The organism is Niastella caeni (assembly GCF_004834005.1).
GTDB classification, from domain to species: domain Bacteria; phylum Bacteroidota; class Bacteroidia; order Chitinophagales; family Chitinophagaceae; genus Niastella; species Niastella caeni.
Map to the genome: position 1 here is coordinate 1 of NZ_STFF01000009.1, position 57,671 is coordinate 57,671.

The window sequence follows — 57,671 nt, forward strand, 5'->3', positions numbered from 1 at the left end:
GCGGTTGGCTAGAGCGTCCCGATGACAATCGGGAAGGTCGTCGGTTCGACTCCGATATTCTCCACAAAAAAGAAGCTTTAAAAGGTCTGCAGCAATGCGGGCCTTTTTTGTTGGAATTAGTCAAAACCTTCCGATACCACTTAATAAAAATCTAGTCCAAAATGAAATCTCGAAACTTATCAATAATTGGTTTAACCCAGGCAGGGTAATTTTTCACTTTCAGATACATTTTACCCTCACCTATATGCAATATTTCATGCGGTATAACGGGCTCTTCTATAAATACAATCCCATTATCAAAAAGAGTGACTGAATCAAATTCAGAGATGTATTTATAAAGATTTTTATACCCGAATTCATAATTGAAACGGTAAAACCTTGATTATTTTTTCTTCTGAAGTGTGGGAGTCTTGCTCTATTAGTACTGTATGACCGTTGGGATACTTATGAATGAATAAATTAGGCTTTGCGCACAATTCATTGCGATAAACCACAGGCAGATTCATCGCTTTATCCTTCTCCATTTCTTCCTTCAAAACAGCTTTTAACCTGCTTCTTTTTCTTCAGCACTTAATGCAAAAAAAAGTTTCTGTCTTTTAAAAGCCATGGCATAATTATTAACCTTACAAAAATAATAAATTTCTACCGTTTCAGCTTTTAAACCACCCATCCCCACAAAAACCGTAGTTTGCCCCCAAATCAGACCTACTTTCCATGGGCCACATAAAAGACCTGCAGGAGCAATTACTGACCGATGAACGCAAAGCAACCATTCCGGGGTTAACACTCCACAGTGACGAACACATAGTTGTATTAAAAAACTATCGGTTTCACAAACAACTCACGCTGGAACTTTACCAGGCCCCTACTACCCAAACCGGGAAGCTAAAGAACCCGCTTAAGCTGATCAATCCATTCGACGCCGCCCTTAAAGCAAAGGATCTCGATGAACTTAAATTCCTGACCGCCCTGAGCCGCTTTCAAAACAATCCTACCGCGGCAAAATCCCCGGCAGATATCGAAGCCCTCAAAACCGTAACGGCGAATCCGCTCTCTTTACGCTTTTTCTATCACAATGCTGAGTTCTCTGAAAATGTTACGGCCGGTTCTTTAAAAGAAATCAATATAGGTGAACCTATTAAAGATCTACCACTTTCTATTCGCAAGGAAAATGAATGGTATTTCATCGTTCCTCAAATTCAAATTGGAAATAAAAATTTTTCATTCAGTGATATCGAAATCAAATATGATTATTTCATCTTGCGCGGCGAATCTATTCACTTACTTTCCCAATTTCATTTGCTTAAACTCGTTCGGTTCTTTAAGCATCAACCTGCTGGGTTAAAACTGCATAAATCGGAATATATAAACATTCAACAGAACATTTTGTCTAAGCTGGAGGACAAGATAAGCGTTCATTACACTTTCCTTGAACCAGGTAATAAAACACAAATAGCACAAAGCGGATTGCGTTCATCTTTAGAAAAGTTTATATACCTATCAGACCTTGACAATTATGTATTGATCAATCCCGTGCTGAAATACGGTACCGTTGAAATTCCGGTACTTACCAAAAGACAAATTTATATCAAGGATAGTGAGGGCGAAGTGTTTGCCGTTGAAAGAGACAGGGATGCGGAAGTTAATTTCATTGCACTGCTATTAAAACAACACGAAGATTTTGAAGAACAGCTTGATACCGACCCGCCTCACTTTTACCTGCACAAGCAACGCTTTTTAAATGAGGATTGGTTCTTAAATGCTTTTGAGCAATGGCAGTCACAAGGTATCACCGTGCTGGGCTTCAACCAACTTAAAGGGAATAAGTTAAATGGTAATAAAGCAAAAATTACCATACAGGTTGCCAGCGGTTTAGATTGGTTCAATGCCAGCCTGGAGGTTCGCTTTGGAAAGAAAAAAGCATCTTTAAAACAATTACACATCTCCGTTCGCAATAAAAACAAGTTTGTAAAACTGGATGATGGCACGCAAGGCATCCTTCCTTCAGAATGGTTACAAAAATTTGAAGACTACTTTAACGCAGCAGAGATAGTGGATGAAGTTTTACAAATACCTAAATTCAATTATGCTGAAGTAAAACAACTCTTCCAGGATGACGAGCTGGATGATACCGTTAAAAAGGAAATTGCGTTGTATGAATCAAAACTAAAACAGATTGACCTTTACAATGAGGTGAATATACCAGAGGAACTGAATGCCTCCTTAAGAGCGTATCAAAAGCAGGGACTTACCTGGTTAAACCTGCTCGACAATTTTAATTTCGGCGGTTGCCTGGCCGATGACATGGGCCTCGGTAAAACCCTTCAGATCATAGCTTTTATTTTAGGACAACGAAAAAAAGTTCAACAGAATACCAACCTGGTGGTGGTGCCCACCTCACTAATCTTTAACTGGCAGGCCGAAGTGCAAAAATTCGCTCCCTCCTTAAAAATGCTCACGTTATATGGCGCCGGCAGAATAAAAGATATTACCGCATTCGATAACTATGACATCATTTTAACTTCCTACGGAACCCTCCTTTCAGACATTGCCTTTCTTACTAAATACAGGTTCAATTATATTTTTCTCGATGAATCGCAAAACATAAAAAACATAGAATCACAACGCTATTATGCCGCCCGTCAGCTACAATCACGCAATAAAATAGCCATCACCGGAACACCGGTAGAAAATAACACGTTTGATCTGTACGCCCAGTTATCATTTGCATGCCCCGGCCTGTTAGGCAACAAACAATCTTTTAAAGACCTGTTCTCTATACCGATAGACAAATTCAAAAGCAGCCGGCATGCCCGGCAACTGCAACAAAAAGTAGCGCCTTTTATTTTAAGAAGAACCAAACGGGATGTAGCCAGGGAACTTCCGGAGAAAACGGAAATGGTCCTCTATTGCCCTATGGAGGAAGCCCAACGCAAAGTGTATGATGCCTATGAAAAAGAATTCCGCGATTATATTGCCGGCAGAAGTGAAGAAGAACTTTCCAAAAACTCCATACATGTGTTAAGGAGTTTAACCAGGTTGCGACAGATCTGCGATTCACCGCTTTTACTGGAAGATGAAAAGTTGTATGGAGACAGCTCCTCAAAAATTGAAACACTGATAGAACAAATTGACAATAAAGCGCAAAATCACAAAGTACTGGTGTTCTCACAATTTGTATCGATGCTTGAACTGATAAAAAAAGAGCTGCAGGATAGAGGAATAGCATTCGAATACCTCACCGGTAGTACAAAAAACAGGGAAGCCGTTGTAAATAATTTTCAAATGGATCCGTCGATCCGGGTATTTTTAATAAGTCTGAAAGCCGGTGGCACGGGTCTTAATTTAACCGAAGCAGACTATGTGTACCTGGTTGATCCCTGGTGGAACCCCGCAGTTGAAAACCAGGCTATAGATCGCAGTTACCGCATTGGCCAGGCAAAGAACGTAATGGCGGTACGCCTGATCTGCCCTGATACAGTAGAAGAAAAAATAGTGAAGTTGCAGGCAACGAAAAGAGCGCTGTCAAACGATCTGCTAAGATCAGAAGCATCTTTCTTTACTTCCATAACAAAAGCGGAATGGCTTTCCCTGCTTCAACATTAGGTGTAATTAATTAACGATCAAGCACTTATCACATATCGTTTTTCTTTTATAATTTTTTCCAATAATTACTACCCCGTTTGCCATAAAAAAATGGCCTCTTTGCATCATAAATAATACAAATATATTTAAAGGATCATCTGTAGGGATCGATACCCTTTATCACAATAGCCTTGAATTACACTTTAATCCGGTATTCTATGGTAAAAAGTGCTACCCTTAACCAAAGCGTAATTGCATTACGCAAACATCTATTTATTGTTTCTTTTATTATAAGTTTTCTGTTGCCTGGCGTTTCGTACCAAATACAGGCACAGTTAACTTTAACTTCCGGACAGTCTGCTACCATCAATTCATCCGTCACTTATCCTTCCGTATCCATTTCGGGCGCCAATAATACATTATCCATTGGCAGCAGTGGAAGTATGACTGTCACCGGAGGTTTTACCTGGCTCGACCAACCGTCGTATATCAGCATTGCATCCGGTGGTGCGCTCACCATCGATGGCAACCTCCAGGGCGATGGTAATACGGGCACCAATAACAACTATTATCCCTGCCTGTCAACTACGGGACTTACGTCCCAGGCCATGATCATCGATTGCAAAGGCACACTCACGGTAAACGGTAATCTGGCGGCAGGCACTGCAACAAAACGATTTAAGAACTGGGTGTTTCTGCATGTTGACAGCGGCGCTACTGTAACCCTCAATGGAAATGATAATGTATTAGGCCCAAGAGGCATCATCCATGTGCACAAGGGCGGAACACTGAGGGTAAATGGAACCAACTTCCTGGTTGAATATGCCTATAGCCGGATTGAAATTGATAGCGGCGGAACAATGAGCGCGGTAAATCTTACTGTTAACGGGAACGGGTCAACGATCGTATCGAGCGCTTGTGCAACTAATCCGCCTCCCTATAATGGCATTGCCACTACTACAAACCCACCTTATACTTCACTGATTGTAAATGGTTCGCTTGCTGTTAGCGGCAACCTGCATATCAACGATGCGGCTGTTAGCACTTCTGCCATGACCTCAGGCACCGGGCATTTTACTGTAGGAAATTCGGGAACAGTGACCGTTGGTGGTAATTTTATGAATAGCTCAACGCCTACAACCACCGGTTCAGATACTGCTACCATCAATGGCACCTTAACCGTGACCGGCAATGCAATTAATAACAGTGCATTGAACATCGGCAGTACAGGCGTAATGACAGTCAATGGAAGTTCAGGCCTGTTGAACAATACAGGCAGTGTATACGGTGTGTCGGTGATCGATGTAAACGGGCGTTTGAATGTTGTTAACCATTTAACCAATAATGGACTGGTCAATATCAACGCAACGGGTAATACAAGAGTGTTTGGCAACCTCTTTAATAATACGATCACCACGTATGGGGTTGCTGTTATTACCGTAATCAATAACCTGTATGTACAGGGTAATCTTACCAGCAATGACATTATCAGGGCTATCTGTCCGCCGGGCGATACAACAGCTTACGTTGCATGGGGCGGCGCCTGGGTCTCGGGCGCGCATGATACCGTACAGAATTATTCTTCCGGAGTAAAATATTATACAGGAACCCAGATCCCACCTGGCAATGCCCTGAACATGTGCACAGGCAACCCGGCTACGCTGACAATCGTGTTGGCGGCCAGGCCGTACAGTTCACTACGGGAGGTTCAAACCAGGGATAAGCTGTTTGCCGTACAGCTCCGCCCCTCCTTTACCACCCAACCCTGGCTGACAGTTTTTGCATACATGCCAAAAAGGGATCGCCTTTCCATACAGGTAACCGACGTAACGGGCCGCACGCTGGTACGCCAAAAAGTGAATGCAGAAAAAGGCGATAACACCTTTAAGCTTGACATCTCTCGATTAAGCAGGGGCATTTATTACGTGCAGGTATTTAATAACAATGGATTTCACAAAACCTTGATAGCAGAGAAAAAATAGCCGATGCCATCCTATGGCTTCATTAAATCGTTCGAATCCTTATTCTATCCTTTCTGGTTCTAGGTCTGCAGCAATGCAGGCCTTTTTTATTGGGAATTACTTCTAGAAACCGCCGGTAGCTCCACCGCCGCCACCACTTCCGCCACCAAATTTGGTTTGATCAACAGTTTCAACAGGCGTTGTCTGGTGGAAGGTTTGTGTAACAACCAAAGATTCCACCTGAAGCCAGCCGGCTAAAGCAGGATCATTCGGTTCGGCATGTGTAAATCCATGCCTGGGGGTTGTAAGATATTTTGTAATAGCATAAGCTATAATGATCATTATTATACCGCCTATTGTTATTGCTACTTCCAGCGGAGCAATGTGATGATAATAACGAATGGTACATACAATAGCAGCAACCAATACCAGGCCTGTTCGCAGTATAACAACATCTTTCTTCTGTATACCTCTGAATATATATGCAATGGGAAGAAGAATTGTCGTGATCCAGAAAAACCAGCCGCCGGGGATAGATTCTCCTTCTTTCAACCCAAGCTCAAACATGCTGTTGCTTACCTCCCTTACTACAAAATAATTTCCGGCTGCATACAATGTAACCAGGGCCAGTATTTCTACAAACGTACAACTGGTTTTATAATATTTTACCCGGCTATTATGCTTATTCTTCTTCATAAGCCAATAAACGAAAAAGGAAATAGCCATGAGCAAAAAGGGCATTATGATCTTTGCCACATCGCCCAGCCGGATAACAGCATAAAATACGATAGCAAGAAAAGAAAGATAAACAAGGCCGCTTATTAATATGTTTCCAAATCGCAACAGGATATAAAAGGTTAGAATAAATATTAGAACAGATCGGGCTAAGAAAGAAATGTAAGGAAAAAGTAGCGCTGCAGCGATTGACATAAACGCAATGCTCAACCATAACAAAGCATCGTCAATTCCCGACCGGTAATGCTTTTTTTCACGAATTAAAAACTCCAATGCGGTATAAAGCATTAATGAAACAATAAGTACCAATGTTCCAATCCCTTTTTCTGACTCAATTTTGGTAAGCAGCCAAAACAAACCAAAACCCATCAACACGATCACTACTGTTAGCAGAAATAATCCTATGCGTATAAATAAATTGGGGGTGTAGAGATTGACAGGATAAACGTTTTTTATAGCATCCGCCTCCTCCTTTGAAATAAGTTCATTATTCAAAGCAACGCTGGCTTCCTCATTTATCAATAAGTTGTCGAGCGAGGTATGGTTATAGGCTATCATTATGCTTTAGTTTTTTGTTCATCCTGCTCAGGAATACGATCATTCCTATACCCGATACAATAAAATACATAAATCCAAAGTAAACAGCGCCCATGTCCATCCGGCTATCTATCAGCAAACGTATTATCACATAGCTGATACCTATATAACCATACAGGGTTAACAGCAACATAAAATAAAAGGAAGCGGTAGCGAGTGATCTTCTATAAAAAAAGAAAGCAATGGCAGCCAGCGGTAAAAGCCAAAGAATATACCAATCGTCGAAGTGAAACATGCCTGCCAGGCAGGCAATGAACAATATATTCATTCCAAAGTTGGTGTACGTAAAACTAAAATGCGCTTTTATATTTTTCTGTTTGCTGAGCAATGCTATTACATTCAGCGCCACTCCTAAAAACAACCCGGCAAAAATGATCTCGGCATCTTCAAAATCGTTTGCTTTGAGAATATTGAGTGGTGTAATGGCAATACCCATCCAGGCAGCCAAATTGGTTATGGCCATACTTAAAACCCCTAAATGATCGAAATAATAAGCGCAAAAGAATAAAATGACCATTGGAATAAAAGTAGCCAGTCCATATGCATTTCCAAAAGCCGTATACTGTACCTGCAGGTAGGTTATAAAAGTGATCAGGGTAAGGCACCCCAGTAAGAGTATATAATCAAAAAAAGAATTGGGCGCCTGTACTTTGGTCATAGCAAAGGGAAGCTTTTTACGTTCACAATAGAAGAAGCAACCTATGCATAATAGTCCAATGGCAGCCAGTATAACCTGGTGACCGATCGTATCGATGTTTTTATAGATCAGTATTCCTAATCCGCCTGTAAGCAAAAGAATACCGAGGTATAAGATCGTTTTTAATTCCCAGTGTACCGAAAAAAGGCTGGAATCAGCCTTTAGCTTTATTTTTTGAAAAGAAGGGGCTGAGATCAGGCCTTCGTTGTATAACTTTTCGAATAAATGTGTGTCCATGTTGCAGTGAGTTACATTAATCTTAAATGTATAAACTTTTAGAAGTATATACAAGTGAGGATAATCTGTCACTCACCTATTGCTGGCTAAAAAAGAAAATGGCCAATATCACCAGCAGCACCAATGCAATCACGAGTATCACTTTAAGAACAGATACCGGCTTTTTACCATGAATTTTGCCAGTTTGTCCATTTACCAGGAAATGATATTGTTTGTTCTTGTAAAAATAGGTGCAAACCCAAAGCGGCAGCAGAATATGTTTATAGGTTTGATTGCTATAGGAAGTACTAACCTCTACGTTCCTGTATGTATCTATCCGGCAAAGATCAACGCAGGCATTATAAATCACTTCATCCATAACTCCCTCTGCCCGCGCATAACCATCGCTTACTGCAATATCATATACATCGGCCTGAAAGCCGGAAAGATAACGGGTATCGAAGTTTACCAACGCACTTAACTCAAAAGGAAAAATGCTTTCGTATTCACTTTGGGTTAATTCTTTAGTTCCGCCTATAAGTATATCGTCGAAAAAATGTTCATAGGTGCCTGTCCGCCAGATCCATTCGGTCTTTCGCACCCGCTCTGTTCTTCTGTTACCATTGGAATCTGTTACCGTTTCAGTTTCATAATAATACCGGCCGCCGTATCCGCTCCATTCACTATTGGTTTGAGCATCATAGGTCCAAAAGGGCAGATAAATACCGTGCAGTGCATCCTCCCGCGCAAATTCCTTGAGATCACCAGGTGCCCACCACCCTTTGCTTAACCAGTTCTTAAAAATAGTTACCGATTGTTGCTGATCTATATTGAAAGGAATAATACCGGAGGGCTGTACAATGCGGGTTTTATAAGCTACGGGGTTCACCACTTCGAAGGTGCAAAAGTTGCAAACGAAAGTAGGTGTTTCAGAAGTAAATATTGTTTCAGCGCCGCATCGCGTGCATTTATATACCTGTTGTTCTATAACTGCTGCCGGGTCGCCGGTTTCCGACAATTGCTGCTTCAGGCTATTCTCTTTAATAAGATCGGTGCCTTTATCAATTGTTACTTTTACACCACAATACTCACACTGCAATTGTTGATGCTGCGGATTAAAATATAATTGCGCATTGCATCCCGGACAAGGGAAAAGTAATAAGGGATCTTTTTGTAATTTTTCCATAAGAAGGTCGTCGGGTTCTTTTATAGCTTGCCTGATTAAGTTGAATTGGCGCTTTCCAAAGAAGCATTAGTACGAAACCAGCGAAAAAGTTACATAAACTGTTCAAGAAATACAATGTTTATTGCCGGATTGCAGATCAACCATAAACAGCGTATTTTCAACTTCATTTTGCACACCTTATGAATAATCGATTTTTCTGTTGCATTTTACTTTCCCTTTCTTTTGCATGTTATTACAGTTGTAATAATAATGCTGATCAAGGCAAAAAGGCTGTTTTATTGGCAGATAAAGAAGCACTGGCAAAATAATACAGCTATAGAATTCATCAATCAATTATTATCTTGTGACGCAATATGGAACAAAAATTCAAAAACTTCCTGTACGAAATTTAACCCAGACCGTACCATGAAAAAATTAGTTTTACCGCTCCTGGCTTTGCTGGTTTTGACCAATTGTGCCGGTAACGACTCGGCGAGTGAAGACACGCCAAAAGCCAGCACTGCAAAAACCAAAACCAGTAACACGAAAAAAGCGAAGGCCGCCGCAGCTAACCCTTCCGGCTTTAAACTCGATTTTATTAAATCCATTCCCGGTTCTATAGACGGCTGCGGCGAATTCTTTACCTACGACACCTGTAAGTTGACCGAAGAAAAATATATTTTCTTATCAGATATGGGCGATATGGCCATCATCAGGATAAAAGGAAAGGATATAACTTTAAAAAAGAACACCCGTGAGTCGAAGCAGCTTAATGCCATCAGTTCGGTAGAAGTGTATTATGCCGTAGGTTATAAAGTAGTGTTACGTAAGAAAGAAGTAAAAGTAGCTGACGAATTCTATGAATATTCAGGCACCCTGCAAATAACCGGTAAAAAAATAAAAACGACCTTCAAAGTACGTGGCGAGGGTGGATGCTAAAAACATGTTATGAATAAACTTCTTTACCTGTTGTTCCTGATCACTGTCTTTAGCTGCGAGCAGCCGCAGTCGATTAAATCGAAAGCCGGGGCTGAAACGCAAAAAGATAGCAAATACAATAGCTTACTTTCCCTGTTCAATAATGTTGCTATTGATACGCTGGAAGTGTATTCAACAGAAGATCCGGCCGATCCAATGAGTGGCCGCGCCATTGACAGTATCAACGCTTTGTTTTTTCCGGAAGATATGGCCCAATGGCATTTACATCAGCCTCCTGGTTTGTTCGCCATTTACAAGTTCGGTATAGATAGTAACAGAATTGGCTTATTGGCAAGAACACCTTCTGATTATGTGCCCTCCTCTGTTAAATTGTTCTTTTTCGATATGGCAAAAGACAGCCTCTCTTCTTATATAGAATTAGGGGAACGCTGGGGCGATGCGGGTGACTATACGATAAAAAACAGTTGGTTATTCCGGGATAGCAGCCGGCATGTACAAATTTTGATCAACGTTACCAATGGTCACCATAACGAAGTAGATGACCCCAGAGACACTACTGTAGTGGAACAGGACCTGTATACCCTGCTCGATCTGTCGAAGCCCAAAATTGACACCATCTTTGAAGACAAAGAAAAACTGCCAAAGCAATATAAAAGCCTGGTAAGAAATAGGACCAGGAAGTGATTTTGGATTTTGAGATTTTGGGATTTCGAGATTTCAGGATTTATTGATTTACGATTGACGCAACATTAGGACCCTGCACGTATATTTCTAAAATACTCCTTTATCAATGCCGTATACAGTTTATTACGCGTTACGTTTAACCGTACCTGTGCTTCTTTGCTTAATTCTTCATCGGCCATTATCCGCTTGGCTTCATAATTCGCATCTTCCATAGTTGACTGTACCAATCTTTGTTTAGCATTGAACTTTTGATTGCTCATATCAGGGTATTTGCTCACGACCGTTTTGTCGCCATATTGTTTAAATACGAGCTCTTTACCCAGCTGCCCTGATAATTTCATCAATAAAAGACTTTTAGTGCTTGCCATAAACAACAGTTTTGTATTATAAATATACAAATATATAGCATTCTAACACTTAAGGTCTACCATAATGTTACCCTTTATCCTAAGATCATAGTAAGGATTTCCTTAGGTGATCATTAGGTAAAAACCCAAGGAAGACCCTAGGATAACCCAGGGATAACCTTAGGATGACCCTGAGATATAAAGTAGCAACGAGGTTCTAAAAAGGTTTTAGCTACCGGCTGCCGACAAAAGCCCGAAAAGTTTATTCCATTAAAAAACCCTGCTCCGGCGGTTAAACCAGAACAGGGTTTTGTATATAAGTTTTGAGAAGAAAGATAATCTACTAATCGCCCCAGATCTCGTCTTTACCTTCCAGCCAGGCTTTTACCAGGTCGGTAGTTACCGACTTCGGACGCTCAATGGCAAAGCCCAAGGCTCTGTCCCAGATAAGGCTGGCCAGTACACCCAATGCGCGGCTAACGCCGAACAGCACCGTGTAGAATTCATACTCAACCATTCCGTAGTGAACCAGCAGCGCACCGCTGTGTGCATCTACGTTAGGCCATGGGTTCTTAACCTTGCCCAGTGATTCCAGGATCGGCGGAACTACATCGTACACATTCCATACGATCTGTACCAGCGGATCATCAGAGAAATGACGTTTGGCAAAGTCCATCTGCGCGGTGAAGCGAGGATCGGTTTTACGCAATACTGCGTGTCCATAACCAGGAACCACTTTTCCTGCAGCGAGCGTACTTTTTACGTATGTTTCTATTTGTCCTTTGGTAGGCACTTCTGTTTTCAGTTCTTTCTGCATTTCCAGGATCCATTTCACCACTTCCTGGTTAGCCAAACCGTGTAACGGACCAGCCAGTCCATTCATCCCTGCAGCCAGGCTCAGGTAAGGGTCGCTTAATGCTGAACCTACCAGGTGCGTTGTATGGGCCGATACGTTTCCTCCTTCATGGTCGGCATGAATGGTCATATACAAACGCATCAGTTCTTTAAAGCTTTCATCTTCGTAACCGAGCATGTGCGCCAGGTTACCAGCCCAGTCGAGCAGGCCATTGGGTTGAATATGCTGGTTGTTATGATATTTACGACGGTAAATGTAAGCGGCTACACGAGGCAGACGGGCCAACAGGTCCATAGAGTCGTCGAACACCGCTTCCCAATAATCTTTCTTATTCATACCCTCGGCATAGCGGCGGGCAAAATTACTTTCGGTTTGCAGGGCCATAATGCCCGATACGAACATGGTCATCGGGTGGGCGGTTACCGGCAAAGCGTCAATGGCGGCAAATACGTGATTAGGTACGTGTGAGCGGCGTTGCCAGCTTGAGGTGATATAAGCTACGGCTTCTTCATCGGGCAGCTCGCCAATCAACATCAGGTAAAAAAGTCCTTCAGGTAAAGGTTCATTACCACCGGGAACCTTTGGCAAATGTTTTTGTAATTCGGGAATTGAATATCCGCGAAAACGAATCCCTTCTTTTGCATCGAGTAATGATGTTTCTGAAACCAGGCCGGTTATTCCACGCATACCCTGGTAGATCTGAGATAATTGTACCTCACCAATCTTTTTACTACCATGTTGTTTTAACAGATCTTTTAACTCGGCCGCGGATGCTTCTGCCTTTACCTTAAACCTATCCTTTAGAATTCCCATGATGCAGTATAATTATTTGTAAATATGTAATAATGAGGGGAAAAGTTTGGCTAAAGTTATAACAAACCCACTCAAAAGAGCAAAATTAATTCAGCAATGCTTAGCATAGAAAAAAACAACAATCGTTCGCCTATATTAATATTTTTTTAATGCATGGTTTACTTGGGCGCAATGCGATATAACCAAATGGCCACTATGGAAAAAATAATATTAGGCGTCCAGGCAGCCAGTAACGGCGGAAAATTACCCTTGGTAGAGAAGGTAAGCGAAAACTTATCCATCACTACAAAAAACGCGGCTGTTATAATACCTACCGCCAGGTGCAAACCACTACCACCCCGAGTTTTTCTGCAAGCCACCACCGCGCCAATCATGGTGAGTATAAACACCGATATGGGATTGGCGTCTCGCCGGTACCGTTCTACTTTATAATCATTCAACCCTTCTGCCCCCCGCGACTCCTCGCTTTTAATATACCGCACCAGTTCGGGTGTGGTCATCTTATCTTTCAGGTATTTATCAAACTTGATCTCGTTGGGCTTCAGGTTCAGGTTAAGCGACATTTCAGGAATGACCTTCGTTATTTCCTTTACACCTTCAATTTTTCGCTCTGTGGCATTTTGCAATTTCCAACTCTTTTTGGCGGTATCCCAACGCAGGTAATCGGCCCGCAGGTTATAGATCATTTTGGTGCCGTTCAGACGGTCCATATAAAAATCATTGGCCGATTTGGAAGACGTATCGTAATTGCGCATGCCGGCATACGTATTGCCATCTACCCTGAAATAGTAATTGCGGGAACGCTTGGCAGCTTCCCCCTGCTCATAAGAGCTTTTACTATCAATATAGGTTGCCTGGAAAGTAGCGCGTAACAACATGGCCTTGGGGATGAAAAATTGGGTAGCTACCCAAAAGATACCACCCAGTAATAAAGCGCCTATAAAATAAGGACGCAGCATGCGGTTGAACCGTACGCCGCCGGCCAGTATGGCTACCAGCTCGCTTTTACCCGCCATTTTTGAGGTGAAGAAGATTACCGCGATGAAGACCATCAACGGGAAGATCATGGATATGATAAACGGAACAAACCCGAAATAATACTGAGTAATGATCTTGGAGGTAGACAAACCTGATTTCACGAAGTCATCGGCCTTTTCACTGGTGTCGATCGCTACGGCAATTACACAAAAGATCAACACCATGAACAGGGCAGTAGAGATAAACTTCTTTAATATGTACCAGTCAAGTTTTTTAATCATTCGGAAAAATAGCAAAATGTACGGCGTGCAAATGTAGCAGAAAATGAGCAGTTTACTAGGCTTTGATCATTAGTTCTTAGTTAAAGTTTGGAGAACGAGGCATGAGAGGAAAAGTGTAACTTTCTAGTCGTAAAGCGCCATTTGAATTGTGAGTGGTGAGTGGTGAGTGGATTCCCGAATATTCGGAATGCTGAAATTTTGGCGGGCTTACTCGCCATTCACCATTGACGTGAAAACTGGTAACTAATCTACAATTTGCAATAGACAATACCTGAGATTATGCATAAAATACTAACAACCTTATTCTGGCTGCTTCTCATGAACAACCTACAGGCCCAGTTCCAGCAACTGTACGAGAAAAAAGAGTACATCAACGGTAACGATACGCTGCGTTATCGCATCTTATACCCTATTAATTATAATGCCGATAAAAAATATCCGCTGATCGTGTTACTGCACGGTTCAGGCGAACGCGGTGATAATAATGAAGCGCAATTAACGCATGGTGGTAAACTGTTTGCCGATTCGGCCATTCGCCAGCAATTTCCGGCCATCGTGATATTCCCACAATGCCCAAATACAGATTTCTGGTCACGTATTCGTCGCGAACCTCATAAAAAAGATTCCCTGGGACAATTCAGTTTTCCTTCTGACCTGCCTATTGGTAAAAGCCTCGACCTCGTAAGCCGTTTGCTCGACTCACTGGTGGCAACCGGAAGGGTCAATACCAAAAAGATCTACCTGGGCGGATTATCTATGGGCGGCATGGGCACGTTTGAACTGCTGTGGCGCAAACCCAAATTCTTTGCAGCCGCGTTTCCCATCTGCGGCGGTGGCGATCCGCAAAAAGTTACGGTCTATGGGAAAAAATTTCCTATCTGGCTGTTTCATGGCGATAACGACCAGGCCGTTCCGGTTGGAAATTCAAGGCTCATGAATAATGCGCTGAAGGCAGCCGGCGCCAAAGTTAAATACTCCGAATACCCCGGTGTGGGCCATGATAGCTGGAACAATGCGTTTGCAGAACCGGAATTGTTGCCGTGGTTGTTTAAGCAGAAGAAGTAACAGTTTGTGGTTTGTTGTTTGTGGTTTATTGTTTATGGTTCTTTTATTCGTGAAGTCATTATTAAATGGCACGCCTCGCTTTCCTGCTGCATAAAAACGATTTTCAAAATCAATAGCGAATCTCAAAGCGCGGCAGCAACCACAAACAATAAACCACAAACCATAAACGGCTATATTGACTGCCCGAACTAAGCAACCACAAACAATAAACCACAAACCATAAACAGCTATAATGACTGCCCGAACTAAGCAACCACAAACTACAAACCACAAACCATAAACAACTATAATGACTGCCCGGATTAAGCAACCACAAACAATAAACCACAAACCATAAACGGCTATAGTCGTGTTTGCAACCTGGGCACCATTTGATTCTTCCAACTAACAAAATCTCCCTCAATAATGTGTTTCCTTGCTTCGCGCACCAGCCATAAATAGAACGCGAGGTTATGCACGCTGGCAATGGTAAGGCCCAGTATCTCTTTCGACTTTACCAGGTGGCGCAAGTACGCCTTGCTGTAGTGATTGCTGATGTGGCAGTTAATGCCCGCATCGATGGGCGAGAAATCGTTTTCCCATTTCTTATTATCGATATTGATAACCCCTTCTGAAGTGAACAGCATGGCATTTCGTCCATTGCGGGTAGGCATCACGCAATCGAACATATCAACGCCCAGGGCAATACATTCCAAAATGTTCCAGGGCGTGCCCACCCCCATCAGGTAACGGGGTTTATGAACAGGCAGGTTATCACAGCACAAACCACACAGATCGTACAGCATATTATCGGGTTCGCCCACACTTAACCCGCCGATGGCGTTGCCGGTGGCGTCCTTGGAGGCTATGTATTCGCACGAGGCCTTGCGCAAGTCGGTATAGGTGCTGCCCTGTACAATGGGAAACAGGTTTTGGGTATACCCGTATTTATCAGGGGTTTCGTTGAACCGGGTAAAGCAGCGATCGAGCCAGCGATGCGTCAGGTGCATTGATTTTTCTGCATACTTGTAATCGCTGGGGTATGGCGGACATTCATCAAATGCCATGATGATGTCGGCGCCAATAGCGCGCTGAATGTCCATTACCGATTCGGGCGTAAATAAATGGCGCGAACCATCAATATGCGATTGAAACAGTACGCCTTCTTCGGTGATCTTGCGCGTGCCGGCCAGGGAAAACACCTGGTAGCCGCCGCTATCGGTCAAAATGGGTCTGTCCCACCCTTTAAAACGATGTAAACCACCTGCTTTTTGCAAAACCTCGGTACCGGGCCGCAGGTACAAATGATAGGTGTTGCCCAAAATAATAGCCGCATTGATCTCTTCTTTCAACTGCTGCTGGCTTACCGCTTTTACACTACCTACGGTACCTACCGGCATAAAGATGGGGGTAGGTATTTCACCATGATCAGTGACAATATGTCCTGCCCGGGCTTTAGATAAAGAATCGGTATGCTGTAAGGTAAATTGTAGTTTAGCCATAGGGCTGCAAAGATAGTAGGTAGCTGTCGGTTTGCAGTTGTTGCATTGAAGTAATAAGCAGCAGTTACCGGTTACCAGTCGCCGGTTACCGGGCTGAAAAGAACAGCTTAACTGCTGACAAGACTGCTGAAATGCAGGACCCGTGAACAGGGAACCGGCAACCGGTAACTGTTTCACCATTGACCAATTCCACTTCCCTTTTGCAGTTTCACACATTCTCTTGGGTACAACTTCACTCTAAAAAGCCGGCATTTTATCCTATTTTCGTGCAAAACCTTCACGGACCGTGCCTAAATTAATTTCTCTTATGGGCGAGATTACAACGTTTTTTATTACCTGGTGGCCTTGGATTCTGTTTTCATTGTTTTGCCTGGTTACATTAATCCAGATAATTTACTATATAGCTTTTTTCAGACGGGTGGCATTTTATAAATCGGCACCCAAAGCGAAGTCGCAAACCCATCCGGTAAGCATTATCGTATGTGCCCGCGATGAAGCCAATAACCTTACCAAATATTTACCCGGGGTACTGGTGCAAACCTACCCAACCACGCATGAGCTGATTGTGGTGAACCACAATAGCCAGGATGAAACGCGCTACCTGTTAGATGAATTTAAAAAGACCTTCAAAAACCTGCAGGCCATTAACCTGGAGCAGGAAGCGCTGGGCATTCCCGGTAAAAAATACCCGCTTTCTATTGGCATTAAAGAAGCCAAACACGAAATATTACTGCTCACCGATGCCGACTGCGTACCCGCATCGGAATTCTGGTTACAAAAAATGCAGGATGCGTACCAGGACGGGATTGAGATTGTGCTTGGCTATGGCGCGTACAACAAAAAGCCTGGCATTTTGAACAAGCTCATCCGCTTTGAAGCCTTTCATTCTGCCCTGCAATACATGTCGTTTGCCCTGGCCGGTAAGCCGTATATGGGCGTGGGTAGAAACCTGTCGTATAAACGCGAATTGTTCTTTCGCACCAAAGGCTTTTCTTCCATCAACCACGTGGCCAGCGGCGATGATGACCTTTTCATTAACCAGGTAGCTACCAAACACAATGTGAATGTGGTGTTAGACCCCGAAGCGTTCACCCTATCTGAACCCAAACGCAAGTTCAGCGACTGGATCCGCCAGAAGAACCGCCACTACAGCACCGGCAAATTCTATAAACCGGTCCATAAATTCTTACTGGGATTATACTCCACCTCTCACTTTTTCCTATATCCCCTTTTTGTACTATGCCTGTTGTTCTTCGACTGGCGCATAACACTGGGCGTATTTGGCCTGCGCTTTATTTGGCAGGCGGTGATCTATTATAACGCCATGAAAAAGATGAATGAAAAAGATCTTTTTTATTGGTGGTGGATATTAGATGTGTGGATGTTCATACATTATTTCATCTTTGCTCCTTCAATATGGAGAAAGCCCAACAAAAACTGGAACTGATCACTAAGTATTTCAGTGATTTTACCCCTGTTCAGCTACAACAGTTCAACGCATTGGATGAATTGTATACCGACTGGAACAGCAAGATCAACGTTATTTCGCGTAAAGACCTGGAAAGCCTGTACGAAAAGCATGTACTGCATTCATTAAGCATTGCAGCGGCTTTTGAATTTGCGGCCGGCTCTACCATTGTCGACCTCGGCACAGGCGGCGGTTTCCCGGGTATACCACTCGCCATCTTTTTTCCCGAAGTAAAGTTTCACCTCATCGACAGCATTGGGAAGAAGATTAAAGTGGTGAACGCGGTGGCGGAAGCGCTTGACCTGAAGAATGTTACTACACACCATAGCCGCATTGAAGACATCAAAGACAGGAAATTTGACTTTGTAGTATCAAGAGCGGTTGCACCACTGAAAGATCTATGGAAATGGTCGAAGCCATTGCTGAAGAAACCCTCGCCCAACAGCGGCAATCAGCAACCGGGATTGATCTGCCTGAAAGGCGGCGACCTGGCTACGGAGATCTCGGAAAGCGGCTGCCGCCCGCGCGTTATGGAAGTGTTTGAAATATTTGGAGAAGAATATTTTAAGGAGAAGTACCTGTTATATGTTCCTTCCTGATAAAGTGAAACTTTTGTGAACTATATGGCCGTTGCAGGTTGCAGGATACAGGGTGCCGGGTACCGGGCTTTTATTTCAAAGCTGCGTACCAGCAGGCATGAGCCTGATATTGAACCCTTGTAACCTGTAACGGCATTTAACGAGTACCCGGAAACCGGCAACAGCTTTCAAAACTACCGTAAAGTGGTATTTTACGTTTCGGCAAAAAACTGAACTTTGTACTATGATGGATATAACTGTATGTATCGTAGATGATACAAAAGATATTCGATCTGCGCTTGAACAGATCGTTACGATGTCGGAAGGATACCGGTTATTGGGAAGTTGTGCATCGGCGGAAGAAGCGCTGGTAAAAATTCCCGATCTGAAGCCGAACATTGTGCTGATGGATATTAACCTGGGCGAAGGAGAAAGTGGCATTGATGTGGTGAAGCAACTGAAGGCAGATTACCCTGACATCCTGTTTATGATGTGTACGGTGTATGAAGACGATGAAAAGATTTTTGAGGCATTGACTGCAGGCGCCAGCGGATACATACTTAAAAAAACAGCACCACATAAATTATTGGAAGCCATTAGAGAATTACAGGAAGGCGGCGCTCCCATGAGCAGCCAGATAGCCCGTAAAGTGGTGCAGGCATTTCAACAAAAAGCAGCGGGGGCAGAAGCTGTAGAGAACTCACTCAGTGTTTTATCGAACCGGGAGAAAGAAATCCTGGAATTACTGGCAAAAGGCATGTTGTACAAGGAAATTGCCGCCAGTTTATTCATCAGCCAGGAAACAGTGCGCAAACACGTATATCACATATACGAAAAATTACATGTTAATAACCGCGTAGAAGCTATCAATAAGTTCTTTGGCCGTTAAAATTTTTTTATACCCTTAACTCAATGCAGCAGGTTTCAACAGCAAAATTACCCACAAAGTAGTATTGTTTTTATTATAATACGATCCTAGCTTTGTGTCTGGTTGTCACATCAAATACTTACATGCCATTCAACCTTCCCTGTGCTCTGTTACTCAATAACCTTATTACTTAAGAGGTCGTTCTTCATAGAACGGCCTTTTTTGTCAATGTGACAATGTGATAATGAAAAAACCGTGTCACGGTTCTCATGACACGGTCTCTTATTAGCGGGCGATTCTATCACATTATCATATTATCTGATTACCAGGGGATATCCAGTTTGTTATTCTTCCTCTCAACATCGGCTAACCGCATGGTAGGGTCAATTTCAATGACCTTCAGGTCGGTGAGTTTGCGATTGATCTCAAACGTATACTGCGGGTGCGTCCATTTCCAGGGTTCATATACGTTCCGGGGAATAGAAGCATCTTCAACCGGCTTCTGCCCAAACATCAGGTACATGGGCACATAGGCCATCAGCTTGCTGCCATCTTTGAACTGAATCAATACGTCTATAGGCATAGGCATATTGCCAATGCGTTTTATCCTGATCTTGCTTTTGCCACCTTCTTCCCACAAACTATCTATACCGTAATCGATCGTTTTGGTAGTATTTACAAAATACTCCCGGTACCAGTCTAATTTCATATCACTGGCCTTCTCCGCAACACGAATAAAATCATTTACGTTAGGGTGTTTAAAGCGCCATTGATTGTAATAATCTATCAGGATCTTATCTCGAACCGGTGCGCCAACAATATAACCCAGTTGCTCAAGGAAAACCTCCCCTTTTGCATAGGAAGCGAGGCTATAGGCGAAGTTGCTCTCAAAATGATCAGCATGTGTGGTAAGGGGTTCTTCCATGTGGCTGGCCACCAGGCCAAAATAGCCATCGTACCCATCTTCGTGCGGATTGGCTTTACCTAAAAACGAATTGCTTCCTGCGAGTGAATCAACCAGCACTTTTTTACGCGGACCAGTTCCAACAATGTTTTCTGTGACTTTTGAATTGGTAACCGTCTGGTAGTAGTTGGTCACCAGCGAAGAAGCATAACTGGTAAAGCCTTCATCCATCCAGGCATATTCCGATTCGTTGGTGCCCAGCATCATCTGGTACCAACTGTGCATCCACTCATGAATAGCGGTGCTTATACTGGGACCGAATAACAGCGTACCCATCGGGTATTCCATACCGCCATCGCCCCCTTGTATAAACGAATATTGTTTGTAGGGATATGCGCCAAACTTCTTTTCAATGTATGGCAATACGATCACTGCCGCATCGGCCACGCGTTTCCATTTCTCATCGAAATCCTGGATGTATTTTTCTGCATTGGCAAAAGCTTTGCGATCGTTATCGGGCAATGCATTATACTTTTGCGTCAACAGTGTGGTATCGCGGTTATAAATAACATGTATAACCGGGCCGTTGGCAATAGTGCGGGTCAAATGCACATAATCAGGATCGGCAGCCCACATAAAGTCGTGTACATTGGGCGCCACAAAACGCCAGGTAAGGGTAGAACCTGTTGAAGCAGGCACTTTAATGCCGGCATCCTGATAACCAAAACCAACCTGGTTGGCATTTTGCAAATAGCCGCTTCCACCGATCATATATTTTTTATCGATGGTGATGTTCACTTCATAATCGCCCCACACGCCATAAAACTCACGGGCAATATAAGGCGTAGGATGCCAGCCTTCGTAATCGTATTCGCACATTTTGGGGTACCATTGGCTCATGGAATATCGCACGCCGGTTTGCGGATTATCGCGGCCACTGCGCCGAACCTGCAAGGGCACCTGCGCTTCGAAATCCATGTCAAAAACCACTTTGGCTTTGGGAGCTATGGGTTGTGAAAGGAATACTTCAAGAATGGTTTCCTGCACATTATATTTCTGAGCAGCGCCATTCATTTTCAGGGAAAGAATTTTTTGATAACCAATTTCATCTTCCTTCAGGTTCAAAATGCGGTCCTTCACCCGCGGGTCCCAGTCGGCCCGGTTGTTCACCCGCTTCTGGCCTAATACGCGGCTGCGGTTATCCATCATGCTGTTGGGCTGAAAGGCGTTCCAGTATAAATGGTAAAATACTTTTTTGAGGGTATCGGGAGAGTTATTGGTATACTCTAACCGTTGTTTACCGGTAAACCGGTTGGTGGTTACGTTCATGGCAATGTCCATCGTATACTTTACCCGTTGTTGCCACCTGTCGGGTTGCGCCCATGCTACTGCGGTTAACAGAACAAAAGTTACCAGCGTACAAACCTTTTTACGCATCATTTCGAGAGGTTTTATATAAAAATAGTTTTCCAGATCGGAAGGTAGGGAAAAAAGAAAAATGATAATTAGTTATAAGTTATAACCGGCTTATAGTAATGAGGGTTAGCGGTACAGCCAAAAGCGGCTGATTAGATTGCCGGTCATTTCTCTTTTAATGGTTTTAGGGTTTGATGGCTGCGATGGCCTGGCATGCCAGGTTTCGGGTTCCTGTGAATACTCATAAAGCCTATTATTCAACGCTCAACCTTCAAGCAACCTGCCGGCCGGCCTTGATTCGCCGAAGCTTCGCGAAGGCGCAGCAGGCGGGTTCAGCCATCAAACAATCCAAAAATAAAGGGGACTAACCTTTTTGGTCAGTCCCAATTATATTGTGAATAGAATATTTTCAGGAGGCTTCACTTACTACTCATTCCCTTTCCCTCCCCTACTCGCCACTAGCTATAATTTTATATTATCTCTCAGCAGCCGGCCATTGGGGTCAAAGAACAGGTGCTTTTTTTGAATATCGTTCTTCTCTATTTCAACACGGTATTGGGTTTTTTCTTCCTTCATGGCTATCTTATATACGTTTTTTATAGTCCATTCTTCAGCATATTTACTTTTTTGAAATCCGTCTTTAACGGCATCAGGCAATTCGGCCTCAGGTATTTTGTTTTCCGTGTTTTGCCAAAAGCCTTTATTGGTGAACTTTGCTTCGTAGTGAGCATTATTTAAATCGAAAGAAGCGGTAAATCCGCTTAAGCGATCGCGCCATTCTATGTTAGTGGCCATGGGGTATTTACTTCTGAATGCTTCGGTTACTTCAGCAGGTACTTTACGCACCTGCGCATGACCGGTACTGTATAAGGTAACTGCAACACAAAGCGCCAGACAGTAATAAATAATTTTTTTCATACTAATTGAGTATTTATGGAGTTTACCATGCAAATTTCAAACCCTGATGTGAAAAAGAAAAGCTAAAAATCAATGAGCAAATTTAAAAATTTGCAAATGTGCAAATGAAAGGCAAATACGAAGGGGAAGGTATAATAGGAACAGCATGCCTTACTTGAACATAATTAATAGAATTGCTGTATTTAATTTGTACATTTTCGCATTTGCTAATTTTCGCGTTTCATTCCTTTCCTGCAACTACAATTACAATTTCTCCCTTAACATCCTTTTTTTGAAAATGTTCAACTAATTCCTGCAACGTGCCATGGGCATTTTCTTCAAACATCTTTGTTAGCTCGCGACTAACGCAGCACTGCCTGTCGGCGCCGAAGTATTGAACAAACTCCTGCAGGGTTTTAAGCAGGCGGTGAGGCGATTCATAAATGATCATGGTACGATCTTCTTCGGCCAGCCTTTTTAACATCGTTTGCCGGCCTTTCTTGGGAGGAAGGAAACCTTCAAATACAAAGCGGTTCATGGGAAGACCGCTATTCACTAGTGCCGGCACAAATGCGGTGGCGCCCGGCAGACACTCTACCTTAATACCACGCTTTATACATTCGCGTACCAGTAAGAATGCGGCGTCGGAGATACCCGGTGTACCTGCATCCGACACCATGGCCATCGTCTTACCTTCCAGCAACTGGTTGATAAGATGTTGTAATACCTGGTGCTCGTTATGCTGGTGATAGGCCGTCAATGGCCGGGAGATCTGGTAGTGATTTAATAATTTACCCGACGTGCGTGTATCTTCAGCCAGGATCAGATCAACATGCTTCAACACCTCCAGGGCCCTGAGCGTAATATCCTGCAAATTGCCTATCGGCGTAGGAACAAGATAAAGCATACTTCAATAGGCAAATTTTCAAATAGCAAATCCCGACGGGTCGGGACTTGCTTATAATCTAATTAACTATGATTTCGAAATACTCCATTACCGGATTCGCGAGTAATTTCCTGGAGGCTTCTTCGGCAATTGCTTTTGCCTGATCAGGGGTGCTGGCTTCTACCTGCAGGGTGATATTTTTACCTACCCGAACATCCTGAATATTGCCTAATCCCAGATTTTGTAATCCACCCATTACGGCTTTTCCCTGCGGATCGAGCAATTCTTTTAACGGCATTACCTTCACCTGAACTGTATAGGTCATGTGGTTTTATTTTTGAAGGCCAAAGATAAGATGATGTAAAGAATAAATACAACCGGTACTGCCAACCATTTTAATAATATGGCAGCTATTATGGTTGCCAGCAGCAAAATCAGCTTGGGTAAATTACTTTTTACTGAAAAGTTTTTAAATTTCAGCGCCATCAGCGGCAAATTACTTACCATTAAATAGCTCACCACCACAATAATACCATACCACAGCCATTTGTTCTGCATTAAATTGACCGCGTCTGGATTTTCAGAATAAAAATAAATAAGCGGGAAAGAGGCGATTAACAGCCCAACAGCGGGCGTAGGCACGCCTTTGAAACCATATTGCTGCGAATCGTCGATGTTAAACTTGGCCAACCGGTACGCCGCTGCACAGGAAATTATGAAGGCAGGCATCAGCCATATTACGGGCACTCCCATACCACCGGGCGTTGCAGCATAACTTTTCAGCAAAAACTGGTAAACGATCATCCCCGGCGCTACGCCAAAGCTCACCACATCGGCCAGGGAATCGAGTTGTTTACCCATGGCAGAAGTGGCATTAAATAAACGGGCAACAAATCCATCTAAAAAATCAACTACAGCGGCCAATGCAATGAACAGGGAGCCCATCCATATTTTTTCAGGAATTTGTAAATACTGTGCGTCCTGATCATCACTCACTATAATAATTCCATTCTGAAGTATATAAACAATTGCGATACAGCCAAAGAACAAATTTATCAGCGTGAACAGGTTTGGAATATGTTTCATTATGCAAAATAATTTAATGTGCAAATTAGCAAATACGAAAATGTGCAAATGAATACAAGAAATGTAAAGTAAATAACTAAAAAGATTATTTCTTTTTTGATGTTGACAGAATTTTCCCTAATATTTTATGAATTTCTTCCAATTTCATAATTAGCGTTTTACATTCTGGGTAATTAGGTGAATATTCACATAACATAAGCCAATATTGTGTTTCTTCCGCCTCTTTTGCCGACACTTTCATTTTATGAATAAAATCGTCCTTACTTTCCGCACTTTGTGCCTCCATGGCGTTTGCACCTATTGAAGTTGCGGATTTTAATAGCTGATTGGCTATTATAAATTTTCTGACTGCATGTAGGTTTTCACAATAATCTATAACCAACAATGAGAAATCAAATGAAAGTTTAAGAATGGGATTATGTACAAATAGCTCCTTTTGCATAAAACTAATTTTTGATTAACAAAAGTTGCTACTAGTTCGAGCTTACCCCATTTGCACATTTTCAAATTTGCACATTTGCTAATTACTTCATTTTGGCCTCAATTTCTTCTGCCTTGATGGGAATTTTTGCCATCAGGTCTTTGTTGCCGGTCTTGGTGATCCATACATTGTTCTCGATGCGAATGCCCATTTGCTCATCCTCAATATAAATACCCGGCTCAATGGTAAATACCATTCCTGGTTTAATGGGTTCGGTACGCGTACCCAGGTCATGTACATCAATACCCAGGTGATGCGAAATACCATGATATAAATACTTGCGGTAAGCGCGGTTGTCCTTGTCTTCATTCTTCACATCCTGCTGCTTCAGCAAGCCCAGTTTTATAAATACTTTGGTGGCCTCCGCCCCTACTTTATCGGTATAATCCAATATGCTGATGCCCGGTTTCAGAATGCTTTTCGCATAATCATGCAGGCGTAAACAACCATTGTATACTTCTCTTTGCCGCTTTGTGAATTTTCCATTCACCGGCACCGTACGCGTTAAATCGGCACAATAACCGCCATACTCAGCGCCAAAATCCATCAATACCAGCTCGCCATCTTTGCACTCCTGGTTATTGAACACATAGTGCAGAATGCGCGCCCGGTCGCCACTGGCAATTATGCTGCTGTAAGCCGGACCTGTTGCCCGTTGCGACAAAAACGAATGCCAGATCTCGGCCTCAATTTCATATTCCATCACGCCTGGCTTAATAAACGTAAGTAGTCGCTCAAACGTCTTATGCGTAATATCTATTGCCTGTTGCATTACTACTATTTCCTTCGGCGACTTGATGGCCCGCAGGTCTTTCATAATTCGGGCGCTGCGTTTATACTGGTGCAATGGATACCGCTTCCTCATAGTTTCCGCAAAACGGTAATCCCGTACGGGTATCCAGCCCGACTTGCGGTCGTTTTCATTGGTGTTCAGGTAAATGGTATCGGCCGCATGTATCCAGCCCTGTAAGACCGCATCCAGGCTGTCGAGCCAGATCACTGTTGAGATCCCCGAGATCTTCTTGGCTTCCTCTGCACGCAATCTTTTTCCATCCCATTTCTCTTTTAATTCATTAGGGCGAACCAAGACCAGCACTTCACGATACTTCGGATCAGGATTACCGGGGAACAGGATAACCATGGTGTCTTCCTGGTCAATGCCACAAAGCCAGTACAGGTCAGAGTTTTGCTTGAACCGGTGCGTGGCATCGCCATTAGCAGGCAGTTCATCATTACTGTTAAAGATGGCAATGGCATTTTTATCCATCCGGGTTATAAAGCTTTTCCGGTTCTGTATAAAAATGGCAGAATCGAGCGGCAGATACTTCATGTAGTTTGTGTTTTATGTACCCTATGTTTTTAAAAAAGAGCGGTAAAAATAAATAAAAGGGTGAAACGGATGTCACCCGGTTACCAGTTACCGGTTGCCGGTTCCCCTGGTCTTAAATTTCAGCATTTCTGCCAACAGGTAAGCCGTTCTTGTTTTTCATCCTGATAACCGGTGCCTGGCACCCATGGCACGGTAAAACATGCAACCCGGTAACCAAAAACTGATGGCCGGCAACTATTTCTCCCCTTTAGGGGCCGGGGGTAAAAAAAAAGGTTTTCGTACCCATTCAGTAAAACCGGCCGGCCGATCAATGCGGTTTTGAACTAACAGATGTTAGCTATATAATTTACAACAAACCGCCCATTAAATTAGATTATATTCAAAAATGGGCCAAATATGACCATTGGAGTGGATAAATTTTAATAATACCTTTGAATCACAAAACAAACAAACGCTTGTATGTCATTATCAACTATTGCAATCCCAACGAAAGGACTTGAGGAGCTGGGGCTTCACTCAACCAACGCATTGCATTACCAGTTATCTGCTGAAGAACTGGTGCAAGACACCTTACGGTTAAACCAGGGCGAACTGAACAACACCGGGGCATTAGTAGTTAAAACAGGAGAATTCACCGGTCGTAGTCCGAAAGACAAGTTCATTGTAAAGGATGAGATCACCGCCGACTCCGTACACTGGAATGAATTTAATATCCCACTGGATGAAAAATATTTTCACTGCATTCGAAAACAAATTCTTGATTACCTGAATGCACAACCTGAGGTATGGGTGCGCGACTCCTATGCCTGTGCTGAACCCACCTATCGGTTGAACATCCGGGTAATAAACGATAACCCCTGGAGCAACCTGTTTGCCAATAACATGTTCCTGCGTCCTGATGAAGAAGAGCTGGAGCACTTCACCCCCGACTGGCATATACTGGCAGCGCCCGGTTTAAAACTGGATGCTAAAGAATGCGGCGTTCGCCAGCACAATGCAGCAGTGATCAGTTTTAAACACCGCACCATTTTAATTGCCGGCAGCGGTTATACCGGCGAGATCAAGAAAGGTATTTTTTCTATCCTGAATTATATTTTACCACACGACAACGGTGTTTTGAGCATGCACTGCTCTGCCAACCTGGGTAAAGATGGCGATACGGCCCTGTTCTTTGGCTTGAGCGGAACCGGTAAAACCACCCTGAGCGCCGACCCCGAACGTAAATTGATTGGTGATGACGAGCACGGCTGGAACGACCACAGCGTATTTAATTTTGAAGGCGGTTGCTATGCCAAGTGTATTGACCTGAGCGCCGAAAAAGAACCGGCTATTTATGGCGCCATTCATGGTGGTGCGCTGGTAGAGAACACCACTTTCCACCCCGGCACCAGCGTTATTGATTTTTCTAACAAAACAATTACTGAAAATACACGGGTTTCGTATCCGTTAAATTATATCTGTAATGCGGTTGAACCGTCAATAGGCGGTATACCCGAAAATATTTTCTTCCTCACCTGTGACGCATACGGCGTTTTACCTCCCGTATCAAAACTGACGCCGGAACAGGCCATGTACCAGTTCATTTCTGGTTACACAGCAAAAGTAGCGGGAACGGAAGCCGGCGTTACTGAACCCAAATCAACATTCAGTGCCTGCTTTGGCGCTCCCTTTTTACCCCTTCACCCCGGCCATTACGCAGGTATGCTGGGCGAGAAGCTGAAAAAGCATAACGTAAAAGTATGGCTTATCAACACCGGCTGGACCGGCGGCGCCTATGGAACGGGTAACCGGATGAAACTGGCGTATACCCGCGCTATGATCAGCGCAGCCCTGTCTTGTGAATTAGATCAGGTGGGATATGAATATCATCCGGTATTCGGTATGGCTGTACCAACCAGTTGTGCCGGTGTACCCGCGAATATCTTAAACCCGCGGAATACCTGGGCCGATACAGCGGCTTACGACAAAGCTGCCGAAAACCTGGCTAAGCAGTTCATAACCAATTTTGAGAAGTATGCATCGGGTGTTACGCCGGAAGTACTGGCAGCGGCCCCCAAAATATAGTTCGTCGTTTTTGTTTTAGTTTCAGATATTTTAATGATATTAGTTTGCTTTTTTAACAAAAAGCATTCGGTCTCAACGATTACTTTGCCATAGAAAAGGTTGTCTCATAAAATGGGACAACCTTTTATCGTTTATGTAGTACCCCTGATTTTCATAAATTTTTAGGAAAATGTTTACGCAACTTTGCATTAAGTTGCTGCTGTGAAAAAGCCCTTCCTCCCGGTGATTGCATAACCCTGGCGGGGAAACCAATTATGATCAAAGCCGTTATTTCATTATTACTTTTGTGTGTTCCCGTTATACAAACGAACAATCTCATTCCCTGGAGTGCGTCCCGAAAACTTACCTGGAGCGACTTTAAGGGAAATCCTGATCCGCACTCGACCAACGCTGCGCTTACCAGCAGTAATATCAATATTGAATTTGGCTACGACGACAAAGGTTTTCAATATTCCATCAAATGCAGCTTCGACCCAAACAGGTCGTGGGTACGAATAAAGAATAACGACGTACTGGCCCATGAACAAGGCCATTTTGATATTGCAGAAATATTTGCCCGCAGGTTGAATAAGCTTATGAAAGCGTACCGCTTCAATGCCAAAACAGCCGGCACCGATGTAAACAAGCTGTATGAAGGCACCATGAAACAACACCGGGAAGCCCAAACACAATATGACCAGGAAACCGACTATTCCCGCAACAAAACAAAACAGGAAGAATGGTTGAAAAAGATCACGGGTGACCTAAATTCCCTGGAAGGGTTTGCCCAATACCAGAATAATAATAATTAAGGACTTTCATTAATAACAAGTGGAATCTTTCTTCAAAGGTATTTGCTGACCAAACAACGTATTAAACAACAGCGGAAACTGGTTCACATTGCTTACACTGTCGTACCACAAATGGTAATCGCGGTTGGGAAGGTATACCGCATTAAAATTAATGAATCGAAAATCTTTACCAGTGCTGTTCGCGTCGCGATAGCCATGGTCGCTCATCACCATGATAACCGCCCTGCCCTTCGTAGCTGACTGCAATTGTTCAACAAACCGCATGATCCGCTTATTCACATACACAAGGTACTGCAGGTATAATTTGTCTGTTCCCAAAATTCGTTTTCCATCTACTGCCCTGTATGTATCCTGCACTTTACCGGTACTGTCATATAAAAAGGGTTTATGAGGCATCAGTAAATGCAGGTAGGTGAAAGCAGGGGATTTTTTTCCGGCCGATGCCAGCACCGACTTCATCTGATTCTCGTGGGAGGCCGCTACCTTTTTGTTTAACCAGCCCGACAGTATACCTACGTTTAAATTATCCTGCGGTTCGCCGAAGATGATCCTCCTGCTAAGCCGGGTATACAACATACCACGCGTAATTAATTCAATGTCGTGCGGCTCTATTGAAAATGGGCTACTGGCGTCAATGCCGGCAAAGTCAAAAGGAGAATAGTTATAAATGGAATAATTGAATTTTTTAAAATATTCACTAACTGCACTATGATTGATCAATGCGGCCAGGTTGGTATAGGTAAATCCATTATTGCGGCCAACAATCGTGGAATCATGATAGCGCATGTTTAACAGCGACGACATGGAAAACACCGTGAACGCATAATTGCTTTTTGGCTGTGCACACACATAAAAACCCTGCTGCTTTAAAAATGATTCAAATGTTGCATTGTTGTAATGGTAGTATTCCTGCAAAGCGGCAGTTCCCATATACTCATCCAGAAGTATTAAATATACATCTGGCCGGGCTACTGTATCTGCAATAGGAGTAAGGGGTCCAATAGCTACCAGAGGTTTTTTATTTTTTGTTGTAGCAGTTCGCCACAGAACGGTAACGGCATCAAACAAAGTGAGCGTAACAAATAATAAACTCAGAAAAGAGGTTAACCTCACAGGCTTTCTTTTCAAAAAGAACAACCCGGCAAAGGTCACCAGGCAGATGAAGGCAAGCACCGGTATCAGGGTGCGGAACAATGACCAGTAAAAAAGTGACGGCTTTGCAGCAAGCCCATCCTGAAAGGCGCCGAAAAAAAGGTAACAAAAGAACAGCACCGTTACAAACAATGCCGCTTTGTGTGCATCCCGGTACAATTTGCGGCATATAAAGAACAGCACCCAGGCCACTGCGCTCAATTGTACGATCAGCAGTGCCAGGGATGATATTTTTATTAAGCCGAAGAATTCATTATATCCGTGCAGTACAAAAAACAGGATCAGCCACTGGAAATAATAAGGCGCTTTCAGGAATTGTTGGATCTTTTGCATACAAGCTATCAGAACAAACCGTATAACTGGGAATCGATCTTGCGAATGATATCACCGAGGTGTTCATCATTTTCGGGGAACTTATTCTTATCAATATCTATCACCAGCAGCGGGCCTTCTTTATAGCCATCGATCCATTTATTGTAGAAGTCGTTAAGGCGTTTCAGGTAATCGAGCCGGATGTTCTCTTCGTATTCGCGGCCGCGCTTTTGGATTTGTGCTACCAGGGTGGGCACCGATGCTTTCAGGTAGATGAGCATATCGGGGGGCTGCACCATTGTTTTCAATGTTTCAAAAAACATGAAATAATTATCAAAATCACGCTTGCTCATTAACCCCATTTCGTGCAGGTTAGGCGCAAAGATGTACGCATCTTCGTAAATGGTGCGGTCCTGAACGATCGTTTCGGTACCGCGATGAATATCGTTCAACTGCCTGAGCCGGCTGTTGAGGAAATAGATCTGCAGGTTAAAACTCCAGCGAGGCATATCCTCATAAAAGTCGAACAGGTAGGGGTTATGGTCTACATCTTCAAACTGGGGTATCCAGCGATAATGTTTACTGAGTAGTTCAGTGAGCGTAGTTTTGCCCGCGCCGATATTACCCGCCACAGCAATGTGCTTCGGTTTTTTAGTTTTTGCCATTGTAGAGAGTTCTATTACCTATTTGCTATATCCCGTTTTGCCCCGATCCTTACGAGACAATCAAAAATTTAAGATATTAATTCTTTCCGGTTTTAAACTGCCTGAACGCTGTTTTTTAATAATAATTCAAGCCAACGGCCTCGCGTACCACTTTCATGGTAGCCTGAGCGCTGGCCCGGGCTTTTTCGGCGCCCTGGATCATTACTTTTTTAAGGTAACCGGTATCCTGCTGAATAGCTTCTGCTTTATCGCGGATGGGAGCGATAAATTGTACCATGTCTTCGGCCAATTGTTTTTTCATATCACCATACCTGATGGTACATGCGTTGTAGTTTTCTTCAAACTTCTGAACAACATCTGGCGCGCTTACCAGCTTCATCAGCAAAAACAGGTTCTCAATGTAATCGGGTTTGGGGGAGTTGGGTTCCTTGGGACCGCTATCGGTAGTGGCCTTCATTACTTTTTTACGTATAAGGTCATCGGGGTCGCTGAGGTACAGGGTCGCGTATTGGTTCTCACTCTTGCTCATTTTACCGGCGCCATCAAGGCTGGGCACTTTTACCAGTTCACTGCCAAAATTAAATGCAACCGGTTCGGGGAACACTTCACCATAACGATGGTTAAAGCGGCCTGCAATATTCCTGGCCATTTCCAGGTGCTGCTCCTGGTCTTTACCTACGGGTACCAGGTGAGCGCGGTGAAGAAGAATATCAGCGGCTTGTAATACCGGGTAGGTAAGCAAACCAGCATTAACGTTCTGCGGTTGCAGGCGAACTTTATCTTTAAAGGTAGGCGTCTTTTCCAGCTCACCAACCATCGACATCATGCCCAGCAACAGGTACAGTTCAGACGTTTCATAAACATGGCTCTGGCAATACAGGGCGCTTTTATCGGGGTCGAGACCGCAGGCCAGGTGCTCGGCAAGTACCCGGTGCACGTTATTCTTTAATTCTTTCGTATCGGGATGGGTGGTCAATGAATGCAGGTCGGCCAGCATAAAAAAGCAGGGGTATTCATTCTGCATACGCACAAAATTGCGCAAGGCCCCAAAATAGTTACCCAGGTGTAAAAATCCGGTGGGGCGAATGCCGCCCATGACAATCTCTTTCTTAACACTTTGCATAAGGAGGGCGAAGATAAGAAGAGTTTCCGGTTTCCAGTTTCCGGGTGCCGGGTTCCAACCTCGCTATATTCCGGCCAACCTGACCATTCACCTTTTTCCTTTGACCATTGACCATCAATTAGCACATTTGCACATTAGCATATTGGCATATTGACCTATTTTTGTTTACATGGAAGTAAATGACGCATTGGTACAGAACCTGGCTAACCTGGCCCGCCTGCAGTTCAACGATCAGGAAAAAGAAATAATTAAGCAAGACCTGCAACGAATGATTCATTTTGTCGACAAACTGAATGAATTGAATACGGAGGGGGTGGAACCGCTTTTACATATGACAGATGCCATCAATGTGTTGCGTGAAGATGAGGTAAAAGGCTCCATTTCCCGGGAGGAAGCACTGAAAAACGCGCCCGATTCAGACGGAACGTTCTTTAAAGTGCCCAAGGTTATTAAAAAACAGGAGTAGACCGGCTTTAAACTTTTTCTATGAATTCGATCATCCATCTCGAAGGGATTCGCAAGAGCTACTTTATGGGCAAACAGGAATTGCAGGTGCTGAAAGGCATTGACCTGGATATCCATACTAATGAATATGTAGCCCTCATGGGCCCCTCCGGTTCTGGCAAAAGTACCCTGATGAACATCCTCGGCTGCCTCGACTCTCCTTCTGCCGGCCGGTATGTATTAAACGGACAGGATGTAAGTAAAATGCCCGACGATAACCTGGCCGACGTACGGAATAAAGAGATTGGTTTTGTGTTTCAGCAATTCAACCTGCTGCCCCGGCTTACAGCCCTGGAAAATGTTGCCCTGCCGCTGGTTTATGCAGGGGTTTCGCGAAAACAACGTACCGAAATGGCGATGGATGTGATACAAAAAGTAGGGCTGGAAGACAGAAGCCATCACAAACCAAATGAACTATCAGGCGGTCAGTGCCAACGGGTGGCCATTGCCCGGGCCCTGGTTAATAACCCTTCCCTCATTTTGGCGGATGAACCTACCGGAAACCTGGATACCAAAACTTCCAAAGAGATCATGGACATCTTCAGCCAGATACAGGCGGCCGGTAATACCGTAGTGCTGGTTACCCACGAAGAAGATATTGCCCATTATGCCAAACGGATCGTTCGCCTCCGCGACGGCCTGATAGAAAGCGATAAATTAAAAGAAGAGTTGGTAGGTGCGGGTTAAGGGAAATGAAAAAGTGGCAGGCGTTCCGGATTCTGTAATTTGCTTTTGGCTTGCGGCTTGAAGCTTGCAGCTCATTCACCATTCACCATCATGGCACAAAAGATATATACCAAGACCGGCGATAAAGGTTCTACTTCATTAATTGGCGGAACTAAAGTTCCCAAATCGCACCTGCGTATTGAAGCATACGGAACCGTTGATGAATTAAGCTCATGGATCGGCTTATGCAAAGACCTGCTCACCGATGAGGCCAGCAGAACGATCCTGCAGGAAGTGCAGGACCGGTTGTTTACCATGAATGCTTCACTGGCCTGCGATCCGGTTAAAGAACCAAAAATGCGTATTCCCGACCTGCGGGATGAAGACATTACCCTGCTTGAAAAGGAAATGGACCGCATGAACGAGGTCATTCCACCCATGAAGAGTTTTATATTACCGGGAGGGCATCCTACTTTGTCACAATTACACATAACCCGTTGCGTTTGCCGCCGTGCAGAACGATGCTGTGTACGCCTTGAACAGGAAAGCCATGAAGTCGAAGGCATTATTCTGAAATACCTGAACCGCCTCAGCGATTATTTATTTGTGCTGGCCCGCTATGCCGGACATCTTATGCATGTGGAAGAAATTCCGTGGAAACCGAGGGTTTAATTAGCAAATTTGAAAATTAGCAAATCCCGACTAAAGTAGGGACAAGTTGTGCAAATGATAGCTGGGCAGGCGTGTATCCCTCGTTGCCTTGTTTCCTCGTTGCCTTTTTGCCTTCTTCAATACGCAATTATCATAGTCAGCACCTGGAACATGATGGAGCCTAATTCCTGGTTCAAAGAAATTTCATACCCATAAATGCTTTCTTTAACAGCGCGGTCCTCATCATAATCTTTTATAAAATTCCGGTAATCAGAGAGCAGGTGCTCTGTATCTGACTTAAATCCATAATGCAATAACTTAATGGCAAAGCATTGCTTGGCCTCCTTGGTATTATACCATTGCAACCAGGAAGTCTTTCCCTCCGCCAGCGACTTTTCTACCAATTGCTTTCCCAACAAATACCGGTAGGTATATACCCGAATGCTCCGCGGAGTTGATTCGGTATTGCGCGCCAGAATATCTTTGATAAACTCCTGCTCCCATTTTTCATACGGGAATTCTTTACGGGCTGTAGAATCAATCGGTTTGGGCGTTACAGGAATAGCAGAAATAGCAGCAATTTCCGTTTGTACCTGACTGATATTTTTGCTTTCCAACACTACGGTGTGTATATCGCTTTCCGGTATCGTCACCTTAACGTTAGAGGGGGTTGTAACGGTTTCGGAATTGGCAAGAATTTGTTCTTCGCTTTCTGTTTTGCTGATGACCTCTGCTACCCTGGCTGAATTGAAACCATTGGTTGCCGGCGGCATTACCACATCGGCTATGGCCGTATCGGCACTGGTAAAACCTTCCACGATCTGCCGTTTTTCAAACTCCGTTAATGGGCCCAGCTTTAACCCGGCCAGGAATAATTTATCCATGTATTCGCGGCACAGTTCTTTGTAAGTAGCGTCATTGTCCTTGTTCGCGATAAAATCTTTATACTTATCCTGGATGGCGTGCAACAAAATGCGTTCATCGATGGCCGCCAGTACGGTTACCCGGTCCTGGATCTCGGAACAATGCAGCAGTACCCGGATATAATCAACGATCTGAATGATCTTGTCTTCCGAACAGCGGTCAATATCATCAATAAACAGGAAGATGCGCTTTTTGAATTTAAGCTTTTCGGGTATCCATGCCTGCAGCAGGTATTTCAGTTCCTGCTGAATTTCGTGCTGAAACCCAAGCTGGCTGTTAAAATTTACGTTGCTGGTTACTGATAAAATAATTTTCCGGGCATCGGTCCTGAATGTTTTAGCAATATATACCAGCATGGTGATGATGGAAATGGGAATACCCCAGCCCAGGATCGTTTTAACCGTTTCATCTGCTTTTATAAAATCACTAAATAAATACACCCCAATAGCAATAACTATACTGAGCAGGAACCCAACAATGACCGATAACTTACCCCGCTGATCGTTGAGATTGATCAATTTTTTATAATATTTCACCCACCTGGTCAACTGATACCATTTCGGTTTATCGCCCAGGTAAGCGTCGTTAAGGGTATTATACAGGTAGGCCCAAATGCCGGGTGTTTCCTGGTACCTCCAGGCGTGAAACTCAATGGGAATGTATTTTTCCTTATCGAGGTTGTTCTTTAAAATATATTTCCAGAAGAAAGTCTTGCCCCTGCCCCACCGGCCAAACAAACCAAAGAAATGCTCGCCATTGCTGTCGCTGTTGGCGATGAGGTTGTAAAAGATCCCACTGAGCTTTTCAATATCCAGTAAATTTTTATCGGGGTTGCCACGCAGGCGGATATCGCGAATGGCATAGGAAATATATTGTTCTTCGGGCTGTTCGTTTGTCGTTTGGGAAGCCGGTGGATCGTCAGCGTTTGTGGTAGCGGTTACATTGGCTTGTGTAGAAAGGTTAATGCCAAAATGCGCACGCAGTTTTACAAGGTCATTCAGGATATCGAGCGGCGCATTGATGGGGTTTTCGACCAGCATTATTTTTTCAAGCCGGGGATTCTTCAGTATGGTTCTTGCCCCGGTATCATTTATCTGGTTTCCAACCAGCTCCACCTCTCTGAGCACCGGCATATTTTTTATAACTTCATAAGTGCTTATGAAGCTATTTTGATTTAACCGGAGTATTTGAAGGTTTTTGTTCTGTTTCAGGAATTCTATGCTGGTTATTTCGTTAGCATCCGCGATCAATACCTGTAAATCAATGAAACTTCCCACCATGGAAATATCCCGGAGCTTGTTATTGGAGATATTAAGACTTTGCAGATTGCTGATTCGAAGCAATAATGGTGGTAATGTTACTAACTCAAGTTTATCGAGATTGAGGTGGAAATAGTTGGTATAATCATCTATAAAATCCCATATTCGCCTTAAAGCTTCCAGCTCGTTCACAGAGAAATAGAATTTTCTTTGCTCATCACTGCGAATCATTCTTTTATATACCTGCAAATACTCTCCATCATTCAGATAACTATTATTCTTTTCATTGACAGTTATCTCATCTATCTTTCTCAATGCATACCCAAAAAATGCTTCCTTTGTGGAGGGATACTTTTTAGATTCTACTGGATCTGCACTGATAATTTCAAACTCCTTATCTAATAAGTCACCAAGTACGTTGGCTTCTACGTCTAACATAGAAGCAATCTTTTCAAGAATGGAATTGTTGTCGGTAGCCATGGATGGCTTTTTCTAAAAATACTAAGTATATATGGGAATTATAATACCACTTACTGGTTATGGGGGAGAAATTGACGAGTTAACAAGTTGACAGGTTCACAGGTTGATAGGGTAACTACTACGCATATGTTTTTTATCGCCTTCGATCATTCTAAAGCTTGGGCCTTTGTAACAGCGTCAGCGATGCTTTGGGGGTAAGCAAGTATTTGCAAATTTTCGCATTTGTATTCCCATTAGCACATTAAACTATCTTTCCGTCCTTCATATGCAGGATCCTGTCGCTCATTTGCGCCAGTTCTTCATTATGCGTAACTATTAAAAAGGTTTGATTGAACTGCTGCCGCAGCGTAAAGAACAACTGGTGCAGTTCGCGGGCATTGGCCGAGTCGAGGTTACCGGTAGGTTCATCGGCAAAAATAATTGCAGGCCTGTTGATGAGCGCCCGGGCTACGGCTACCCGTTGCTGCTCGCCGCCCGATAATGCATTCGGTTTATTATCGGTGCGTTTGCCCAACCCTAACATTTGTAATAACGATAATGCATTGTCCTCTACTTCCTTTTTACGGCGACCGGCCATCCAGCCGGGAATACACACATTTTCAAGGGCGGTGAATTCGGGAAGTAAATGGTGGAACTGGAAAACAAAGCCCACATGCCGGTTACGAAAAGCCGCCATTTGTTTCTCGTTCAGGAAATTGATGCGTTGATTACCAACCTTTACCTCCCCTTTATCCGGCTTATCTAGTGTGCCTAAAATGTGTAACAACGTGCTTTTCCCTGAGCCCGATGGTCCAACAATGCTGGCAATTTCGCCCTGTTTTATTTCCAGGTCAACGCCCTTCAAAACCCATAACTGACCATAATATTTTTGAATATTCGTCGCTATCAACATGTGTTGTGAATTACTAATAATAGCCGTCAAGATACTACAAACCATTGGCTTCCCGTTCATAGGACCCGTTTGGGGAAAGTTTTTAGGAAAACCTTCCATTATCTTTCAAAGATAGATTTGGTTTTTTCATTAGGAGGGTTACTTTTGCGAAAAATTGAGGGGTAATATTGGGGACAGTATAGCTATTTCTCCGACCCTTGATTCGGTAACTGTTAGTGGATTTAAAACTTTAAACAGGCTAAACACATGTTTTGGACATTAGAACTTGCATCCTATCTCGAAGATGCACCGTGGCCTGCCACCAAAGATGAGCTGATTGACTACGCGATCCGTAGCGGTGCACCCATTGAAGTGGTAGAAAATCTTCAGGAATTGGAAGATGAAGGAGAGATATACGAAGGCATTGAAGATATCTGGCCGGACTATCCCAGTCAGGACGACTTCTTCTTTAATGAAGATGAGTATTAAAAGCCCATGGCTAAAAAATAATGCAAACCGGTCGCTGTTCAGGCGGGCGGTTTTTTTATTGTTACCAGTTACCGGACTGCCGGTTACCGGGGGGCAACCTCTTCACATTACAAAAAAGGGGTGGATCTACCGCCGCGGCTAGATCCACCCCTTTGAATTTCTTACTTCCTCCCTTTATCAACCTGTTAACTTGTCAACTTCCCCCCTTACTTCTCCATCTGCTCAATAACGGCTTCGGTAACCCCGGTAAAGGAGAATCCGCCATCATGAAACAGGTTCTGCATGGTTACCATTTTGGTAAGGTCGCTGAACAAGGTAACGCAATAGTCAGCACACTGATCGGCTGAAGCATTACCCAGCGGGCTCATCTTTTCTGCATAACTTATAAAGCCATCGAACCCTTTAACCCCGCTACCGGCGGTTGTTTTGGTAGGAGACTGAGATACGGTGTTTATCCGCACTTTTTTCTTAACCCCATAATGATAACCAAAGTTGCGGGCCACGCCTTCCAGCAATGTTTTCGCATCTGCCATTTCGTTATAATCGGGGAATACGCGTTGTGCCGCAATATAGCTTAAAGCTACCACGCTGCCCCAATCGTTAATGGCATCCATTTCCCAGGCTGTACGCAGCACGCGGTGCAACGACATGGCTGATATATCAAGGGTCTTTTGGTTAAACCCGTAATCGATCTCGGTATAATGCTTGCCTTTGCGCACGTTCAGGCTCATGCCTATTGAATGCAGGATGAAATCTACCTTACCGCCAAAATGCTTCATGGCTTCTTCAAACAATTTCTTCAAATCATCCATGCTGGTGACATCGGCGCCTACTACCGGCGCTTTCACTGCTTCGGCCAGTTGGTTGATGGTGCCCATACGTAAAGCAACCGGTGCATTGGTTAAAACCAGTTGTGCGCCTTCTTCATGGCAACGCAAAGCGGTTCTCCAGGCAATTGATTTTTCGTCCAAAGCACCAAAAATGATCCCTTTCTTTCCTTTAAGCAGGTTATATGCCATACAATTTATTTTTAATTAGAATAAGCGCGCAAAAATAACAACTTATCTGACAGGCCAAACATATTTCAACAATACCCAACTTACAATAAATGTGTATACCAGGGCTACTGCCAATATAGCCGCCAGATATAGTGTAAAGCGCCCAAATGATTGTCTGGGCTGTATCCATCCCATCAAATACCGGTTCATATAATAAGCAGGAATGGCTGCCACGACCAGGAAGAATATGAAATCCGGATTAAGAAATGGAATAGTTAGCATACCGATTAATTCATCACCATCTCCCGTGCATTCTCCAATGCGGCAGCCGTAGGCTTCTCCCCACTGAGCATTTTGGCTATGGCCGTTATGCGCTCATCCTGCGACAGCAGCCTGATATTAGTTTTAATGGAATTGCCTTTTATTTCCTTGTAAACGAAGTAATGGGCATCGGCTTTCCCGGCAATTTGCGGCTGATGGGTAATGCTCAGCACCTGGCGTTTGCGGGCCAGGTCTTTCATAATAATGCCCACCTGTTTGGCTGCCTCACCCGAAATACCGGTATCTATTTCATCAAAGATCAGGGTGGGCAGATCGAGCGACTGGGCTACCAGCGATTTAATACACAACATTAACCGGCTAAGTTCACCGCCCGATGCCACTTTGCGAATAGGCTCGAACCGGTTGCTTTTATTGGCATCAAATAAAAACTCTATATCGTCGTGCCCTGATATTTGAAGATTGGCCAATGGCTTTACATCTACCTGCAGGCGGGCATTGGGCATACCTACCTGGGCCAACAGCTTATTTACTTTATCCTGCAGCGGCTTCACTTGTTTAACACGGTTAGCCGTTAGCTTTGCTGCCAGGTCGGTAGCTTTTTGTAATAATTGCTGTACAGCTTTTTCTTTGGCCTGAATGGCTTCATCAATATTCAATACAGCCTGTAATTTTTGCTCCAGCCCATCTTGTATAGCCAGCAATTCCTGCGTAGTATGTACGCCGTGTTTCTTCAACAGTTTGTACCCTGTGGAAATGCGGTCGTTCAGTTGTTCAATTTTTTGCGGATCGTACTGCACCTGGTCATTGATGCGCTCCACTTCATCGGCGATGTCCTGTAATTCAATTTGGGCACTCTGCAATCGTTGCAACAAGGCCGGTAACGCAGTATGGTGATCGCTGTAAGCGCTTAACTGGTGGCACAATGATTTCAGTTGCTGTACCATGGGCGATTCACCTTCTCCTAATTCGTAGGTCACTTTGCTCAATGTTGTTTTAATGCCTTCTGCATTACTGAGCAATTTTAAAGTTGCATCTGCTTCTTCCAGTTCATTCTCTTTCAGGCCCGCATCGTGCAGCTCATCAAATAAAAACTTATTGTAATCATATTCTTTGGTGAATTGATCTTTCTGTTGCTGCAAAGCAGATAGCTCATGTTGCGCCTGCTGCCATTGGGTATACGATCCCTGGTATTGCTGCACTACATCCGTATGACCAGCCAGGGCATCCAGTACCTGCCGTTGAAAATCGCTTTCGCCCAATTCCAGCGTATCGAACTGGCGATGCAGGTCAACCAGCATAGCACTTAACTGACGAAGTTGTTCCAGGTTAACGGGCGTATCATTAACAAACGCTCTCGATTTACCATTACTGCCAATTTCGCGACGGATCACCAGCTCTTCATCAATATCGAGGTCCTGCTCACGCAAAAAGGCTTTCACCGCTTTCTTCTCAGCTATTACAAATATTCCTTCTACATAACACTTCTTATCGCGGCTCTGCAATACGGCCGTATCAACCCGGTCGCCCAGTATCAACGACAGGGCGCCCATTAAAATTGATTTACCGGCGCCGGTTTCCCCGGTAATTATATTCAGCTTTTGCGAGAAGTCGATCTCTATCTCGTCAATAATAGCGTAGTTCTGTATGTATAGTTTTTTAAGCACAGTACGATTTTGAGCGTAACAAATATAATTGCGATCGGGCATTAATTATAACATGGTTTTCCCCAACCAATACAGCTACCAGTGACCCGTTGCCGCGACGGCTTACAGCTTGAAGCCTGCAGCTGTTTTCACTATTCACTATTACACCTTGCCAACCCCGCCTTCGCTCGTTGGTCCAATGAATTTTTAAAATCGTGGTCTTTCATATTAATGCAACGTTTAAACCATTCAATGGCCGTTTGCTTATCGCCCTTTTGCTCGTAAATATAACCGGTTTGCAAGGCCGCCCGGGCGGCAAAATGTTCTTTACGCCGTTGGCCCAGGTCAATAGCCTGTTTATAAAATACAATGGCCAGGCTGTCATTTCCCATATCATCGTACAAACGTCCGGCCCTATAGGCAAACTCCAGTTTTTCTTCTGTCAATGAAAAATAACCTGTGTTTTTACCATGCAACAGCGCCAGGGCCTGCCGGTAATAACCACCGTCATTTAACAACCGGGCCTGCAGCAACAACTTATTAGGCCACTTGTCGGTCATTGCTTCCTTTTGCGCCTGCTTATCGGCTTCCGTATCGGTGCTGCCACTTTGCAATATCTTCTGGCGGTAGGTTTTGGCCCTGGCTTCATCACCCTGCAGGTAATAATGCCAGCTTAGTTTTTGCAGCACATCTTTCACATAGAATTTCCCTTTAAAAGTGGCCAGAAAGCGTTCCAGGTATAAAGCAGCCCCGGCATCCAGATGATGCATTTTGGCATAACCCATTTCCATATCCCATACCGGCATGGCCAGGTAACCTGAATTATTATTTAAACCCGCTATAACCTGCTCTGCTTTTTCAGCCTGCTGGTTATTGATGTTCAAATTGGCTGCGAGAAATGCAAACAAATGATGATTCACCACATCCAGTTCCTGCTGTTCAATAAATTTAAAAACGCCCGGCCGGTCGTTCTCTATATAAAATTTCAAATAACAGTAATAGAATACCGCTTCTTCATGAAACAATACCGACCATTCATCGGTTCCCTGCAAAAAGGCGCCGATCCGCGACATGCCTTTTTTTATGCTGCCATTAATGCCCAGCAAATTGCTTAACCATTTATAGCCATCGGGAATGGTTCCGGCCGCCACCTGCATGGCGCCCGCATATAACAGGTTAGGCGTAAAGTTGGGAAATGATTGCTGGTTGTTCTTTACCTGTAAAAACGAGCGACGAAACTCCCACCCGGCATCCCAGTTATTACCAAATTTCACCCTGATGGCAGCCCATTGAAAATGGATCACCGAACGGGTAAATAAAAGGAAAGGAGATTTTTCAGGCCCCTCGCTTAGCAGCTTAAGCCGGGCTTCGCGATTAGGCAATCGCTTTTGATATTCTGCCGGGTCCTCATTAAAGAACAGCGTAAAGAAATCGATATAATTTTCGAGGAAATACGGGATGAGGTTATCGGGGTGCTGCGCTTTTTCTGCATTCAGCAATTGCTGGCCGCTATTTAATTTTAACTGCACAATTTCATGATACGCCTGTTTGCACCGCTCGTTAAAATCAAATACTTTTTGCGCCCTTGCAGGCACATACAACAATACCAATAATAAGACTGCCAAACAAGTTGGCCTGGGCCAATTCATGGCTGCAATATACGTGAATCGGGAAACGGTCCGCCAACTGGCGGATGAAAGAGCCCACTCATTTTGTGTATTCCGCATTTTCTTCCCGCCTCCTTACTTTTTTGATTCCTCTACCCACATAAAAAAGCCCCGCTTGTTGCGGGGCCTTTTCATTATGCTGAATTAGTTTACTCATTTTACTTCAACTGTATCAAACAGGTCGCGGTCAACCAGGATACGGCCGCAGTTTTCGCATACGATGATCTTTTTACGCTGGCGGATCTCACTTTGACGTTGTGGTGGGATAGCGTTAAAGCAACCACCGCAGGCATCACGCTCAACCGGCACTACGCCCAGGCCGTTACGGTAGTTCTTGCGAATGCGATCGTATGACAACAACAGGCGCTCATCAACTTTCTCACGGGCTTCAGAAGCCTGTTTATTAAAATGTTTTTCTTCTTTTTCGGTAGTAGCAATGATCTTTTCCAACTCACCTTTCTTGGTATTCAAAACACCTTCTTTGGTGGCGATATTCTTTTTCGCTTTGTCGAGCACTACTACTTTCTCGGCAATCTCTTCATTAGCGTCGCGAATGTGTTTTTCAGCCAGCTTTATTTCGAGCTGCTGCATTTCAATTTCTTTATTGATGGCCTCAAACTCGCGGCTGTTCTTTACGTTCTCACTCTGCTTTTCATATTTCTTGATCAGCGCCTCTGCTTCTTTGATCAGGTTCTTCTTCTGATTAATAAATTCCTGAATGCCGTTGATCTCCTCTTCGATACGAACCTGGCGTGAATGCAAACCCTGAATTTCATCTTCCAGGTCGCTCACTTCCATAGGTAACTCTCCTTTCAGGATCTGTATCTCATCGATCTTCGATTCAACCTTCTGCAAAGCAACCAGTGCACTTAATTTTTCTTCTACAGAGTAATCTTTAACGTTAGCCATAAATAAATTTATAGTTTGTTGTTTATGGTTTGAAGTTGGTTCCCGGCTTTACCATCCCTGATGGATCTTTTGTTGCGTCGCACACTTCAGCGTTCTGGTCACTAATCAACAAAATAATGTACAGGATTGGTTTTTAAAGCCGTTTTAAGGACGGCAAAGGTAGGGAATTTTTCCTGCAAAACTCCAGCCAGTAAATCTATGGTAAATTGCTCACTTTCAAAATGCCCAATATCGGCTATTATCAGCCGGCCATTGGCATCAAAAAACTCGTGGTATTTCATATCGCCTGTAATATAGATGTCAGCCCCAACGGCTAATGCTTTGGAAACCAAGAAACTACCTGCGCCGCCACATAAAGCCACCTTCTTCACCGGCCGGCCCAGCAGGGCGGTATGCCTGATCAACGACAGGCCAAATACCTGCTTTAATTGTTTCAAAAAAGCGGTTTCCGGTATGGCATCCCGCAATTCACCTACCAGCCCCGAACCAATGCCGGGATGGGTATTGGCCAGGTCAACCACATCGTATGCCACTTCTTCGTAAGGATGGGCCGTGCGCAAAGCCCGCACCATAGCTGTTTGCAGGTAGGCCGGAAAAATGACCTCAATCTTTTGTTCCTGTTCGTAATGCCGCTCCCCTTGTTCGCCAACAAAGGGATTGGTTCCCTCCCCGGCTTTAAAAGTACCCGTCCCTTCTACCCCAAAACTGCATTCATCATAATTTCCAATATTTCCGCCGCCGGCTTCAAATAAAGCCGCCCGAACCGATTCCACATGTTCAACGGGCACAAAAGTGAACAATTTTCTGAGCGTGGCTTCCTTTGGCGCCAGGATCTTCCGGTTTACCAGTCCCAGTTTATTGGCCATCATCCCATTAACACCAGCTATTACGTTATCCAGGTTGGTATGAATGGCATAGATCGCAATATCATTCTTGATGGCTGTTATGATGGTCTTTTCTACATAATTTCTGCCCGTGATCTTCTTTAACCCGCCAAAAATGATGGGGTGATGCGCCACTACCAGGTTACAACCGCGTTGAATGGCCTCTTTGATCACTTCTTCCGTGGCATCGAGAGTGCAAAGAGCGCCGGTGCAGGTCCAGCCGGCATTGCCGGTCAATAGCCCGGCATTATCATAACTTTCCTGTAAGGAAGGCGGGGCAATGGATTCGAGCAAGGCAACGATATCGGCAATTTTCATCTGAAAATGATTATTATGTTTTGGCCAGATGGATGATTGAAACCAAAGATAGTAGATAGCAGGCGCAATTATTATGTAGGGCAATGAACCAGGAATACCGGTTTGTTAACAAATTAAATAATGACATCAAGGCATGTTAATTGCAGGTATTTGTTACTTTAATGAATTAATGACACTAACTACACCTTAACTATAACTATGCGGGCAACCTGGATAATCTTATTAATCATGGTCATTGCCGGTACCGGCATGTACTTTTGGTTTTCACGTAAACCCAAACCGGCCAACCACGATACCATTGTTTTTAAAAACACAGCCGATTCAATTATACAAAAGATGCAGGTTTACCTGGCTGATGATCCTAAAGAGGTGATGTACCTGGATAGTGTTTGGATGCAATCAGACTCTACCCCGCTGAAGCGGGTGCTTAATGGTGTTGATCAGGATACCATGAGCAAGCAGTACTCAAACCTTACGTTGTTCCTCGCCTATGATCATCAATCATTTTATGATCTGGAATTGAAGAAGCCCAATCCAAAACTTGCATATACCATCAGCCTTGAAGTGGAGCCTATGAGTGATAGCGATACCCTTATAGTAGATGGATTGATCACACCTCAGGAAGGTGATGCTATGCACTTTGCAAGCCCCATGATGAAAATGCATTCCCGGTTTATTATTACCTATAATCATAAGTTGCCGCAACCTCCGCCCGATTCAACTTCTATAAAAGGACATGATCCTAATAAGACCATTACCATATTAAAGAATTAACAAGGGATTGCTGATTTTAGGATTTCGTGATCTTGAGACCGGGTGCCTGTGATTTTAAGATGGAATTTGGTTCTTACAATTATCTTCTGTGATTTTTTATTAATACAATTTTATTTGAATAAAAATAAAATCACATTTTTTTAAATTATAACCCGTTAGGATACCCTATCAATCTTTATCAATCATATTAAAAAGGCTTATGATCTCATAAGGCAAATTGATATAAACAAGTGTCCACGGGTAGACAGATAGTACTCTTTTATCAACATTATGGTATCAAATAGGGGTACAACGCCTTCTTTTATGTTATTTCGCATTTGAATCACTTAGTGCAATCTTAACCCTAAGCAAAATTCCCTAAATCCCATGAAAAGGATCACAAAACCCTTTTGTGTTATTTATGTATTGCATTTACTCCCTTATCACATTGCAGAGACCTCTATGTGGCAGGCAGCTATTGTATTGCTGTTGCTCATCATGGTTTCAGTGAGTATTATATTGCATTACAGATATAAAAAAATGAAGGTGCGTATACACATTGAACGGGAAGCCGCTTTTCTGGAAGCTCGCCGCATGGTGGAGATGGAAAAGCAGAAGGCCTTTCAACAAGCCAATAAACTTATTGAAGAGAAAAAGGCAATGGCCGTTCAACAGGCGCAGGAAATTATTGAAAAGGCAAAAGAAGAAGCCAGGCAGTTGCAGGCCCAGGTTACCACTACATCGGTGATGCTGGCCAACAAAACAGATTACCTGATGCAATTGCAGGAAAAATTAAAGACCTCTGACAATAACGAATACAAGCGCATCGCTAAAGAGATAAAGACCAACCTCACAGAATCTGATCACTGGGCCGATTTTATAAAGAACTTCAACCTGCTGCATGCGCATTATGTTGATAACATCACACTACGGCATCCCGATCTCACCTCCAATGAAGTGCGGCTGATCTGTTTTATTCTTTCCGGATTAAGCAATAAAGAGATCGCGGGTATATTTTCAGTAGAACCTGAGAGCGTTAAAAAAGCGCGTTACCGCCTTAAGAAAAAGCTGAACCTGGCAGAAGACGAGAGCCTTGGTTTCTATTTACAAAACTTAAGACTTAAGAATGTAGGATAGAATGCAGAATTAGCTAATCCCGACAAATCGGGACAAGTTGTGATAATGGAATAAAGCTACACGCTTCACGCTGCAAGCCAATACAGCCTTAAGCTACAAGGCTAAAGCTGAAAGCTTTACCTGCCTGCTACTCAGCATTCACTATCGGCTAATTGTTATTGGCTTTGGGCTTTAAGCTTGCCTATTACACATTGCCCATTGAAAACTACCCATTGGTTCTTCCTCGTTGCCTTTATGCCTTGTTGCCTTGTTGCCTTTATGCCTTGTTGCCTTATTCTTGCGCGCAGTGCGCAGCGTGAAGCTCGCCTTGCCTATTGCAAATTGCCCATTGCTTATTGTTTTTCCTTCATGCGTATAGCCTGTAGCTTGAAGCTCTCCTATTGACCCTTCCTCGTTGCCTTTATGCCTTTATGCCTTTATGCCTCGTTGCCTTGTTGCCTTTATACCTCGTTGCCTCCCTCTCGCATTTCATTTAAATATATATAACGCAAACGAACACCCTGGTATCATTATTGCAGTACTATAAATACCTCAAACTTTCTTTTTTATATTAATTGCACTTCTTCTATATAACTCTACCATTACCTGCTAAATAGAAAAAAGGTCACCCTCTGGTACCCTTTTACCGGGACCTGTATCCACTTGTTGTCCGCCTCATTTACTTCTCTTTTACACTTTTCGTTGCCATTTTTACGTCGCAGATGAGCATTTGCTAATTCTAATCCAACATTCCTTCGAGAAACTCTTTGTTCAATATTCCCATGACTTTTTGAAATCCTTATATCGCTTTTTGGGTACGACGCAATGAAGGTTGCCTTCGATACCAGATATTCCAATAGTATGAAATATCCTAAACCCGGTATCTGTGGAGCCCTAATTCAATGTCTTTGAAACCCATTTAGGTTCAATGTTCTATTCCTGGAAAAAATGGCCTGGTATAACCAGGCAGGTTTTGAGGGTTTACAAAGTGGTGGTATCTACCACCGCTTTTTTTTATCACTTTATAATTCATTTTATGAAGACAAACCAGCTACGAATTGGTAAATATGTAATGATAAATGAGATGCCGATATTATTTCCACTCGAGATAATGCATAGTGATGTAGTGCAACAAGCGCAGTCAGCCGGTTTTTTTGTAATGCGCGTTACTGCATATGGTATAGACGTATACTGCTGGGGTGAAAGTACCAGTTTAAACCTGCAAAGCAACCAAACGCAGGATGCCCGAATCATTAAAGAATTCATTGGTAATATTTCGGAAGTATCACACAGATTTGGCAATACGGCCAAGCCTGGTGTACAACCGGGCGTAACAGCAAACAGCCCCGCATAAAACGGGGCTGTTCATTTTTATAAGCGATCTTCTTATTCAATGATCTTTTCTACCCTGGTCAGCTGACCATCTTCATTCATCCCTTCCAAAATGATGCGCAAACGTTTCGTTACATCATTATTAAAGAAGCTCAGGGTTATTTTATGATTGTTCTTGTCGGTAAGTAAATAAGGCGCCCAGAATAACGTTGAGCGTATGTCGGGCAGTTCATTTTGTGCCACATCCTTGCTATAATCGGGAGAATAAAATTCCTTAGGCGTAGCATAACCGGTCAACCGGCTTTTATCGAGCCCACCTACACTGGAAGCAGCCGATGTATTATCGCCGCCTTTTTTTGTATAAATGGCAATGGCGCCACCAGCGCCGCCGCCTACAGCGCCGAAGAATGGCGGACGGAATGCTTTTACATAAGCGATATCGGTAACCGGGATGTTTTCTATTGCACTTACATCAACCGGCATTTCATTTAAAAACAATGAGGGCGTTGCGCCACGCCATTGCAACTGCGAACCTCCACCACCAGTAGTGATCTGCAAACCGGCCACCCGGCCTTGCAGGTAACTGAAAATGTTAAATGCGCCCAACGCAGAAACATCGTCGGTCAAATCAAAAGTAGTTGCATCGCCGCCCGAAAATAAACCACTGGTATATCGCTCGTCCATTTGTTGTTGCTTGCTCTTTTGTTTTGCCTTCACGGTAACGGTTTCCAGCACTTTCACTTTCTTCTCCAGTTCAGGTCTTATCCGATCTGCTTCCGTAGCAAAAAATTTACCTCTATTCAGCAGGCTTGTATCCAGTGGCATGGGAACACGCCAGGCCGTATCGGGCTTAATGACCCCTCCACTTTTCAAGGTTCCGTTGCTGAAATTAACAATGGCTTTATTGGCAAGGTGCTTACTGTTATTAAATTGGTAAAACACCTGCACTGTATCATAGAACACCAACCCATCCTGCCTAAACCTGCCGCTGGAATCCATTGTGAGGAAGAACAACTGACGGGATGAATCTTTAGCCTGAATGAAAACATTCAGTTGGGTATTCTTAGGGACCTGGCTGGGCAGCACACCCGTTAAATTAGCGTTGAGCGATAAATAATTTTCCCGTGGAAATTTTATCACCGGTAATTTACCTGCGGCCAGATCGTCCCATTTAAACCGGCGCCAACCATTGGTGAGCATAACCAGGTCGAGGTGCGATCGTACCGTATCATCATTACCTGTGAAGTAGTAATATGGATTGTTAATATAACCGCGCAGATCGCCACTCAATAATAAATGTGATACAATGTTATCAGCATCGGGATCTGCTTTGCTTAATCCTGCATCGGTTATGGCAATGCTCAGGTTAGCTTTCAATGTATCGGGGACATCTATCACCAGTGTATTCTTGCCACGTCTGTCTGTATTCCTGGTGATGGGGACCACACGGGTCGTAAAGAAATAATCTTCCTTGTTCACAAACGCAATACGTTCCGCTTGTGGTTTCCAATCTGCATCAAACAAGGTCATTTGTATCATTCCCGTTGGGATGCCATCGAGCGGAATGGAACCGCTGACCATAAAATTTTGCTGCAAATTCAACCGCGCTTTATACACAACCTGCGAATTAAAATAACCCAGCAGGTACAGGGTTTTTAAATTGTCTGGCGCATCAGCTGTTCGTTTGATAATAAATGCCTCCCGGTTACCCGTAGAAGCACATTGCATTATTACACCACCTGGTTTCGCAGTGGGCAATGGTGTTTTACGTGTTTGCTTTTTTTCATCCTGCCATTCAGCATAATATGTTTTACCGGCTTGCGGCTCTATGGTAAAACGGCCCATGCCATCATGCACCGTACCAAAGTTAGCTACTGTTGCACCTGCAGCATCCTTAATAGTACCCTGGGCCGATACCGGCAATCCATATACATCTGTCACTTTCACAGCTACTACCGATTCAAGTCCGGTTACCAGGTCGCCGCCTTCAGGGAAGAAGCGCAGGGTAGCAACCGGTATGCTATTGCTGCTGGCTGCAGCAGTAGTTTGCTTCGCAGCGGTTGTAGTACCAGCGGCAGTGGCCCCGCCTTGCGGGGGCGTCTGTGCTGTTGTTTTATTTAAAATGCGGATGGTTTTGCTGAATAAAAAAGTGGTATCAAAATTCAGCATCCATGTTGTATAAGCCCGGAAAACGATCGTCGGCGGAAGATTGGCCGGCAAGTCAAAATGCCCTGCAGATGTGCCTTCATAAATAGGCATGATCTTTTGTTGTAATACCTTGCCCGACTGATCGAGCAGTTCGGCATAGAAGTTCCTGCTGATGGGCGAGGGTATGATACCGGTAAATAAATACGATTTGAACCAGATGGTTTCGCCGGTATTATAAGCCGGCTTATCAAAATGAACATATATTTTCTCCTGCGGAAATCTTTCTCCATATACATTCACCATGGAATCGATCTGCTGTGCACCGGCCCCTAAACCGGTAAAAATTAAAGCCAAAGCAATCAGGGTTCTATAATAACGCGTGCAATTCATGGGGCAATTTAACTTTTAACAAATTAATGGCTTTCACAGCTTAAAATTGATAAAATTTTGTCTATGAATTGTTAAAGAAACCTACATTAAAGCAATTTTTAATTTAATCCCAAGCCCTTTTTATAAAATAGGCACCGGTCGTTTGTTTTCATCAACAGCCACCAGGGTAAAAGTGCCACTAATGGCTTTGTCGCGTTCGAAGGAATACATTTCTTCAATAAATATTTCAACCAGCACCCGCACGCTGGATTTACCGGTATGAATCACTTTTCCAATTAATTCAATGATGGTGCCCGCCGGTATAGACCTGGTAAAATCTATTTTATCCGACGATACCGTTACCATTCGTTTCCGGGCAAACCGGGTAGCGGCAATAAATGCAACTTCATCCATTAAAGCCATGGCAGTTCCGCCAAACAAAGTGTCGTAATGATTGGTTGTATTGGGAAATACAGCTTTGAAGATGCGGGTTTCGGATTGCTGGATCTTTTGTTCGATAGTCATTGTTGAACGCTATAAGTTAATGAATGCGACAAGATCGCGATTTAATAAGAACAGTTACAGGTTACAAGGTACAGGTTACAGGGCTACTAATAGCCCTTCCTTGTAACCCAGAAACCTGGAACCTGTAACTGAAACCTGGCAACAGAATGCTATTACATTAAACTAACGCAGGTTGCTCAACCTTCTCCCTTGCCTGCTGCGCCGCCTGCACCATGTTCTTCAATGCAGCAATGGTCTCCGTCCAGCGACGTGTTTTCAAACCACAATCAGGATTTACCCAAAGGTTTTTAACCGGTAACAGGGCCACCGCTTTTTCGAGCAGGTACATCATTTCTTCTACCGTGGGCACCCGTGGTGAATGAATATCGTATACACCGGGCCCTATTTCATTCGGATATTTAAATCGTGCAAAGGCTTCCAGCAACTCCATTTGCGAACGGCTGGTTTCAATGGTGATCACATCCGCATCCATTTTGGCAATGTGCTCCATGATATCATTGAATTCGCTATAGCACATGTGCGTATGGATCTGCGTTTCGTCCTGTACGCCACTGGCAGATAATCGAAATGCTTTCACTGCCCAGTCAAGATACGCAGGTCCATCTTTCTTTCGCAATGGCAACCCTTCGCGAATGGCAGGCTCATCTATTTGTATCACCTTAATGCCGGCTTTCTCCAATGCATTCACTTCATCCCTGATGGCCAGCGCAATTTGAAAGGCCGTTTGCCATCTCGGCTGGTCATCACGCACAAACGACCATTGCAAAATAGTTACCGGACCAGTGAGCATGCCTTTCATTAATTTACTGGTTTGCGCCTGGGCAAAACAACTCCACCGTACTGTCATATCGCTGGTGCGACTCACATCGCCTGCTATCACCGGTGGCTTCACACAACGGCTGCCATAACTTTGCACCCATCCATTCTTAGTGAACAAAAAGCCATCGAGCTGTTCACCAAAATATTCCACCATGTCGTTGCGCTCAAACTCCCCATGCACCAACACATCCAAACCAATTTCTTCCTGAACACGGATAGCATTGATCGTTGCTTCTTCAATTTCTGCTTCGTATTGCTGTTGCGACAGGTCTCCTTTTTTCAGCCTTGCCCGCAACTGGCGGATGTCCTCTGTTTGTGGGAAAGAACCAATTGTAGTAGTAGGAAACAACGGTAAATTAAACCGTTGCTGTTGTATGCTTTGTCGAACCGTAAACGCACTGTTTCGGGTTGCATCTGCGTCTTTAATCTCAGCTACACGTTGTTTTACCGCCTTTTTGTGAATTCGGGTAGAATTGCGCCGGCTTTCAATAGCCCGTGCATTGATGGTCAGCAGTTCTTTATTACCCGCTTTTATTTGATTTAAAGCGCTTACTTCATCCAGCTTTTGTTTGGCAAAAGCCATCCAGTTCCTGATCTCGGCATCAATAGCGGTCTCTCCATCAAGGTCAACCGGAGAATGCAGCAATGAGCAGGAAGGCGCCAGCATTACCCGGTCTTCACCAATAGCTGTAACGGCTTTTTCAATTAAAGCGAGGGACTTGCTAAAATCATTCTTCCAGATATTACGGCCATCAACCACACCTAACGACAACGATAATTTCGGTGGCATGGCTTTCAATACGTCGTCAATTTGTTGCGGAGCCCTTACCAGGTCAACATGCAGGGCGCATACCGGCAGGTTAACAGCCAGGTTGATATTCTCCTGCAAGCCTTCAAAATAAGTAGCTACTAATATTTTCAGGTTGCATTGCTTACGGATCTCTTTATAAGCGTACTGAAATGCCTGTTGTTGTTTTTCGGTAAGGTCGGTAACCAGGAAGGGCTCATCGAGCTGAACCCAAACGGCGCCGGCTTCTTCCAGCCTTTTCAGCACTTCAATATAAACAGGCAGCAGTTGTTTCAACAGGTCTATTTTATCGAACTGCTTTTCTTCCTGCCCGTTTTGTTTTTCTTTTCCCAATAACAAATAAGATACAGGCCCGATCAATACGGGTTTTGGTGTTGTTTCTGTTACGCGTTTGCATTCGTTAAATTCATGAAATAATTTGTCGGAAAGAATGCGGAATTGCTGAGCAGCGGTAAATTCGGGAACAATGTAGTGATAGTTGGTATCGAACCATTTGGTCATTTCCATGGCTGTGATATCCAGGCCATGTTGTTGATAGCCCCGGGCCATTGCGAAATACAGATCGATCTCTGCATTTTCTTTGATGTCGGTTGCCACGGGCGTATAACGGTGTGGTACAGCGCCTAACAACAACGACATATCGAGCACCTGGTCGTAAAAACTGAAATCGTTACAGGGTATCATGCCGATACCGGCTTCTTTTTGCAATAGCCAGTTTTCTTCCCTGATCTTTTTAGCGGCAAAGAATAATTCGGCCCTGCCGATGCTGCCGGCCCAGTATTGTTCACAGGCTTTTTTCAATTGGCGTTGTGCCCCAATACGGGGGAACCCAAGATTGTGTGTTAGCATACGCATAAAACATTTAGTGAAACATTAATGAAATTATTAATGTCTTTACGTTTAATGTGTATGCTTTCGTGATAAAGTGTTAGAGAGAAACAGTTACTAAGTGAGGTGATTTAACTGCTCCTGACTGCTGCTTTTAAACCGCGAAAGCATTCGTCTCAATTTTCAGGCAAGTATCCTGGCTTATTGTTTTGCTGCATGCCTTCCCATACCATTGAGGCCTGATACAGTGGCTTATTATGCAGCGCTGTGAGGTGTTATCCCTCACTACAACATACAGTTGCGCGACAGCCCGTGATTCACACACGGTTCCTTTTTAATCCCGTCTCGGCTTAGCCGAGATCGGAAACCTGAAAACAAGGTGTTAAAGTAAAGAACTGAGCAGCAAATATAATGATTTGGAGATTTCGCGATTGCGGGATTTTGGGATTTGCTAAAATTAAAAGGGTAAGCCTCTCTGTAAGAAAGGCCCACCCTATTATATAAATCTAAAAATCCCCAAATCTCTAAATCAGAAATTCTTCTACGCGCTGCAGGTAACACAACCGTCTTCCATGCTGCAGGTGCCGCCATTGAGGCCATCATCGGCCGACTTGGGTACCACTGGTTCCATTTCACGGCTGCCTTGCTTTTCAACAGTGAACTGAACAGCCTGCGCCGCAGCCTGTGTACGCAGATAATACATCCCTGTTTTCAACCCTTGCTTCCATGCATAGAAGTGCATTGAGGTAAGCTTGGCAACAGTTGGGTTATCTACAAACAGGTTGAGCGATTGCGACTGGCAGATATAAGCGCCGCGATCAGCCGCCATATCAATCAGGTGACGTTGCTTTATTTCCCATACAGTTTTATACAACGCTTTTATTTCGGCCGGAATTTCATTGATCTGCTGAATAGATCCGTTGGCAGCGATGATCTTATTCTTCATGGTATCATTCCAAAGTCCCAGTTGTACCAGGTCTTTCAGCAGGTGTTTATTTACAATGATGAATTCCCCACTCAATACCCGGCGCACATAAATATTAGAGGTATACGGTTCAAAACATTCGTTGTTCCCCAAAATTTGTGAAGTAGAAGCCGTAGGCATAGGCGCTACCAGCAATGAATTGCGAACACCATGCTCCATCACTTCTTTACGCAATGCATCCCAGTCATGACGGTTAGAAGGTTGCACATCCCACAGATCGAACTGGAACTGTCCTTTTGATAACGGTGAACCGGCAAAGGTTTCATAAGCGCCCTGCTCTTTTGCCATGTCTTTGCTGGCCGTCATAGCCGCAAAATAGATAGTCTCAAATATGTTTTTATTCAACACTTTTGCCAGGTCGCTTTCAAAAGGCAAACGCAGTAAGATAAATACATCCGCCAATCCTTGCACACCTAATCCAATTGGGCGGTGACGCAGGTTAGAACGTTTTGCTTCCTCGATCGGATAGTAGTTGTTATCGATAATGCGATTGAGGTTGCGCGTTACCTGGTAAGTTACTTCGTATAATTTATTGAAATCGAATTTTCCTTCATTTACAAAGCGGGGCAATGCCAGCGATGCCAGGTTACAAACAGCTACTTCATCGGCACTGGTAAACTCCAGGATCTCCGTACACAGGTTGCTGCTTCTGATAGTACCCAGGTTCTGCTGGTTGCTTTTGCGATTGGCCGCATCTTTATACAGCATGTAAGGGGTGCCGGTTTCTATCTGTGCTTCCAGAATGGCAAACCACAACTCCTGAGCTTTGATCACTTTGCGTGCCCGGCCTTCTTCTTCATAACGATGGTACAGCGCTTCAAACTCGTCGCCAAATGTATCTCCTAAACCTGGGGCCTCATTCGGGCAAAACAGGCTCCAGTCTCCATTTTGTTCTACCCGCTTCATGAACAGATCAGAGATCCACAAAGCATAGAACAGGTCTCTTGCACGCAGCTCTTCCTTACCATGGTTCTTACGCAGGTCTAAAAAGCTTTCGATATCAGCATGCCAGGGTTCCAGGTAAATGGCAAAGGCGCCTTTGCGCTTTCCACCCCCCTGATCAACATAACGAGCCGTATCATTAAATACGCGCAGCATGGGAATGATACCATTGCTGGTTCCATTGGTACCGCCGATATAGCTACCGGTAGCGCGTACGTTGTGAATTGATAAACCAATTCCACCGGCGCTTTGTGAGATCTTTGCCGTTTGCTTCAACGTATCGTAAATACCATCGATGCTATCGTCTTTCATGGTCAGCAAAAAGCAGGATGACATTTGCGGCTTGGGCGTACCGGCATTGAACAAGGTAGGCGTAGCATGGGTGAACCAACGCTCGCTCATTAAGTTGTACGTTTTGATGGCGCTTTCAACATCTTCTTTATGTATGCCGATGGCCACGCGCATAAACATATGCTGAGGACGCTCAGATACTTTACCGTCGATACGCAACAGGTATGATTTCTCCAATGTTTTAAACCCGAAATAATCAAACCCAAAGTCACGGTCATAAATGATCGAGCTATCCAGTAACTCGGCATTGGCTTCAATGATCTCCATTACATCATCAGCCACCAACGGCATTCTGCGACCGGTAGCTGAATCAGTATATTGATGCAGTTTGCGCATCGTTTCGGAAAATGATTTCTCTGTATTCTTATGCAGGTTGCTTACTGCAATGCGTGAAGCCAGCAACGCATAGTCGGGATGTTTGGTTGTTAATGAAGCCGCTGTTTCTGCAGCCAGGTTATCCAGTTCGCTGGTGGTAACCCCATCATAAATACCTTCAATCACTTTCTTCGTTACTTCAATCACATCAACCAGCTGACTCAACCCATACGACAGCTTCTGAATACGAGCCGTGATCTTGTCGAACTTTACCGTTTCTTTTTTCCCGTTCCTTTTAATTACGTTCATGCTATAGAGTTTATGTTGCTATCAAATATTATTTCTGATCTCGGAATGTTGGATTTTAAGAATTGGCTTTTCTGATATTTAGAAATCTTCGTCCAGTGAAAACTGTTGCGATTCTTTACTATTCATTACGCCCGCTTTACGATAGTCGCCCACCCGCTTTTCAAAGAAGTTGGTCTTACCTTGCAGTGAGATCATTTCCATAAAATCGAACGGGTTGGTTGCATTGAACATTTTTGGATATCCTAATTCACTCAACCATCTGTCGGCAACAAATTCAATATACTGTTGCATTAACCGGGCGTTCATACCTATGAGGTCAACCGGCAGGGCTTCGGTGATAAATTCTTTTTCAATACGTACGGCATCGCCGATAATGCTGTAAACATCTTCCTGCGACATTTTGTTGCTGAGCATGCTGTACAACAAGCAGGCAAACTCACAATGCAAACCTTCGTCACGGCTTATCAGTTCATTACTGAAAGTAAGCCCGGGCATCAACCCTCTTTTCTTCAACCAGAAAATAGAACAGAAGCTGCCACTGAAAAAGATGCCTTCTACTGCGGCAAAGGCCACCAGGCGTTCGGCAAAATTGCCCTGCTCGATCCAACGCAACGCCCACTCTGCTTTTTTCTTTACGGCAGGCACCGTATCAATAGCATGGAACAACCTGTCTTTTTCGTTTACATCTTTTATATAAGTGTCTATCAATAATGCATACGTCTCGGAGTGAATATTCTCCATCATGATCTGAAAACCATAAAAGCAACGGGCTTCAGGCAATTGCACTTCGCTCATAAAATTCACGGCCAGGTTTTCATTAACGATGCCGTCGCTGGCAGCAAAGAAGGCCAACACGTGTGAAATAAAATGGCGCTCGCCATCATTGAGGCAGGCCCAGTCTTTCAGATCACCGCTCAAATCAATTTCCTCAGCGGTCCAGAAGCTGGCCTCATGCTTCTTATACATTTCCCATATACTTGGGTATTTGATTGGAAGAATAACGAAACGGTCTTTGTTTTCCTGTAGCAACACTTCATTTTCGTACTGCATGATAAATGGTTAGAATGTTAAAAATGCGGCACGACAACAGATAGCAACTCCCATA

Annotated in this window: 47 protein-coding genes and 1 riboswitch; of the genes, 17 read left to right on the top strand and 30 right to left on the bottom strand. The window is 43.8% G+C overall.

Translation table 11 applies throughout. The features are described 5' to 3' along the window. Positions 1–544: 544 nt before the first annotated feature. Entirely contained in the window at positions 545–670 is a 126-nt protein-coding gene (locus FAM09_RS31455) for a hypothetical protein (protein WP_262711682.1), read from the bottom strand. Positions 671–714: 44 nt separating this feature from the next. Between FAM09_RS31455 and FAM09_RS24985 the strand changes: the two genes are divergently transcribed. Next, positions 715–3,606, top strand: a complete 2,892-nt coding sequence (locus tag FAM09_RS24985) for a DEAD/DEAH box helicase (protein WP_136579900.1) — start codon at positions 715–717, stop codon at positions 3,604–3,606. A 197-nt stretch (positions 3,607–3,803) separates the two neighbouring features. Continuing rightward, positions 3,804–5,567: a T9SS type A sorting domain-containing protein gene (locus FAM09_RS24990; protein WP_136579901.1), complete on the top strand. Its 1,764-nt coding sequence runs from the start codon at positions 3,804–3,806 to the stop codon at positions 5,565–5,567. Positions 5,568–5,669: 102 nt separating this feature from the next. On the opposite strand, the gene FAM09_RS24995 is transcribed toward FAM09_RS24990, so the two are convergent. From FAM09_RS24995 to FAM09_RS25005, 3 genes are all read right to left on the bottom strand, one after another. Next, positions 5,670–6,839, bottom strand: coding sequence for a hypothetical protein (locus FAM09_RS24995; protein ID WP_136579902.1), 1,170 nt, complete (start codon positions 6,837–6,839; stop codon positions 5,670–5,672). Beyond that, positions 6,826–7,812, bottom strand: coding sequence for a DUF2157 domain-containing protein (locus FAM09_RS25000; RefSeq protein WP_136579903.1), 987 nt, complete (start codon positions 7,810–7,812; stop codon positions 6,826–6,828). Before FAM09_RS25000 ends, FAM09_RS24995 begins: the two co-directional genes overlap by 14 nt. Before the next feature lie 76 nt (positions 7,813–7,888). Then, positions 7,889–8,977, bottom strand: a complete 1,089-nt coding sequence (locus FAM09_RS25005) for a hypothetical protein (protein WP_136579904.1) — start codon at positions 8,975–8,977, stop codon at positions 7,889–7,891. Between the two features lie 405 nt (positions 8,978–9,382). Between FAM09_RS25005 and FAM09_RS25010 the strand changes: the two genes are divergently transcribed. Both FAM09_RS25010 and FAM09_RS25015 read left to right on the top strand, forming a co-directional pair. Further along, positions 9,383–9,895, top strand: coding sequence for a hypothetical protein (locus tag FAM09_RS25010; protein WP_136579905.1), 513 nt, complete (start codon positions 9,383–9,385; stop codon positions 9,893–9,895). Positions 9,896–9,904: 9 nt separating this feature from the next. After that, positions 9,905–10,579, top strand: a complete 675-nt coding sequence (locus tag FAM09_RS25015) for a hypothetical protein (RefSeq protein ID WP_136579906.1) — start codon at positions 9,905–9,907, stop codon at positions 10,577–10,579. Positions 10,580–10,644: 65 nt separating this feature from the next. Here the strand turns inward: FAM09_RS25015 and FAM09_RS25020 are convergent, their stop codons facing one another. From FAM09_RS25020 to FAM09_RS25030, 3 genes are all read right to left on the bottom strand, one after another. Further along, positions 10,645–10,947, bottom strand: coding sequence for a hypothetical protein (locus tag FAM09_RS25020; RefSeq protein WP_136579907.1), 303 nt, complete (start codon positions 10,945–10,947; stop codon positions 10,645–10,647). 322 nt (positions 10,948–11,269) lie between these two features. Then, entirely contained in the window at positions 11,270–12,595 is a 1,326-nt protein-coding gene (locus tag FAM09_RS25025) for a citrate (Si)-synthase, eukaryotic (protein ID WP_136579908.1), read from the bottom strand. A gap of 158 nt (positions 12,596–12,753) precedes the next feature. Continuing rightward, positions 12,754–13,854 (bottom strand): LptF/LptG family permease, encoded by a 1,101-nt coding sequence (locus FAM09_RS25030; RefSeq protein WP_136579909.1) that lies wholly within the window; start codon positions 13,852–13,854, stop codon positions 12,754–12,756. 279 nt (positions 13,855–14,133) lie between these two features. On the opposite strand from FAM09_RS25030, the gene FAM09_RS25035 reads away from it, so the two are divergent. Further along, positions 14,134–14,919, top strand: a complete 786-nt coding sequence (locus FAM09_RS25035; RefSeq protein ID WP_136579910.1) for a carboxylesterase family protein — start codon at positions 14,134–14,136, stop codon at positions 14,917–14,919. Between the two features lie 341 nt (positions 14,920–15,260). Here the strand turns inward: FAM09_RS25035 and tgt are convergent, their stop codons facing one another. Beyond that, positions 15,261–16,616 (bottom strand): tRNA guanosine(34) transglycosylase Tgt, encoded by a 1,356-nt coding sequence (tgt, locus tag FAM09_RS25040; protein ID WP_243751774.1) that lies wholly within the window; start codon positions 16,614–16,616, stop codon positions 15,261–15,263. Between the two features lie 91 nt (positions 16,617–16,707). Between tgt and FAM09_RS25045 the strand changes: the two genes are divergently transcribed. From FAM09_RS25045 to FAM09_RS25055, 3 genes are all read left to right on the top strand, one after another. Beyond that, positions 16,708–17,847 (top strand): glycosyltransferase, encoded by a 1,140-nt coding sequence (locus FAM09_RS25045; protein WP_136579911.1) that lies wholly within the window; start codon positions 16,708–16,710, stop codon positions 17,845–17,847. Then, entirely contained in the window at positions 17,817–18,467 is a 651-nt protein-coding gene (gene rsmG / locus FAM09_RS25050; RefSeq protein WP_136579912.1) for a 16S rRNA (guanine(527)-N(7))-methyltransferase RsmG, read from the top strand. Before FAM09_RS25045 ends, rsmG begins: the two co-directional genes overlap by 31 nt. Before the next feature lie 223 nt (positions 18,468–18,690). After that, on the top strand, positions 18,691–19,335 hold the full coding sequence (locus tag FAM09_RS25055) for a response regulator (protein ID WP_136579913.1): 645 nt from the start codon (positions 18,691–18,693) through the stop codon (positions 19,333–19,335). A gap of 301 nt (positions 19,336–19,636) precedes the next feature. Here FAM09_RS25055 and FAM09_RS25060 read toward each other — a convergent pair whose 3' ends face one another. From FAM09_RS25060 to FAM09_RS25090, 7 genes are all read right to left on the bottom strand, one after another. After that, the gene (locus FAM09_RS25060) at positions 19,637–21,658 is read right to left on the bottom strand and encodes a M1 family metallopeptidase (protein WP_136579914.1); all 2,022 of its coding nucleotides are present in this window, start codon (positions 21,656–21,658) and stop codon (positions 19,637–19,639) included. Between the two features lie 438 nt (positions 21,659–22,096). Beyond that, entirely contained in the window at positions 22,097–22,552 is a 456-nt protein-coding gene (locus FAM09_RS25065) for a PepSY-like domain-containing protein (protein ID WP_136579915.1), read from the bottom strand. A 220-nt stretch (positions 22,553–22,772) separates the two neighbouring features. Then, positions 22,773–23,438, bottom strand: coding sequence for a 16S rRNA (cytidine(1402)-2'-O)-methyltransferase (gene rsmI / locus FAM09_RS25070; protein WP_136579916.1), 666 nt, complete (start codon positions 23,436–23,438; stop codon positions 22,773–22,775). Positions 23,439–23,496: 58 nt separating this feature from the next. After that, positions 23,497–23,742, bottom strand: a complete 246-nt coding sequence (gene purS / locus FAM09_RS25075; RefSeq protein WP_136579917.1) for a phosphoribosylformylglycinamidine synthase subunit PurS — start codon at positions 23,740–23,742, stop codon at positions 23,497–23,499. Next, complete coding sequence (gene pssA / locus FAM09_RS25080) at positions 23,739–24,503, bottom strand: CDP-diacylglycerol--serine O-phosphatidyltransferase (protein WP_136579918.1); 765 nt, start codon at positions 24,501–24,503, stop codon at positions 23,739–23,741. Before pssA ends, purS begins: the two co-directional genes overlap by 4 nt. Positions 24,504–24,588: 85 nt before the next feature. Further along, positions 24,589–24,945 carry a four helix bundle protein gene (locus FAM09_RS25085; RefSeq protein ID WP_136579919.1) on the bottom strand — a complete coding sequence of 119 codons (357 nt, stop codon included), beginning with the start codon at positions 24,943–24,945 and terminating at the stop codon, positions 24,589–24,591. An 82-nt stretch (positions 24,946–25,027) separates the two neighbouring features. Then, entirely contained in the window at positions 25,028–26,314 is a 1,287-nt protein-coding gene (locus FAM09_RS25090; protein ID WP_136579920.1) for an aminopeptidase P N-terminal domain-containing protein, read from the bottom strand. Positions 26,315–26,773: 459 nt separating this feature from the next. On the opposite strand from FAM09_RS25090, the gene pckA reads away from it, so the two are divergent. Beyond that, positions 26,774–28,378: a phosphoenolpyruvate carboxykinase (ATP) gene (gene pckA / locus FAM09_RS25095; RefSeq protein WP_136579921.1), complete on the top strand. Its 1,605-nt coding sequence runs from the start codon at positions 26,774–26,776 to the stop codon at positions 28,376–28,378. A 254-nt stretch (positions 28,379–28,632) separates the two neighbouring features. Next, complete coding sequence (locus FAM09_RS25100; protein WP_136579922.1) at positions 28,633–29,169, top strand: DUF922 domain-containing protein; 537 nt, start codon at positions 28,633–28,635, stop codon at positions 29,167–29,169. 9 nt (positions 29,170–29,178) lie between these two features. Here FAM09_RS25100 and FAM09_RS25105 read toward each other — a convergent pair whose 3' ends face one another. The 3 genes from FAM09_RS25105 to trpS all read right to left on the bottom strand — a co-directional run bounded on the left by FAM09_RS25105 (position 29,179) and on the right by trpS (position 32,421). Further along, positions 29,179–30,654 (bottom strand): sulfatase-like hydrolase/transferase, encoded by a 1,476-nt coding sequence (locus FAM09_RS25105; RefSeq protein ID WP_136579923.1) that lies wholly within the window; start codon positions 30,652–30,654, stop codon positions 29,179–29,181. An 8-nt stretch (positions 30,655–30,662) separates the two neighbouring features. After that, the gene (locus tag FAM09_RS25110; RefSeq protein WP_136579924.1) at positions 30,663–31,298 is read right to left on the bottom strand and encodes a deoxynucleoside kinase; all 636 of its coding nucleotides are present in this window, start codon (positions 31,296–31,298) and stop codon (positions 30,663–30,665) included. A 115-nt stretch (positions 31,299–31,413) separates the two neighbouring features. Then, positions 31,414–32,421 (bottom strand): tryptophan--tRNA ligase, encoded by a 1,008-nt coding sequence (gene trpS / locus FAM09_RS25115; RefSeq protein WP_243751775.1) that lies wholly within the window; start codon positions 32,419–32,421, stop codon positions 31,414–31,416. Between the two features lie 169 nt (positions 32,422–32,590). Between trpS and gatC the strand changes: the two genes are divergently transcribed. From gatC to FAM09_RS25130, 3 genes are all read left to right on the top strand, one after another. Beyond that, the gene (gene gatC / locus FAM09_RS25120; protein ID WP_136579925.1) at positions 32,591–32,887 is read left to right on the top strand and encodes an Asp-tRNA(Asn)/Glu-tRNA(Gln) amidotransferase subunit GatC; all 297 of its coding nucleotides are present in this window, start codon (positions 32,591–32,593) and stop codon (positions 32,885–32,887) included. Positions 32,888–32,907: 20 nt separating this feature from the next. Next, positions 32,908–33,612, top strand: a complete 705-nt coding sequence (locus tag FAM09_RS25125; RefSeq protein ID WP_136579926.1) for an ABC transporter ATP-binding protein — start codon at positions 32,908–32,910, stop codon at positions 33,610–33,612. A gap of 90 nt (positions 33,613–33,702) precedes the next feature. Beyond that, positions 33,703–34,263: a cob(I)yrinic acid a,c-diamide adenosyltransferase gene (locus FAM09_RS25130; protein ID WP_136579927.1), complete on the top strand. Its 561-nt coding sequence runs from the start codon at positions 33,703–33,705 to the stop codon at positions 34,261–34,263. Positions 34,264–34,379: 116 nt separating this feature from the next. Here the strand turns inward: FAM09_RS25130 and FAM09_RS25135 are convergent, their stop codons facing one another. Both FAM09_RS25135 and FAM09_RS25140 read right to left on the bottom strand, forming a co-directional pair. Further along, positions 34,380–36,905, bottom strand: a complete 2,526-nt coding sequence (locus FAM09_RS25135; protein ID WP_136579928.1) for a P-loop NTPase fold protein — start codon at positions 36,903–36,905, stop codon at positions 34,380–34,382. Between the two features lie 241 nt (positions 36,906–37,146). Continuing rightward, positions 37,147–37,857 carry an ABC transporter ATP-binding protein gene (locus tag FAM09_RS25140; RefSeq protein ID WP_243751776.1) on the bottom strand — a complete coding sequence of 237 codons (711 nt, stop codon included), beginning with the start codon at positions 37,855–37,857 and terminating at the stop codon, positions 37,147–37,149. Positions 37,858–38,043: 186 nt separating this feature from the next. Between FAM09_RS25140 and FAM09_RS25145 the strand changes: the two genes are divergently transcribed. Next, positions 38,044–38,265 (top strand): DUF2795 domain-containing protein, encoded by a 222-nt coding sequence (locus tag FAM09_RS25145; RefSeq protein ID WP_014221625.1) that lies wholly within the window; start codon positions 38,044–38,046, stop codon positions 38,263–38,265. Positions 38,266–38,471: 206 nt separating this feature from the next. On the opposite strand, the gene FAM09_RS25150 is transcribed toward FAM09_RS25145, so the two are convergent. The 5 genes from FAM09_RS25150 to FAM09_RS25170 form a co-directional block, all read right to left on the bottom strand. Then, positions 38,472–39,284 carry an enoyl-ACP reductase FabI gene (locus FAM09_RS25150; protein ID WP_136579929.1) on the bottom strand — a complete coding sequence of 271 codons (813 nt, stop codon included), beginning with the start codon at positions 39,282–39,284 and terminating at the stop codon, positions 38,472–38,474. 266 nt (positions 39,285–39,550) lie between these two features. After that, entirely contained in the window at positions 39,551–41,209 is a 1,659-nt protein-coding gene (recN, locus tag FAM09_RS25155; protein WP_243751777.1) for a DNA repair protein RecN, read from the bottom strand. A 131-nt stretch (positions 41,210–41,340) separates the two neighbouring features. After that, positions 41,341–42,813, bottom strand: a complete 1,473-nt coding sequence (locus FAM09_RS25160) for a tetratricopeptide repeat protein (protein WP_243751778.1) — start codon at positions 42,811–42,813, stop codon at positions 41,341–41,343. 195 nt (positions 42,814–43,008) lie between these two features. After that, complete coding sequence (locus FAM09_RS25165) at positions 43,009–43,764, bottom strand: zinc ribbon domain-containing protein (protein ID WP_136579932.1); 756 nt, start codon at positions 43,762–43,764, stop codon at positions 43,009–43,011. A 101-nt stretch (positions 43,765–43,865) separates the two neighbouring features. Next, positions 43,866–44,966 carry a Nif3-like dinuclear metal center hexameric protein gene (locus FAM09_RS25170; protein WP_136579933.1) on the bottom strand — a complete coding sequence of 367 codons (1,101 nt, stop codon included), beginning with the start codon at positions 44,964–44,966 and terminating at the stop codon, positions 43,866–43,868. Between the two features lie 198 nt (positions 44,967–45,164). On the opposite strand from FAM09_RS25170, the gene FAM09_RS25175 reads away from it, so the two are divergent. The 3 genes from FAM09_RS25175 to FAM09_RS25185 all read left to right on the top strand — a co-directional run bounded on the left by FAM09_RS25175 (position 45,165) and on the right by FAM09_RS25185 (position 48,189). Beyond that, a complete protein-coding gene (locus FAM09_RS25175; RefSeq protein WP_136579934.1) occupies positions 45,165–45,740 on the top strand; it encodes a hypothetical protein in 576 nt (191 codons plus the stop codon). Between the two features lie 366 nt (positions 45,741–46,106). Further along, positions 46,107–46,856: a helix-turn-helix transcriptional regulator gene (locus tag FAM09_RS25180; protein ID WP_136579935.1), complete on the top strand. Its 750-nt coding sequence runs from the start codon at positions 46,107–46,109 to the stop codon at positions 46,854–46,856. A gap of 1,015 nt (positions 46,857–47,871) precedes the next feature. Beyond that, a complete protein-coding gene (locus FAM09_RS25185) occupies positions 47,872–48,189 on the top strand; it encodes a hypothetical protein (RefSeq protein WP_136579936.1) in 318 nt (105 codons plus the stop codon). Between the two features lie 32 nt (positions 48,190–48,221). On the opposite strand, the gene FAM09_RS25190 is transcribed toward FAM09_RS25185, so the two are convergent. The 5 genes from FAM09_RS25190 to FAM09_RS25210 all read right to left on the bottom strand — a co-directional run bounded on the left by FAM09_RS25190 (position 48,222) and on the right by FAM09_RS25210 (position 57,616). Beyond that, a complete protein-coding gene (locus FAM09_RS25190) occupies positions 48,222–50,669 on the bottom strand; it encodes a hypothetical protein (protein WP_136579937.1) in 2,448 nt (815 codons plus the stop codon). Between the two features lie 156 nt (positions 50,670–50,825). Continuing rightward, complete coding sequence (locus FAM09_RS25195; protein ID WP_136579938.1) at positions 50,826–51,209, bottom strand: acyl-CoA thioesterase; 384 nt, start codon at positions 51,207–51,209, stop codon at positions 50,826–50,828. Between the two features lie 157 nt (positions 51,210–51,366). After that, positions 51,367–53,685 carry a 5-methyltetrahydropteroyltriglutamate--homocysteine S-methyltransferase gene (gene metE, locus FAM09_RS25200; protein ID WP_166437265.1) on the bottom strand — a complete coding sequence of 773 codons (2,319 nt, stop codon included), beginning with the start codon at positions 53,683–53,685 and terminating at the stop codon, positions 51,367–51,369. A gap of 148 nt (positions 53,686–53,833) precedes the next feature. Continuing rightward, a riboswitch (cobalamin riboswitch) is annotated at positions 53,834–54,051 on the bottom strand. 154 nt (positions 54,052–54,205) lie between these two features. Continuing rightward, entirely contained in the window at positions 54,206–56,566 is a 2,361-nt protein-coding gene (locus FAM09_RS25205; protein ID WP_136579940.1) for a ribonucleoside-diphosphate reductase subunit alpha, read from the bottom strand. Between the two features lie 78 nt (positions 56,567–56,644). Continuing rightward, positions 56,645–57,616 (bottom strand): ribonucleoside-diphosphate reductase small subunit, encoded by a 972-nt coding sequence (locus FAM09_RS25210; protein WP_136579941.1) that lies wholly within the window; start codon positions 57,614–57,616, stop codon positions 56,645–56,647. Positions 57,617–57,671 lie beyond the last annotated feature (55 nt).

What these genes read in the sequence shown, in the direction of transcription:
- FAM09_RS31455 (WP_262711682.1), bottom strand. Translation starts at nt 670, where the DNA reads ATGGGTGGTTTAAAAGCTGAAACGGTAGAAATTTATTATTTTTGTAAG.
- FAM09_RS24985 (WP_136579900.1), top strand. Translation starts at nt 715, where the DNA reads ATGGGCCACATAAAAGACCTGCAGGAGCAATTACTGACCGATGAACGC.
- FAM09_RS24990 (WP_136579901.1), top strand. Translation starts at nt 3,804, where the DNA reads ATGGTAAAAAGTGCTACCCTTAACCAAAGCGTAATTGCATTACGCAAA.
- FAM09_RS24995 (WP_136579902.1), bottom strand. Translation starts at nt 6,839, where the DNA reads ATGATAGCCTATAACCATACCTCGCTCGACAACTTATTGATAAATGAG.
- FAM09_RS25000 (WP_136579903.1), bottom strand. Translation starts at nt 7,812, where the DNA reads ATGGACACACATTTATTCGAAAAGTTATACAACGAAGGCCTGATCTCA.
- FAM09_RS25005 (WP_136579904.1), bottom strand. Translation starts at nt 8,977, where the DNA reads ATGGAAAAATTACAAAAAGATCCCTTATTACTTTTCCCTTGTCCGGGA.
- FAM09_RS25010 (WP_136579905.1), top strand. Translation starts at nt 9,383, where the DNA reads ATGAAAAAATTAGTTTTACCGCTCCTGGCTTTGCTGGTTTTGACCAAT.
- FAM09_RS25015 (WP_136579906.1), top strand. Translation starts at nt 9,905, where the DNA reads ATGAATAAACTTCTTTACCTGTTGTTCCTGATCACTGTCTTTAGCTGC.
- FAM09_RS25020 (WP_136579907.1), bottom strand. Translation starts at nt 10,947, where the DNA reads ATGGCAAGCACTAAAAGTCTTTTATTGATGAAATTATCAGGGCAGCTG.
- FAM09_RS25025 (WP_136579908.1), bottom strand. Translation starts at nt 12,595, where the DNA reads ATGGGAATTCTAAAGGATAGGTTTAAGGTAAAGGCAGAAGCATCCGCG.
- FAM09_RS25030 (WP_136579909.1), bottom strand. Translation starts at nt 13,854, where the DNA reads ATGATTAAAAAACTTGACTGGTACATATTAAAGAAGTTTATCTCTACT.
- FAM09_RS25035 (WP_136579910.1), top strand. Translation starts at nt 14,134, where the DNA reads ATGCATAAAATACTAACAACCTTATTCTGGCTGCTTCTCATGAACAAC.
- tgt (WP_243751774.1), bottom strand. Translation starts at nt 16,616, where the DNA reads ATGTGTGAAACTGCAAAAGGGAAGTGGAATTGGTCAATGGTGAAACAG.
- FAM09_RS25045 (WP_136579911.1), top strand. Translation starts at nt 16,708, where the DNA reads ATGGGCGAGATTACAACGTTTTTTATTACCTGGTGGCCTTGGATTCTG.
- rsmG (WP_136579912.1), top strand. Translation starts at nt 17,817, where the DNA reads ATGGAGAAAGCCCAACAAAAACTGGAACTGATCACTAAGTATTTCAGT.
- FAM09_RS25055 (WP_136579913.1), top strand. Translation starts at nt 18,691, where the DNA reads ATGATGGATATAACTGTATGTATCGTAGATGATACAAAAGATATTCGA.
- FAM09_RS25060 (WP_136579914.1), bottom strand. Translation starts at nt 21,658, where the DNA reads ATGATGCGTAAAAAGGTTTGTACGCTGGTAACTTTTGTTCTGTTAACC.
- FAM09_RS25065 (WP_136579915.1), bottom strand. Translation starts at nt 22,552, where the DNA reads ATGAAAAAAATTATTTATTACTGTCTGGCGCTTTGTGTTGCAGTTACC.
- rsmI (WP_136579916.1), bottom strand. Translation starts at nt 23,438, where the DNA reads ATGCTTTATCTTGTTCCTACGCCGATAGGCAATTTGCAGGATATTACG.
- purS (WP_136579917.1), bottom strand. Translation starts at nt 23,742, where the DNA reads ATGACCTATACAGTTCAGGTGAAGGTAATGCCGTTAAAAGAATTGCTC.
- pssA (WP_136579918.1), bottom strand. Translation starts at nt 24,503, where the DNA reads ATGAAACATATTCCAAACCTGTTCACGCTGATAAATTTGTTCTTTGGC.
- FAM09_RS25085 (WP_136579919.1), bottom strand. Translation starts at nt 24,945, where the DNA reads ATGCAAAAGGAGCTATTTGTACATAATCCCATTCTTAAACTTTCATTT.
- FAM09_RS25090 (WP_136579920.1), bottom strand. Translation starts at nt 26,314, where the DNA reads ATGAAGTATCTGCCGCTCGATTCTGCCATTTTTATACAGAACCGGAAA.
- pckA (WP_136579921.1), top strand. Translation starts at nt 26,774, where the DNA reads ATGTCATTATCAACTATTGCAATCCCAACGAAAGGACTTGAGGAGCTG.
- FAM09_RS25100 (WP_136579922.1), top strand. Translation starts at nt 28,633, where the DNA reads ATGATCAAAGCCGTTATTTCATTATTACTTTTGTGTGTTCCCGTTATA.
- FAM09_RS25105 (WP_136579923.1), bottom strand. Translation starts at nt 30,654, where the DNA reads ATGCAAAAGATCCAACAATTCCTGAAAGCGCCTTATTATTTCCAGTGG.
- FAM09_RS25110 (WP_136579924.1), bottom strand. Translation starts at nt 31,298, where the DNA reads ATGGCAAAAACTAAAAAACCGAAGCACATTGCTGTGGCGGGTAATATC.
- trpS (WP_243751775.1), bottom strand. Translation starts at nt 32,421, where the DNA reads ATGCAAAGTGTTAAGAAAGAGATTGTCATGGGCGGCATTCGCCCCACC.
- gatC (WP_136579925.1), top strand. Translation starts at nt 32,591, where the DNA reads ATGGAAGTAAATGACGCATTGGTACAGAACCTGGCTAACCTGGCCCGC.
- FAM09_RS25125 (WP_136579926.1), top strand. Translation starts at nt 32,908, where the DNA reads ATGAATTCGATCATCCATCTCGAAGGGATTCGCAAGAGCTACTTTATG.
- FAM09_RS25130 (WP_136579927.1), top strand. Translation starts at nt 33,703, where the DNA reads ATGGCACAAAAGATATATACCAAGACCGGCGATAAAGGTTCTACTTCA.
- FAM09_RS25135 (WP_136579928.1), bottom strand. Translation starts at nt 36,905, where the DNA reads ATGGCTACCGACAACAATTCCATTCTTGAAAAGATTGCTTCTATGTTA.
- FAM09_RS25140 (WP_243751776.1), bottom strand. Translation starts at nt 37,857, where the DNA reads ATGAACGGGAAGCCAATGGTTTGTAGTATCTTGACGGCTATTATTAGT.
- FAM09_RS25145 (WP_014221625.1), top strand. Translation starts at nt 38,044, where the DNA reads ATGTTTTGGACATTAGAACTTGCATCCTATCTCGAAGATGCACCGTGG.
- FAM09_RS25150 (WP_136579929.1), bottom strand. Translation starts at nt 39,284, where the DNA reads ATGGCATATAACCTGCTTAAAGGAAAGAAAGGGATCATTTTTGGTGCT.
- FAM09_RS25165 (WP_136579932.1), bottom strand. Translation starts at nt 43,764, where the DNA reads ATGGCTAACGTTAAAGATTACTCTGTAGAAGAAAAATTAAGTGCACTG.
- FAM09_RS25170 (WP_136579933.1), bottom strand. Translation starts at nt 44,966, where the DNA reads ATGAAAATTGCCGATATCGTTGCCTTGCTCGAATCCATTGCCCCGCCT.
- FAM09_RS25175 (WP_136579934.1), top strand. Translation starts at nt 45,165, where the DNA reads ATGCGGGCAACCTGGATAATCTTATTAATCATGGTCATTGCCGGTACC.
- FAM09_RS25180 (WP_136579935.1), top strand. Translation starts at nt 46,107, where the DNA reads ATGAAAAGGATCACAAAACCCTTTTGTGTTATTTATGTATTGCATTTA.
- FAM09_RS25185 (WP_136579936.1), top strand. Translation starts at nt 47,872, where the DNA reads ATGAAGACAAACCAGCTACGAATTGGTAAATATGTAATGATAAATGAG.
- FAM09_RS25195 (WP_136579938.1), bottom strand. Translation starts at nt 51,209, where the DNA reads ATGACTATCGAACAAAAGATCCAGCAATCCGAAACCCGCATCTTCAAA.
- metE (WP_166437265.1), bottom strand. Translation starts at nt 53,685, where the DNA reads ATGCTAACACACAATCTTGGGTTCCCCCGTATTGGGGCACAACGCCAA.
- FAM09_RS25205 (WP_136579940.1), bottom strand. Translation starts at nt 56,566, where the DNA reads ATGAACGTAATTAAAAGGAACGGGAAAAAAGAAACGGTAAAGTTCGAC.
- FAM09_RS25210 (WP_136579941.1), bottom strand. Translation starts at nt 57,616, where the DNA reads ATGCAGTACGAAAATGAAGTGTTGCTACAGGAAAACAAAGACCGTTTC.